Genomic DNA, 56,161 nt, shown 5'->3' with positions numbered 1-56,161 from the left:
GCTGATTCGCTGCCGGTACCGAAGGGCATCAAGGACCTGAAGTTTTACGTACAGCGCGACCCCAATGCCAACACGGTGGTATACGAGCTGAACCGGACCGCGCAGGGCACGCTGAACGAGGCCGAGCCTATACAGGTCTACTGGATCCGGTATGCCGATGGGGGAGAGCGCAAAGAGCTGAACTACATACAACGCAAATTTGCCTATGGCCTGAACACCAGGAAACTGGGCAAGGACCACTATGAGTTGAAGTTCGTGAGTTACGGAAAGCTGCCGCTCTACCTGCGTAAGTCCAGGGATGGCAAGTACCACGTTTATACCACGATCAATAAGAAAGAAGCGATCCTGAACCGGGTGTTCGTACGCATAGAAGGCGGTACGTTTTGGGTGCCCAATGTGCTGTACGTGGAGTTGAGCGGCCACGATGCCGCCACCGGTAAGACAGTAATAGGACGCTTTAAGCCTTAGCATACAGATGAAGGTAAATGTCGTGTCAGCCTGGCGGGAGAATTTCCGGGGGTCGCACCTCTTTTCGACATTACTGCAGCCAATGGGGTGAGCCCGGCGCTGCGGTACAAAGTTTTCTGATCTGATTTTGACAAAGAATAACATGCGTACAACTACTGCGGCGGCAGGGGAGAAAAAGCGCGTATCGCGCAAGGAGATACTGGTACTGGCCGCCTTGTCAGTTGGGTATTTGCTGCTGTCCTACCTGTTGGTGGGCTTCAAAACCGATCAGCTGTTTTTGATCGGCCTGGCGAATGCTCTCTACTTTGCCACGCCCATTACCCGCAAGTTTATCACCGGCTTCTCGATCTTCATCGTGTTCTGGGTGCTGTACGATTACATGAAAGCCTTCCCGAACTACTGGTTCAACGCCGTGCACATCGAAGACCTGTATAACGCTGAGAAAGCCGTCTTCGGGATACGTGACGGTGGCGCTGTACTGACGCCCAACGAGTGGTGGCAGTTGCACAGCCATACCATTCTGGATGTGCTGAGCGGCATTTTTTACCTCAGTTGGGTGCCGGTGCCGCTGGCCTTTGCCGGTTTTCTGTTCTTCTGGAACCGGCAGCAGTTCGTGTACTTCTCGCTCACGTTTCTGCTCGTTAACCTGCTGGGCTTTGTAGTCTACTACCTATACCCGGCCGCGCCGCCCTGGTATGTGCAGTTGCATGGCTTCGACTTCATCGCCACCACACCCGGCAACACGGCCGGCCTGGTGCGCTTCGATACGTTCTTTGGTATTACGGTCTTTCATTCGCTGTATGCCAAGGGCTCCAATGTGTTTGCGGCCATGCCTTCGCTACACTCCGCCTACCCGTTGATCGTGCTCTACTACGCCTTAAAGAACAGGCTGGGTATAGTCGCCAAAGTGCTCTTCACCATCATCACGTTCGGCATCTGGTTTGCGGCCGTCTATACCTCGCACCACTATGTGCTGGATGTGCTGGCAGGTATAGTGTGTGCTACATGCGGCATCCTCTTGTTCAACTGGCTGGTGGCCAGCGAAGGCGCTGTAAGCAGGGCCATCGGGCGGTTCGTAGCAGCCATACGCTGATACTGCCTGCAGTCGGGCATCACTCAAAATCTCACATGACAACAGACAACACCACGATTCAAAACAAGCGCCTTTATGAGGAACTCCTCAAGCGTTCAGCAGGGGATTTTCAGGCCTTTCTGTATGACTGCGACGGCACGCTGGCTGACAACATGCAGGCGCACAAGGATACCTATGTTCAGGTGGCCGCAGCAGCGGGTGTCGTGATTGACCCTGCGATAATAGACGAGTTTGCCGGGCTGCCTATACCTGCTGTGGTTGTCGAGATCAACAAACGGTACGGCAGCAGCTTCGATCCGTTAGCCTTCGAGAAAGCCAAGTCGGAGTTGTTTTACCACGAGTTCATCGCCGAGACAAAGCCCGTGCAGTTTGTAGTAGACCACCTGGTTGCCCATGCCGGGCGGGTAAAGATTGGGGTGGTGTCGGGAGGGGCGGAGAGGATGATCCGGAAAACACTGGAGGTGCTTCAGATCGGTCACTTAGTAGAAGTGCTGGTGTGCGCCGGCGACACAGCTAAAGGCAAACCATTTCCCGACCCGTTTTTGCTGGCGGCAGAAAAGCTGGGCGTAGCACCCGCGCATTGCCTGGTGTTTGAAGACGGTGAGCCCGGCGTGCAGGCTGCAGAGGCCGCCGGCATGCGGTGGGTGAGGGTAGATCAGGTATAGGGAGCGAATACATAGTCTTAAGCGCTTCTGATGAATTTACCTCTGTTTCTAGCACATTAGAGGGCCTACGTATCTGAAAATCCTCTGTATTTCTGTTGAGGTCAAATTCACAGGAAGGCTTTTTTGAGCAGGCCTGAATACTATCTCCGGTTTCTGCCCTGATACAGATAAAGCATCTGAATGATTAACTACTGTTAGAAGAACCGCTCCAAGACCTGAGCGGTTTTTTTAGTTAATGCTCATTACACCTTGCTGAAATGTCCTTTTCATAGCCGGAGAGTCCGGCTAGCAATTGGAGTCCAACGCGGGCGCAAATCCATATTTTGTTCGGTTTATCACATCTTTCCGGTGGTTCATCACTTTTAGTTGAAGTCCGGATTTCTGTTCGCTAATCTTATACCTGTTAAGGCCTTGGTAAGCAGTTGGCCAGGTATAGGCAGATTAAGAAAACAGAAATGATAGAATTAACGATCGGGAACATCTCCAAAACCTATCCGAACCGGGCGCAGGCCCTGAGGGGTATCAATCGGGTGATACTGCTTGGTTTGTGTTTCTTGCTGGCCTCAAACGACAGGTTGAAGCACATGCTGTTGCGCGTAGTGGCCACGCTTTACGAACCGGACAAGGGTCAGTTCTTTTTCGAAGACAGCGATGTGGTAGCGCAATTATCTCATTTGCTGCAATTTATACTCGACACCATGTTCTAGCCCCTTCCGTCACAAAATCAGCCGCTTTCATCACATTTTTTGTTTATACTCAACCCTTTCATTTATCATTGTTTTATGAATGACATGACATTAGACAACAACATCGCAAAACCGCTCCAAACCACGAAGATAGAGTTCTGGGTGGCCACTGCGATCTTCGTTTTTTCGATCTTTGCGCTTTCCACGACGCATGGTCCCAATCGATGGGATTTTGAGGATGCAGGAGTGGACTATCGTTTTTATAAGCACCATTTCTGGCCGCAGCTCATACGCTACACCCTGCTATACCTGGGTTTCCTGCTGCTCAATTTCCGGATCATACCCAAGTTGATGCAGAAGGAGCGTGTGCCCCTTTATTCCTTGATGCTGCTGGGCCTGTACCTGACCTACGGCTTCGTGTCGGGTGTGCTCGATACTTACACCAAAAGCTATCTGATAAACTGGTATTATCCAGGAGAGCAGGACTATGACCTGATTTTCCAGGACAGCTTCCGCCATACCCTGTTTCTGTTGCTTCTGGTGGGGATCTATACCTTTATCAAATACAGCGGGCTATACCTGCTGTCCAATGCCACGGTTATCTCGGCCAGGTACCGGTTTATTAACCGGGAAACGCTGACAGTCTTTATCATCTGGATGGTGAGTGTGTTTTTGATGATGGTGTTCAACATCGGCGATAATGAGACCGCCTTGTGGGCGATAATTTCTCTGAATGCGATAGTCCTGTATCTTGTTTCGTCTCATTACCTGATACCAGCAGCCCGCAAGGCAAAGCGGCAATTCCTGGCTTACCAGGCCCGGGTGCTGCTGATACAGGTATTGGCGTATGTACCTGTTTCCCTGCTGCTGATGGTTTTCGTGCAAAGTGAAGACTCCGCGTTCGAAATTAGCTTTGTGAACTCCCTTTTCCAATTTCTGGTAACCGGCCCCATTACCTGGCAGATCTACAAGCGCCAGTTGGCAGGCAAAGAAGAGGTGTATGTGCTCAAAAAAGAACTGGGCAATTCGGCCGCTAACCTGGATTTTCTGCGCTCTCAGATCAACCCGCACTTTTTGTTTAACGCCCTGAACACCCTCTACGGAACGGCCCTGCAGGAGAACAGCGAACGTACTGCGCAAGGTATACAGATGCTGGGCGACATGATGCGCTTTATGCTGCACGAAAACCACCAGCAGAAAATTCTGCTCTCGCGCGAGATCGAGTACATGCGCAACTACATTGATTTGCAGCTGCTGCGCACCTCGGCCTCACCCAACATCTCGATCGAGACCAAGATTGACGATGTAGTAGGGGACCATTACATTGCGCCCATGCTGCTGATCCCTTTCATTGAAAATGCCTTCAAGCACGGCATCAGTCTCAAGCATAGGTCCTGGATCCGGATAAGTCTGCACAGCGAGCAGAATAAGATCTTTTTTGACGTGTATAACAGCAAGCAGAAGAAATCTGAGCAGGACCCGGAGAAAGACGCCTCAGGTATAGGTCTGATCAACGTAAGACAGCGACTCAATCTCCTGTACCCGGAGCGGCATGAACTGATCATCCGCGATACGCCGGAAGAGTTTTTTGTGCACCTCACACTGCAATTGTAAGTACAGCGCAAGGACAAAAGAGGTTTGGACAAAGGATTAAAGAGCTTTAGGTTTTAAAACATTTATAATCAGAGATTTATGTAGTTTCTTGAGACTTGGGCCACTTTATTGTAATTCTGTATTTTTAGTCTGCTTGAAGTCCTTTGTCCATTGTCAAAATTTCCTTTGTCCGACTAGTAAAACATATCATCCATCAAAAAATCAGCATCATGAAAATACTAGTATTCTTTTGCGGTTTTCTATTTGTCGCCACAAGCTTATCTGCGCAGGTGTTCGAGACAAAAAAAATGGACAGCTTATTTTTCTTGTTAGAAAAATATGACAAAGCAATGGGTAGTCTATCGGTCTATCATAAGGGTGAAAGTGTGTATCAAAAATCAATTGGCTACGCCGATGTAGATAAAAAAATAAAAGCAACGGCTCACACGAAATACAGGACTGGATCTGTTTCCAAAATGTTCACTGCTACGCTTGTCATGCAGCTAGTTGAAGAAGGCAAATTATCTTTAGAGACCAAGCTGGCTGCCTTTTACCCCGAATTGCCGAACGCAGATGAAACAACCATACAGCAACTCCTACAGCACAAAAGTGGTCTTTTTGATATTATAAAGACCCCAAATTTCAACGAGTGGATGGTAGAAAAAAGGAGTAAGGACGAATTGTTATCCAAAATCAAAGAAAGCGGCAGTGTATTCTCTCCGGGGGAAAAAAGAGACTATTCCAATACGAATTATATCATACTATCATTCATTCTTGAAGATATTGAAAATAAGGATTTCGGTAAAATTCTGGAAAGGCGGATCCTCAAACCCCTTAAGCTAAAAAATACTTATTACGGGGAGAATAACCCTAAAAAATTCGTGTCAATTTCCTACGAAAAGAAAGATGGCGTGTGGGAAAAACCTATTCATATTGACTTAAGCATTCCCCGTGGAGCGGCAGGGATAATTTCAACTCCAGAAGATCTCAACAAGTTTATGAACGGTCTTTTTGATGGAAAATTAGTATCTGAAAATTCCCTTGCGATAATGAAGGAAGAACCTGGGATTGGAATGTACCCTATTCCTATTTTACAGGAGGAAAAAATGATTGGCCACATGGGAGGTATGGACGCATTTAAATCCCTTCTGGTTTATATGCCTCACCAAGACATGACTTTTGCATACACCTTTAATGGGGTTGATTATGCTTATAAAGAAATTGTGATGGGGATCTTTCATATTTTATTAAACAAGGAATACGCTTTGCCAAAATTGGAATCTGTAAATTAAGGGTTGAAGAGCAGAACAGAAGAAACGGGGTACGACAGGTCTGCTCCTGGATCCATAGCTTCAAGGTACTGCTGATTAAATCTGGATAAAAGCCTGTCATAGGATGGCGATTTATTTACTGGCTTTCGCAGTGCTTTTTATCAAAAGAATAAGTAAAATAAAATACCCTCAAACAGGTCTACACTAAAAAAATAGATATGCGCGCAATAGCAATAGACGACGAACCGATGGCCCTGGAAGTGGTGCGCGCGCACGCTGCCAAAGTACCTTACCTGGAACTGGTAGGCTGCTTTACGGATGCCTTCAAGGCCCTGGAGTTCCTGCAGAACGAGCCGGTCGACCTGCTGCTCCTGGACATCAAAATGCCCGATATTTCCGGATTGGAGTTCGTAACCAGTCTGCCCAAAAAGCCAATGGTCATTTTCACAACAGCCTACTCGGAGCACGCTGTCACGAGCTTTGAGCTGGATGCAGTGGACTACCTGCTGAAGCCCTTCTCTTTGCCCAGGTTTGTGAAGGCCTGCAACAAGGCGCAGGAACTCCTGCAGTTGCGCGGCACGACGGCTCCGGCGAAGGATTACCTCTTCCTCAAAACCGGCTACGAGCAGGTGAAGGTATACTACGACGAGATCCTATACCTGGAGGCTGCGGGGAATTACGTCACCTTCGTGCTGGAAGGCAAGAAGCTGCTTTCGCGCATGACGATACAGGAACTGAGCGAGCAGTTGCCAGCCGATAGCTTTGTACGCGTGCACCGCTCGTACATCGTGGCCAAAAAGCAGATCGATAAAATAGAGCGCCACCAGGTATGCATCAAAGGAAATGAAGTGCCGGTGGGGGCTTCCTATATGCAGCAGTTGCAGGGGATTTGATTTCTATACCTTGGGTGGTGCAGTTTGATTCCAGGAAATTCTCCCCTTGTGGACAAGTGAGAAGGCGAGTTCGAAACTTGCGAGCGGAGCTTTCAGAGGGGTGTTTACAGTTTCAGGGAAATATGCCTAATCCCTCTGTCATTCTGTTAAGAAACTTGGTGGGAGGGAGGTTAAGCTGATGCTATCTGTTACCAAGATCCTTACAGGATGACAAAAAGTAGAATGAAATGGCCCTCCCCTTGAGTGAAACACCCCTATAATCCCCTCAAGGGGATAGTTTTTCGATAGTAAACGCTGCCAACATTTGAGAGTCCTCTTTTTACGGAACAACTGGGAGGCATAATAGCATCAGCAAGGCCGATGAAAAGCTAACGACATAAAAAAGGCGCTCCGGAATTAACCGGAGCGCCTTTTTTATGTTATGTGAAGTGCTATACCTATTGGTTTGCTTCCAGCCATTTTCTGGCGTTCACGAAAGCTTCCATCCAAGGCGACACCTCGTCATGACGGCCTTTCGGGTAGTGCGCCCACTGCCACTGCAGAAGCGAACGTTCGATGTGCGGCATCATCACCAGGTGACGACCTGTTTCATCGCAGATCATGGCGGTGTTGTAGTCAGAACCGTTCGGGCAGGCCGGATAGGTTTCGTAGGCGTACTTCGAAACGATCTGGTACTTGTCCTCCGTGTGTGGCAGGCTGAAGCGACCTTCGCCGTGCGACACCCAAACACCCAGCGTACTGCCAGCCAGGCTGGAGAGCATCACCGATTTGTTTTCCTGGATGGTCAGGGAAGTAAAGATACTCTCGTGCTTCTGGCTTACGTTGTGCAGCATGCGTGCCTTCTGATCATGCCCCATCGTGATGAAACCGAGCTCTACGAACAGCTGGCATCCGTTGCATATACCTACCGAAAGGGTGTCTTCGCGCTTGAAAAAGTTCTCGATGGCATTCTTGGCTTTCTCATTGTACATAAAGGCACCCGCCCATCCTTTGGCCGAACCCAGTACGTCGGAGTTGGAGAAGCCACCCACCGCGCCAATGAAGCGGATATCTTCCAGGGTCTCTCTTCCGGAAATCAGGTCCGTCATGTGCACGTCTTTCACATCGAAGCCTGCCAGGTACATGGCGTTGGCCATTTCACGCTCCGAGTTGCTTCCTTTTTCGCGGATGATGGCCGCCTTGATTCTTGGCTTGGAGCTGTCGATGGCTGGCTTTTTGCCGTCAAATCCTGCCGGGAAGGTATAGGTCAGTTCGTGCTTCTTGTAGTTCTCGAATCGCTCTCTGGCGCTATGCGGTCCGCTTTGCTTGATGTCGAGCAGATATGAGGTCTTGAACCAGGTGTCACGCAGCTGCGCGATGTCGAAGGTATAGGCATCGTTTCCGTTCTTCAGTTCCAGCGTGGCAGAAGAGGTCGCTGTACCTATTTTATGGAAAGGAACCTGGTTCTCGTTCAGCGTTTCCTCAACCTCTGCCGAAGCCTGGAAAACCACCCCGATGTTCTCGGCGAACAGCACTCTGATGCTGTCTGCCTCACCAAGCGAAGTCAGGTCAATGGAGGCACCCAGGTTGTTATCAGCAAAGCACATCTCCAGCAGGGTCGTGATCAGACCGCCACTGCCAATATCGTGACCTGCGGCAATTTTACCTTCCTTGATCAGCTGCTGCAGGGTGTTGAAAGCATTCTTGAACAGCGCCGCGTCTGTGATATCTGGCGTTTCGTTTCCGATCTTGTTCAGGACCTGCGCGAAAGAAGAACCGCCTAGCTTAAAGTTGTCGTTTGACAGGTTGATGTAGTAAATGTTGCCGCCATTGTGCTGCAACACCGGCTCTACCACCTGGCGCACACTGCTGCAGTTACCTGCTGCTGAAATGATCACGGTGCCCGGCGCAATTACGTCCTCGTCCTTATACTTCTGCTTCATCGAAAGCGAGTCCTTGCCTGTCGGGATGTTGATGCCCAGGGCAATCGCAAATTCAGAGCAGGCTTCTACGGCTTTGTACAGACGGGCGTCTTCGCCTTCGTTCTTGGAAGCCCACATCCAGTTGGCAGAAAGCGAAACGCTTTGCAAGCCGTTCTTCATAGGAGCCCACACGATATTGGAGAGCGATTCGCCAATGGCATTGCGGCTGCCCGCTGCCGGATCGATCAGGGCCGAGATCGGGGCATGGCCTACCGAAGTAGCAACACCCTCCTTACCCTGGAAATCCAGCGCCATCACACCGCAGTTGTTCAGCGGCAATTGCAGCGGACCAGCGCACTGCTGTTTCGCTACACGGCCACCCACACAACGGTCTACTTTATTCGTGAGCCAGTCTTTACAGGCCACGGCTTCGAGTTGCAGCACCTGCTCGAGGTAGGTATGCAGCTGGCTTTGATCGTAGGTCACCGGCTGGTATTCTCTGGCAACCGTCTTGTCGTTCATCACCACTTTAGGCGAGCTGCCGAACATGTCACTCAGCTCCAGGTCCATCGGTCTTTCGCCGGTGGAGCCTGATTCAAATGTGAAGCGATGGTCGCCGGTCACGTCGCCCACGGTATACATGGGGGCACGTTCGCGCTCGGCTATTTTCTGAAGTGTTTCAATATCTTTTTCACCGATCACCAGGCCCATGCGCTCCTGCGACTCGTTGCCGATGATCTCTTTGGCGGAAAGGGTAGGATCGCCAACCGGCAGTTTGTCCAGGTCAATTTTGCCACCGGTTTCTTCCACCAGTTCCGAAAGGCAGTTTAAGTGTCCGCCGGCACCGTGGTCGTGGATCGAAACGATCGGGTTGTGCTCGCTTTCCACCATACCACGAATGGCATTGGCAGCGCGTTTCTGCATTTCAGGGTTCGAGCGCTGGATGGCGTTCAGTTCTATACCTGTACCGTGCTCACCAGTGTCGGCAGAGGAAACGGCAGCGCCGCCCATACCGATGCGGTAGTTCTCACCACCCAGGATCACGATTTTATCACCTGTTTTCGGGTGTCCTTTCTGCGCCTGGCTTGCTTTGCCGTAGCCAACGCCACCTGCCAGCATGATCACTTTGTCGTAGCCCAGTTTGCGAGGAGCTTCCAGTTGATCAGCTTTTTCATCGTGCTCGAAGGTCAGCACCGAACCCGTGATCAGTGGCTGACCGAACTTGTTACCAAAATCCGTGGCGCCGTTCGAAGCTTTGATCAGGATATCCATTGGCGTCTGGTAGAGCCACTTTCTTTCCTGTGTCGCCTGTTCCCACGGACGGTCTTTTTCGAGACGGGAAAGGGCGGTCATATACACAGCCGTTCCAGCCAATGGCAGCGCTCCCTGTCCGCCAGCCAGACGGTCGCGGATCTCACCACCCGAGCCGGTTGCGGCGCCGTTGAAAGGCTCCACCGTAGTCGGGAAGTTGTGCGTTTCTGCTTTGATGGAGATGACCGATTCGAAGTCAGTTACCTGGTAATAGTCAGGCACGTCGGCACGTTTTGGTGCGAATTGCTGCACTACCGGCCCTTTTACAAAGGCCACGTTATCTTTGTAAGCTGAAACGATATCGTTCGGGTTCTTTTCGGAAGTTTTGCGGATCAGCTTGAAAAGCGAGCTTTCTTTCTCTACGCCATCGATCACAAACTTGCCATTGAAGATCTTGTGGCGGCAGTGCTCGGAGTTCACCTGCGAGAAGCCGAAAACTTCAGAATCGGTCAGCGGTCTGCCCAGTCTTTCGGAAAGTTGGTTTAAGTAATCCACTTCCTCTTCGCTCAGCGACAGACCTTCCTGCTTGTTATAGGCAGCGATGTCCTCCACAGGCTGCACAGGCTCCGGCTGTATGTTGATGGTGTAGATTTCCTGATCCAGGCTCTTATACCTTTGGGAAAGCATCGGGTCGAAGTCGGTGAAATCTTCTGCAACTGTTTTAAACTCTTCGATCCGGATAATCCCCTCGATGCCCATGTTCTGCGTGATTTCCACCGCGTTAGTACTCCATGGGGTGATCATAGCGGCACGAGGACCAACAAAAAAGCCACTCAGCACAGTTTCCTGCTTTAGAGTGGCGTTGCCGAATAACCATTCCAGTTTTTGAATGTCTGTAGCGTTTAGTTCCCGCTCGGTTTGTACGGCGTAAACTGTATCGGGCTGACTAAAAAAGAAGTGAAGCATGCTTAGTTATTTTTCTATACGCAAAGATACGGTTCAAATTTAGATAATTGGGCAGGAAAGGGCCAAGATTAGCGGCATTTCTATTGTAATTGTCTGGTTGGTGCTGGTTGTGGGCGTGCACTAACCAAGGACAAGGTGTGGTGAGAAGAGCTTCCTGAATGCTGCTCATTTATATGTAAAATTCCTTGTAAGCCAATTTTCGGCCAAATTAAGTATATTTTTTCGAGAAGAGTAGGGGAGAACTGGGTTAGGCTTCTACTAAGCTTTGTGCATTTTGCGAGTTTTAAAACTACCTTATTTACCTGATTCGGGTTGGTGCTTTAGTTGCAAGCCGTGTAGGAAGTTGCGCAGAATCTGGTCTTGGAGCGGGCGGTAATGCTGGTGGTCGGGTTTGCGAAAAAAGGCGCTGAGTTCGTGCTTGCTTAAACGGAATTTTACCAGTTCCAGAATATCCAGGATGTCTTCGTCTATCAGGTTCAGGGCAATTTTGAGCTTACGAAGTATTATGTTGTTATTCAGTTTATTTTCGGGCTTAGGTTGCTCGCCTTCTTTTTTGCCGCGTTTCTCGTTTATAAAACCATTGAGAAAAGCTGCCAGGTGCAGGTCGCTCATTTCCTTAAACCCGGGCTCATCTTCCTTTTTCATCAACTCGATGATTTCTGCGCGGGTTACCTGCTCCCCCCCAGACTTAAAAAGCTCCATCAGTTTAGAGTCATTAAAATCAAATGTATAGCGGAGCCGGCGTAAAATATCGTTGTTGTTCATATTTATACTTTGAATGATTCCTTTATAAATGCCGCCATAAGGTGCTTGTGGAGCTGTATTCCTAAGCATAGCAAGGGTTACGGCTCCACTGGGTTATATGCGGTTTTGCTTCTTTTTCCCAAAGATTATAGCTTGATTGAAAGTTCTAGGTGTCCTCCTAACCCTAGCTCAATGATTTTTTTTAAGGTCGACAAACGCACTTCTTTGATATTATTTTCAATTTTGGAGATGTAGGACTTAGAGGTTCCAACTTTTGCAGCTAACTCTTCCTGTGTTAAACCTTTTTCTAATCTGGCATCATGAATCAAAGCGCCAATTTTGAAGTTTTCATATCCTTCTTCCAATTCATCACGCTTTTTGGTTCCTACTTTACCGTAGTGCTTTTCCTTAAATTGGTCAAGTGTCATGATGTTATTATTTCTCGCTTTCATATTCTGCTTTGATTTTTAATGCTCTTTCAATTTCCTTTTTAGGCGTCTTTTGTGTTTTCTTTTGAAAGCCATTTGCCAGAACGACTAATTTGCCTTCATCGAAAAAACAGAAAATCCGAAAAATATCACTTCCTTGTTGTACCCGAATCTCAAAAAGCCCGTCAGTACTTTCTAAATGCTTGAGATAGGTTTCAGGAACCCTTTCAAGTTCTTCAATTAAGTTAAGGGTCCAGATAATTTTATCTCTCACCTTGTCCCTTTGCTTGAGAAAAAAATCTTGAAAGTACTCTTTATAGAAAATTATTCTCCGATGTTTTTCTTTATCATTCACGAAGTAAAGATATAGAAAGTTGCTCTAAAGTGAAACTTTGTTGAAATACAAATTCATACTTTGAAATCGCATAGAACGGACTTGGCTAAAAAGCGCGAAGTGATTTTTAGGCGTTGTTACCTGCTGTTTTTATTAATTCTTTAAGTTTATTTATTCGCCTTAGTCCTGTCTTATTAAACAGTTCTATTTCTTCAGAATAAAAATCGGCTAATTCAATCAGTTCTGGAAAATGTTCTTTAATTACAATGTTCTCTTTTGACCAACTATCTTCAGATGGCAACCAATCTTTTCTAAATAAAAGTGTCTTAACTTTTAACTTATCACCACTATTCAACCAGTTACTGGTTAATCTGTCCAGTTTAGTTCCGTTGTCTGGAGTTGACCAAATTAGAATATCTAAAATTCTTGCTACTTTTCTTAAATCAGTTCCTGGTTTGATTGAATTGATAATTAATTGGCAAAAGTCATCATCATAATGATTTTCAACTAAAATATCGATAAGATCGAAAGCACGACCTTTAATTTCTTTGTCGTCATCCAATTCGGGGTCAATATGTTCTAATATTGATCTGAAAAGGTTTTCATCGATACTTTTATTCATTTATTTGTTATTCTAATTACAGGTAACTATAGTATAGCAGGAATACTACTCCTGCTATACTCCAAATATAGCAGATAAACGGAATAACACACCCACTTCAGCAAATTACCTGCCTGCCAACTTTATTCATCCTAGACCAACCCATGCTATACCTAGCCCCGGATATAACTGCAATCACCAAGCCTCAGTAAAGAACAGGTATGCAACCTCAAAAACGAAGACCTACCAAAGAAGAACTGGCGGCGGCAAACGGGAGAACCTTGCCTGATATCGTAGCGCCCAACCTCAAAGTCCTTTTCTGCGGCATCAATCCGGGACTTTACACGGCTGTGGTGGGGCATCACTTTGCGCGTCCGGGCAACCGCTTCTGGCCAACCATGCACGCGGCAGGTTTTACGCCCCGGCTATACCTGCCCGAGGAAGAAAGCGAGCTGCTGGACCTGGGTTTCGGAATCACTAACGTTGTGGACAGGGCCACGGCCAATGCCGCTGAGTTGTCAGCGGCGGAGCTGAAAGAAGGAGCGTTTAAGCTAGAGGAGAAAGTGATCGGGTACCAGCCGCAGGTGCTGGCTTTGCTGGGTATATCCGCCTATCGCGTGGCCTTCGGAAAAGCAACTGCAGGTATAGGTATACAGGAGCAGACCATCGGGAACACGAAGCTGTGGGTATTGCCTAACCCCAGCGGCTTGAACGCGCATTTCCCGCCCCGGAAGCTTGCCGAGGTATACCAGGAACTCCGGCTCTTTGTCGAAACGTTGGAGTAGAAAAGCCTAATCTTTTGGCTATACCTTGGAGAGGCAGGTATAACTGTTTAATCCAGTTAGTGACAGATAGGAAGTATCAGCTTCGGCGATGCCTGTTAGTCCTTTTAGTGGAACATATTCATTCTCTTCCAGTCATTACTACGCCTGGTCAGGTAAAAGCGAAGGTGAGAATTGCAGTACTACAAAGCTAAAGGAGTTCAGTGCTCCTGCTTGGGAAGTTGCCACGTTAATATAAGAATGATAATAGCTGCAACAGCAGTAGCCGGTTGTAACCAAGACGTGTATCCTATGATGGCAACCTGTATCGCGATCCAAAGCAGTAGGATTATACCGTAGCTATAAGCTATCATACCTGCTAGGCGGTGTCTTCTAAACACAGCAATAGCAGTAACAAGAGCATAGCCTCCAATAATAAAAAAGAGGAATAGGCTTGGAATAAAATAGTCCTGAAAGGGACTGCCCTCTAACCATTCAGTGGGAATATCTTCTGCTCCCGACAAGCCGTAATACCCGCCGCCAAATGCGTTCAATGCTACTATAAGGAGCAATATCCCTAAGGCGTAGCGAACGAAATTTCCTGATGATCTAACCATTCTAAGGCTTGTTTCCAATAGCATGGGCATTGATATTTTTCAGCAAGTCAAACCTGCTTCAAGCCTAAGCTTCTACCCCCGATCGCTTTGGTCGCAGCACCTTATTATCGATGGAGTAGCGGCCGGGACCTTTGATCATAAAGAACAGGATAAGGGCCGTGACGATCAGGGTCATGATCAGCTCGGAGTCACCCAGGAGGGCGCCCCGCTGCGGGTCCACGACCAGCAGCGCGCCAAGCAGGATCGGGATCTGGCAAAGCAGCGCCAGGCGCGTGAGCATCCCAAAAGCGATCATCAGGCCGCCCACTACATGCACCAGGCTGGTGAGAAAGTGCGCCTTGCCAGTCGGAAGCACGTCCTGGCTGGAAGTGAAGAGGAAGAAAACGTCGGTGGTGTGCTCCAGAAACAGTATCCCTTTTACAAATAGGAACAGGCCGAGGAGGATTCTAAGTCCGTCCATCCAGACCGGGTTGTTGGCGCTGTTGATACGGGGGCTGTGGCGGAATTCGTGTGTAAGAGCCATGGCTGTATGATTTAATTAAAAAATGCGCTATAGCTATATTTACGTTTCCGCATGCAATCCCGTTTATTTACCATGCTTTCGGAGTCGTTTGGCCAGAAATTTCTGCTTTTCGGCGGAAATGCTTTCACAATTGTAGCTACAACCGTAGCTTTGCAAACCGAATGAACATTCAATTGGAGGTTGTGTCTATGGAGCAGATGTCGGATAAGAAGAGGGCCATATTCAAAAGCACGATGGAGCTGGTCCGGGAGAACGGCTTCCATGGTACGCCTATGAGCATGGTGGCCAAGCATGCGGGGGTGGCTGCGGGCACGATCTACCACTACTTCGAGAGCAAGGAACATTTGCTCCGTGAGTTGTTTAACTATGCGCAGCAGCAGGCGGTTGCCGTGGTGGAGCGGGAGAGTACCGCTACCATACCTTTCAAGGAGTGCTTTTTTAAGCTCTGGACCGGGCTTTATACCTTTTACCGCGACAACCAGGATTTGCTGAGGTTTTTCGAGCAGTTTGTGAACTCGCCATACCACACCACCATGCCGCCACTTGCGGAAGACAGGTTCTATACCTTGCTGTTCGCCTTTTTTGAGCGCGGCATACAAGAAGGGGAGTTGAAAAAAGTAAGCCCCAAGATTCTGGCCACGCTCACCCATAGCAGTATCATCTCGATGGCCAAAATGACAGCCAGTGGCCGACTCCACTTCGACAGAAAAGAGCTGCAACAGATACAGCAGTTGCTCTGGGATGGAATTGCCCTTGATCGTTAGCGACTGCTCCCAAGGCAAAAAAATGCAAGCCTATTAGTGTTTAAACAATAACTACAAGCGCCAAGATGAAACATGAAAGAAAAAACTAAAGCTGCAGCAGTACCACCGGTTGCCACATCTGCACGTTTAATACTCAATCAAAAAGCTGAACATCAAACCTATACATGAAGTTAAAGACATATTTTAAGCCCTTGCTGATAGCCTGCCTGCTGGCGCCCGGCACCCTGCTCGCGCAGGACAACAGGGGCGCGGCAACAACTGACAGCCTGACGCTGGAGCAGGTTGTGAACTATGCCCTGGAAAACACCGCAGCCATGGAGCAGGCGCTGATCGACGAACAGATCGGCAACCGGGAGATCAGGTCCAGCCTGTCAGGATGGTTTCCGCAGCTCAGTGCCAACTTTGGCGGTACTTACAATATCAAGCGGCCACAGCAGCCGATCGGAGGCGAGATCATTACCTTCGGGCAGAAGTACAACTCCAACATAGCTCTGCAGGCCACCCAGAATATTTTTGACAACAACCTGTTTCTCGCCACCAAGGCGTCTAACTCCAGGAAGCAGTTGCTGAGCCAGCAGGTGACCGACACCCGCATCAACACAGTGGTGGAGGTGAGCAAGGCCTACTACAACGTGCTGCTCACCAAGGAGCAGCTGCGCATCCTGGACCAGAACATTTCGCGCCAGGAGAAGCAGTACAATGACGCCCGCAGTCGCTACGAGGTAGGCATCGTGGACAAGACCGATTACCAGCGTGCCGCCATTACCCTGGCCAACATCCGGTCGGACCGCAAGCGGGTGCAGGAGAGCATTAAAGCCAGCCTGGCCTACCTGAAACAGCTGATGGGCTATCCGGTGGAGCAAGAGCTGAACCTGACTTATAATTATGGTCGCATGGAGCAGGAGGTGCAGGTAGACACCACCGAACTGATCGCCTTCGACAAAAGGGTGGAACTGCAGCAATTGCAGACACAGCGCGAGCTGCTGAAGCTGAACACGGCCTACAACCGCTGGAGCTTCCTGCCGACTGTGTCCGCTTTTGCCAACTACAACCTCCTGTACTTCAACAACGAGTTTGCTAACCTTTATAACCAGCACTTCCCCAACTCGTCGGTAGGTATACAGGCGTCTCTCCCGATCTTTCAGGGCACCAGAAGGCTGCAAAACCTGAAGATCGCGCAGCTGCAGGAAGACCGCCTGGATGTGCAGATCGAAGACACGCGCAGGGCCATCAACACCGAATACCAGACGGCGCTGGCCAACTACAAAGGCGACTACACAGAGTGGCGCACGGTGCAGCAGAACCTGGTGATGGCCGAAGAGGTGTACGAGATCATCAAGCTGCAGTATGACGAGGGCGTGAAGGCCTACGTGGACCTGATCGTGGCCGAAACCGAACTGCGCACGACCCAACTCAATTACTACAATGCCCTTTACAGTGTGCTCTCCAGCAAGCTAGACCTGCAGCGAGCCCTTGGAAACATAGACATCAACCGATAACATCAGAGAATCAGGATAATGAAAAATAAGTACACCTGGCTGTTTGCAGCCATCATCAGCCCAACTATGCTTGTGTCTTGCGGCGGTGACGATGCCGGACAGCAGCAGATGAACCCAATGGCCATGGCCGTTCCGGTGAATACGATTCAGGTTAAACAGCAAAGCGTGACTGGCCGCGATACCTACCCAGCCACGGTAGTGCCGCTGCAGGAAGTAGAGTTGCGTCCGCAGGTAGCGGGCTATATCACCAACATCTTTGTGCAGGACGGGCAACGCGTCAAAAAGGGGCAGAAGCTCTACGAAATAGACCAGAACAAATACCAGGCAGGTATACAGCAGGCGCAGGCCAGTCTGCAGAGCGCCAGGGCTAACCTGGCCCGCGCTGAGAAGGACCTGGAGCGCTACGAGCGCCTGGCCGAGCGCGACGCCATCGCCAAGCAGCAGGTGGACTATGCCCGCACCGAAGTGCAGACCGCCCGCGCCCAGGTGTCAGCGGCTCAGGCACAGGTAAGCAGCGCTTCCACCGACCTGAGCTACTCGGTGATCAATGCGCCCTTCAGCGGCACCATTGGCATCTCGCAGGTAAGGGTAGGGGCGCAGGTATCGCCGGGACAGCCTTTGCTGAACACCATTTCCTCTTCTGACCCGATCGCGGTTGACATTGTGATCAACGAAGGCGAGCTCGCCCGCTTCAACAACCTGCAGCAGGGCAAGCAGCCTGACTCGCTTTTCACCATCCGCTTCAACAACGGCGAGCGCTACGAGCACAACGGCAAACTGGTCGCTATCGACAGGGCCATCGGCCGCCGCTCAGGCACCACAACGGTGCGCGTGCAGTTCCCGAACCCGGACGAAAGACTGATTCCTGGCATGACCGTGAGCCTGAATGTGCTGAACCAGGACCTGGGTGATCAGATTGTAATCCCGTCCAAGGCGGTGACAGAGCAGTTGGGTGAATATTACGTGTATGTGGTGCAGGGCGACTCCGTGGTGCAGCAGAACGTGCAGCTGGGCTCACGTGTGGACGGCAGCATTGTCGTGCGGGAAGGCCTGAAAGAAGGGCAGCAGATCGTGACCGAAGGTATACAGCGCCTACGCCAGGGGGCCAAAGTACAGCTGGGCGGACCTGAGCAGGGCAAGCCACAGGCAGGAGCCGCAAGATAATTGGAAACAGGTCTTTCAGAGGATTAAGCAGACATTATGATTTCAGACGTATTTATAAGAAGGCCCGTTACCGCCATGGTGATCTCGATCGTGATCGTACTGGTGGGTGTGCTGGCCATGTTGAATTTGCCCGTAACGCAGTACCCGGATATTTCGCCGCCATCGGTTTCGGTATCGGCTAACTATACCGGCTCGGATGCGCTCACGGTAGAACAAGCGGTCGCCACCCCAATCGAAACGCAGATCAACGGTTCGCCGGGCATGGCCTATATCTCGTCCACGAGTACGGGCACGGGCCAGATGAACATGTCGGTTACGTTCGAGATTGGAACCGATATTGATATCGCCACGCTGGATGTGCAGAACCGCGCCAGTATTGCAGAGCCAACCCTGCCGGAAGAGGTACGCCGATTGGGTGTGACCGTGCGTAAACGTAACCCGAGTATCATGATGGTGATCGGTATTTACTCCCCTAAGCGCACCCACGATATCCAGTTCCTCGACAACTACACCAACATCTACATCAAAGATGCTTTGATGCGTGTGAACGGGGTGGGCGATATCTTCTCGATTGGCCAGGACTTCAGTATGCGTATCTGGCTGCAGCCGGATAAACTGGCACAGTACAACATCGGGGCCAGCGAAGTGACGGCTGCCATTCAGGAGCAAAACCTGCAGGTGGCCGCTGGTTCGGTCGGTAATTCACCACAGTATAGTTCGCAGGCGTTTCAGTACCCGATCACCGTAACCGGGCGCTTACAGACGCAGGAGCAGTTCGGCGACATCATCGTTCGTACCAATCCCGCTGATGGTTCAGTAGTTTACATGCGCGATGTGGCCCGAATTGAGTTTGGCCGCTTCGACTATGGCCGTGAATCCAAGATCAACGGCAACCCGGCCACCATGATGCTGATCTACCAGGCGCCGGGCAGTAACGCCCTGGATACAGCCGAGGGCATTTACGCCGCGCTGGACGACCTGCGGGAAACCTTCCCGGCTGATGTGGACTACATCGTTTCGTTTGAGACTGTGTCGGTGGTGCAGGTGTCGATCAACGAGGTGGTGCTGACGCTGATTGAAGCACTCATCCTGGTGATCATCGTGGTGTTCCTGTTCCTGCAGAGCTGGCGTGCTACACTGATCCCGATCCTGGCTATACCTGTGTCCATCATCGGTACCTTCATTTTCTTCATCCCGCTCGACTTTACGATCAACACCCTGACGCTTTTCGGTTTCGTGCTTTCGATCGGTATTGTGGTGGATGATGCCATTGTGGTGGTGGAAGCGGTGCAGCATAACATAGACCATGAGGGGCTCTCCGCGAAAGATGCTACCCGGAAGGCCATGAAAGAGATTACGGCTCCCGTAATTGCCATTGCGCTCATCCTGGCAGCCGTGTTTATACCGGTGGGCTTTATACCGGGCATAGTGGGCCGTCTGTATCAGCAGTTCGCGATCACGATTGCCATTTCGGTACTGATCTCTGCTTTTGTGGCCCTTACCCTGACACCGGCACTGTGCGCGCTGATGCTGAAGCCGATGAACGTGGATAAGGATTCACGTGGCATCAATAAGTTCTTCTATAAGTTTAACAACTGGTTTGCCCGCACAACCGAATCTTACTCTGTCGGCGTGCGGAAGAGCATCAAAGCTACCCCGCTGATACTGATCCTGCTGCTTTGCCTCTATGTGGGGACTTTTGGACTGTTTGTGAACAAACCGACCGGCTTTATACCTACCGAAGACGAGGGCCGCATGTTTGTGTCAGTAGAGCTGCCTGAAGGCGCCTCCACCAGCCGAACCTCCGCTATTCTGAGCGAAATAGGCGAGCAAATGGCCACTATTCCGGCTATCCGCAACTATACTTCGGTGGCAGGTCTCAACGCGATCAACTTCTCGTTCAAATCAAACAGCGGTACTTTCTTTGTGCAGCTACAGCACTGGGATGAACGGCAGGATGAATCGGAGCAACTGCAGGCTGTGATGGCCACGCTGCAGCAAAAGCTGTCCGGCATAAAAGAAGCCAATATTCTGGTGGTGGCACCGCCGGCTATACCTGGCCTGGGTGCTTCGGGCGGTTTCACGTTTGTGCTGCAGCAACGCAGGGCCGGCGATGTGAAAGAGTTGGAGCAGGTGATGGGGCAGTTCCTGGGAGCAGCCAACCAGCGCCCTGAAATTGCCATGGCCTATAGCTTCTTTACAGCCAAAACGCCGGGCTACCATGTGGATGTAGACCGCGAAAAGGCCAAGCGCCTGGGCGTGAACATCGCTGATGTGTATGCCACCATGTCTACTTACATGGGTAGCCGCTACGTAAACGACTTCACCCGCTACGGCCGTAACTTCCGGGTGGTCGCGCAGGCCGACACGGCCTACCGCATGGACATCGAAAGCCTGAAGCAGTTCTATGTGATGAACCGTCAGGGAGAGTCCGTTCCACTGAGTGCTTTGGTAACAACCCGGGTAGTGGAGAGCGCCCCTGTGATTTCGCACTTTAACCTGTTCCGCTCTGTGGACATTAACGGTAGCGCAGCCCCAGGCTACAGCTCTGGCCAGGCGATTCAGGCGTTGGAAGAAGTGGCGGAACAAGTGTTGCCTGCCGGCTATGGCTACGAATTCTCCGGCCTGAGCCGTGAGGAGATTGCAGCAGGCGGCAGTACGATCTACATCTTCTCGCTTTCGATCATCCTGGTGTTGCTCTTGCTGGCTGCCTTGTATGAGAGTTGGTCGGTGCCGTTCTCTATCCTGTTTGCCATTCCGCTGGGTATGTTCGGGGCGATACTTGCGCTCACGCTGCTGCCTAAACTGGATAACAACGTGTACGCCCAGGTGGGTATGATCACGCTGATCGGTCTGGCGGCCAAGAACGCCATTCTGATCGTGGAGTTTGCCAAGGAACGGGTGGACCGGGGGATGGATCTGCTCGAGGCTACGATCGAAGCGGTGAAGCTGCGTCTGCGTCCGATCATCATGACCTCGCTGGCCTTCATATTAGGTGTGGTTCCGCTGGCAATGTCTTCCGGTGCAGGAGCCGTTTCGCGCCAGACCATTGGGTGGGTAGTAATCGGCGGTATGCTGGCCGCTACCTTCCTGGCGATCTTCGTGGTACCGGTGCTGTACGTGGTGATCACGCGACTCGCTTACGGTAAAAAAGGCCTGGCCGAATTGCGCGCCAAAGGCGGTGACCTGCCGGATGAAGAAGGCGGCGATCCGGCTTATGTGAATCCCTGATTTCTTTTGACAAAGGAATGTTAGACAAAGGACAAAAGACATTTTGGTCCCCGTGTAAACAAAAAACCCCGGCTGTTTGGTCGGGGTTTTTTATTTTGCTTAGGATTAGAAACAGTGCTATACCTATACTTGGGATGGGGTGGTTTTAAGCCTTTTCCTTAGTTTGTCATCCTGAAGGGATCCTGGTAGCGGGCGGTGTAAAATTAACCTCTGGATTTAGGGCCAATACTGTGAACTTTAGCGCTTTGGTCTTTAATTGCCATCTCGAATGAAATGAGAGATCTGGATTATTGTAGAGCATAGTTAATCTTTCAGATTTCTCCCAGGGGTCGAAATGACAAGAACAACCCAAAGTTGACCGCATTGGGTAGGGGCTCACTGCTTTTCAAAAGTTATTTTGCAAAGAGTCCCTTGTCAAAAACTCCTTTGTCAAAAATTCAAGCAGCCTGCTATACCTTCGTCTTCTCCATCAACCGTTCGATCCAAAAGATCAGAAACAGGGCGACGAGGTTGATGCCGATGAATTTCTGGCCGAGGTCGGTGCCGAAGCTAAAGTGAAAAGAGGAGAGGGCCAGCCTGAATTTAAAGATCCAGCCTTCCACCATATCAACGCCCACTCCGATGCGCAGACCCGCGACATACTGAAAGCCGTAGGCTCCGAAGGAGAAGTAGATGACTTGCAGCAACTGGTTGATGATGGAGAGCACCAGGCCGCGTCTGGGATTGCGGAACAGCATGCGCCCACAAAGAATGGAGAAGATATAAAGTCCGCCGGCGAACAGGCCGATGCGCAGGGCCGTCTGGTCTACAACCATGTTGCCGCTGAACATGACCCAGATGGTGAGGGCTATACCTAGGATGCCGCCAATGATCTGGTAAAGCGCAATGGCTTTGATCTGATTTCTTTCAGGAGTATTCAAAGAAGTGCTTTGTCTGGTGTCTGATTCAAATTTGCTTATCAAAATTACAAATTTATATCCACCCGTTCAGCACAATTGTGAGGTTGTTGGTGAAGGCTTTCGTCCAGGTTGATTTTCCCGTGAGGGAGAGAGATTCTGGTGTGAGGCCATGCAAGCGGGCTTCGCTTTTAGTGTGGCTGTTTTCTGTCTCTCTTTTTATCCTGAACCAATTTCTGGAGGATGTGACCAAAGCTGTGATGATGACAGCTATAGCCCTTGTTAGGAGGCTGCGTATGTTAGCGGCCAGCTGTTAATACTTGAACAAAACGTTCGTTCCGTTCCGGATCCACTTTTCGAAAAAGGCATTGTCATTGAATTCTCCTGAAAGTAACACGGAACCGCTTTCTGTTACAGGCGTGCGCGTGCTCATAAAGTCAGGAAGAGATTCCTGATTGTTCGGAACCCACTCCATTCCCTTTTTCAGAGCAATGCACAGATATTCATTTGTTTCGGTATCAACCAGGTATTTTCTGTTCATCTTTCGAGTATTTAAATTTATTGGTAAAGAAAAGCTGTGAGCGCTAAAATTAACCACAGCAGCAATAAAAAAGCCTTGCCGGAGGCAAGGCTTTTCTGTGAATATGGCTTAAAACTAAGCGCGCTTAACGTTAACCGCGTTTAATCCTTTTCGTCCTTCCTGCAGTTCAAAAGTCACTTCATCACTCTCTCTGATCTCATCAGCCAGGCCAGAAACGTGTACAAAGTATTCCTGATCTGAATTTGTTTCTTTAATAAAACCGAACCCTTTCGCGTCATTAAAGAATTTTACTGTTCCTTTATTCATTCTTGTGTTTGTTATTATATACCTACTACATATTCGCAGGTATATACGTTCATTATTTTTTACAATGTACGATAAACAAATTACAAAACCTTGACTTGATCTCCCTTCTTCGCAAATAAATCAGCATCATTGTACGATACAGCGTTGGTTAAATGAATAAAGGCAAAATAATGATATTCCTGAAGCGTAAAAGCAATAGACTTTCCGGATGAACCCGAACGTTTCAATCCGTCTGCATTTTATTTGTGCATACTCGAAATGCCTAAGCCGGCTAACACACGACTCCTGACGTTCAATGCTCCTATAATGCGATTGACCGGTGCCGGCTCCATTCTGATGAGGGTAGGTATGGCGATGATGCCCGCCTCTTCCGCCTTATCAGGGTCTTTCTGGATATCGATTATTTCAAGCTGATAATTACCCTTTAAGTTTTCCCTGCAAATTTTAAGAAGCGTGTCCACAGCCTCGATGGAATTTAGGCTGTGTCCGTTAATAAAGAGCTGAAATACATGCATGCTCATTTTTTTTTCTTGGCTAAAAGCTCCGGAAGTAACCGGCTACTATGGGTGTACTGTCTTCAAAAATTACTCAAGCTTGATCAGCATGGGGTTGCCGGTAAGGATACCGCTGATGCCCTCGAAGTGCTTTCCTATGTTGGCTCCCTCATCCGAGATCGTAAACTTTCGGATGGAAGAATCGTGTTTGGATCCGCGCATCTTCAGCACAGCGATGCTTCGCTGCATCTCACCCGACATCTCTACATAGCGCAGCAGGATGATGGAGTCCGTGATCGGCGAGATGTTTCCTTCCGTGTCGGAGGTGCCACCAGCCAGCAAGGGTGTGTTAGACGTAAACAGGCCCGTGATTTCCTCGTGCTTCAGGTATGCCGTGAAGGCGATGATGAACTCCCGGAAACCTTTGTCGGATGATGTGCGCGATAAGGCCGACAAGCTGTCAATCGCGATTCTGTCGGGTTTGAAGGTCTTGACAATTTCCTGGATGTTGATGAAATGGTCTTCCAGCGAGGAGATCTCCGGATAGACACAGATGACTTTCAATAGTCCCAGGTCTTCCAACTCCTTAAAATCAATACCCCATCCAGACGCATTACGGTATAGTTGCTCGTTACTTTCCTCAAAAGCCATGAGCAGGCAGCGCTCTTTATTCTCCCGGATACCGTTTATAAAGTTGGCCACCAGCAAGGTTTTGCCGGCGCCTATCGCCCCGGAAACGAGGTTGATGGAGCCTTTGTAAAACCCACCGTCTATCATCTTGTCCAGTGCAGGTATACCCGAGGTAACCCTTTCATTGGACGAAGTGTGCTTCAGGATCATGGCCGACAAGGGGATGATAACGATCGCCTTCTCCGGGTTGATGGTAAAAGGGTTTTCTCCTTTTTCGTGGTCGCTGCCCCTGAATTTCAGGATTTCGATGGTTCTCCTGCGCTTCTCGTTGTGCAGCACATTGCGGAGGATCACCACGTTGTCCGTCAAAAACTCCTCTACTCCAAAACGTGTAATTTTCCCATACTCTTCCAGGCGCTCCGCCGTGATGATGGACGTGGCTCCTAAGCGCGAGAGCGTGAGGGCCACCTGTATCAGCTCCCGCCGGATGCTGTGCTCTTCTTCGTGGAACTGCGTGAAAATGCTGCCTATGGAGTCAATGACCACGCGTTGCGCTTTGCACTTCATGATGGCCCTTTCCAGCCTTATCCTGAAGGCGCTCAGGTCGAAATCCCCGACAGCAATAATGATCTCTTCTTTCGGGGCGGCATCCACAAAGATCCATTTCCCTTCCTGTTCCCAGGTGTCGATGTCCCAGTGGAAGCTCCTCAGGTGCTTGCGGATGTCGTCTACCTGCTCCTCAAAAGTGACAAACACACCCGGCTGATCGAACAACTGAATGCCCAGCGCCAGGAATTGGGCGCCAAACAATGTTTTGGCGCTACCAGAGCTACCAGCCACAAGCGTAGTGCGGCCCAGCGGCAGTCCGCCATGGGATATATGATCGAAGGATGCGTTTCCGGTTTCTAGTTTTTGAAGGTTCATAGGCAAATGTAAGCGGTGAGGGAAGTAGAGGTATGGTGCTGAACTTACAGGTCGGGGTGGTACCATGACAGGTAGTCTAAAGTGTGCTTAATGGAATGTTTTTAACAAGCCTCTGCGGGTTTATTCCTGCCTGGCATCGGCAACGCCTTGTGTCAGGATACTGGCCCGGGAAAAACAAACATACGCGCAGGCATCCTGCAGTCAGAAACAACGCATAAATGGATGCACAAAGGTGAGGTTAATGGCGGGGGAATTCTTTACATACTTATTCAAGTAAGTATCAAATGTTACAGGTTTTCGAGCACGCCCTCCCGCTTGTCTTTTATTTTCTTGTAAAAAGAAGGCGAGAGGCCGGTCACTTTTTTAAACTGAGCAGACAAGTGGGCCACGCTGCTGTAATGCAGGCGATGGGCAATTTCGGTCAGGGAGAGCTCATCATAAAACAGCAGTTCCTTTGCCTTCTCTATTTTATGGATGATGATGAACTGCTGAATGGTGATGCCCTTGACCTCGGAAAAAATGTTGGCCAGGTAGTTATAGTTGTAGCCCAGTTTCTCGCTGATGTAAACCGAATAATTCACCTTCGGCTGTTCCTCTGACGCGTGGATCATATCGGTGATCAGCGTCTTGATCTTGTCGATCAGGTTGCTCTTGCTGTCGTCGAGCAGCTCCAGGCCGGCTTTGCTGAGGTTCTCTTTCAGCTGGTTCAGCTGAATATCGGTGATGTCTTTGTGAATTTCAACGATGCCGAGGTCGACCACCACATATTCCGATTGCAATCCAAGGTTTAGCAGCTCTTCCTGCACCAGCGCTTTGCAGCGGCTGCTGACCATGTACTTAATGTATAACTTCATTTACTGGGTTTAGGTGCATACTCAAATCCGGGAGTATGGTACGGCGTTGCTGCTGGGAAAGTGCTTAGAACCTGGAGCGAGTGATGAGCAATGAGATCAGGATTTTACAAGAAGATGTAAAACAGGTTCTGCTAGTATATACCTACTACGTATGTTTTCTGATTTTAATTCAGAAACGGCTAAAGTATATGCCGCAACCCCAATCTACGTAGTTTTAAGCACATTAAATTTTAATTCTTTTTGAGGGAGATAATCAAGTCCAAAATGCTGCTGTATACCTATGGTTCAGCTTTACGTGGGATCAGGGTGTTGAATCGAAAGGAACTAACGCTGGTGGAGTATTTAGTCATAAGAAAATAAAAACATTTCCGGCCGCCCATTTAGTAAATCCATCGCTAATCACTACATTCCCAATGCGAATTAAAATCACGATACTGGAAATAATGATCTACAAGGTATGGCAACAATGATAAACAAAAATAGCAGCCAGCTTAAAGTCGGGCTTTATGCCGCCGTGGTGGTGTTCTTTGCCTATACCATGATCTTCGGTTTTCGGAAGTCTTTCACCGTAGCTACCTTCGACGGGATTGAAATTGCAGGGTATAGCTACAAGACGTTACTGGTCATCAGCCAGGTGCTGGGTTATTTGCTGGCCAAATTCTACGGTATCAAATACATCTCAGAACTCAAACGAACCGGCAGGGGAGGCGTCATCCTGCTCCTGACAGGTATAGCCTGGCTGAGCTGGCTGTTTTTCGCCCTGGTGCCACCGCCTTACAACATCGCATTTCTGTTCATCAACGGGTTTCCGCTCGGCATGCTCTGGGGAGTAGTTTTCTCCTATGTGGAGGGCAGGCGAAGCACCGATTTCATTGGCGCCACGCTGGCAGTGAGTTTCATCTTTGCTTCCGGTTTTGTCAAATCCGTGGGTGCCTGGCTGATGGTAGAGTTTGGCGTATCTGAGTTTTGGGTACCCTTCTATACCGGGCTGGTCTTTGCCCTGCCGTTGCTGCTCTTCGTTTTCCTGATGGAGCAAATTCCGCCACCCAGCCAAGAAGACATTCAGCTGCGGACAGAACGGGCACCTATGACCGAAGATGACCGGAAGCGCTTTGTAAAGGAGTTTTTGGCCGGTATCGTCGTTTGCGTGCTCATTTACTGCTTTGCCACCATCTTCCGCGACATACGCGATAACTTTGGCGCGGAAATGTGGAAGGAACTGGGATACTTTGATCAGCCCGCTATCTTCTCGAAAACCGAAACGCCCATTACGCTGATTATCCTGGTGCTGATCGGCAGCATGGTGCTCATCAAGAATAACTACAAGGCACTGCAGACGGCCCATGTCTTCATTCTGATAGGCTTTGCGATTGCCGGTATTTCAACGGCACTTTTTGCCGCTCAGTCCATGGACCCGGTATGGTGGATGATGCTGGTTGGGCTGGGCCTGTACATGGTGTACATCCCCTTCAACGCCGTCTTCTTCGACCGCCTGATCTCCACCTTCCGATATACAGGCAATGTAGGCTTCCTGATCTACCTGGCCGATTCGTTTGGGTATGTGGGCAGCGTGGGAGTCTTGTTCAGCAAAGAGATCTTTCAGGTACAGCTGAATTGGGTCACGTTTTTCTCGAACAGCGTGATTGGCCTTTCTGCCATCGGTATTCTGCTGACCGCTTTTTCGATGGTTTATTTTGGCAGGAAGTATGAAAAGCTGCGGGTGAGGGAAGCAAGCGCAGCAGAGGCGATGCATGTATAACAGGTATAAGTTTCCAGTCTCTTTACAAAAGGCAGTACCGCAGCTTCTTTCTTACTTATTCAGGAACCGGTAAAAAACCACGCCGCCGACTGCGTACAGTGCGGCATCGACCCAATCGGAGGTATAGCGGGGCATGAATTTCGGGAAGAACACCTCGAAGGCCAGCGAGAAGTAGATTGCCGTGAAAGCTACGTGGTACCAGGAGATGCGCAGTTGTGGTCCGTAGAAGAAGCGAAGGATGAACAAAGTGACGGTGAGCACCAGCGGCAGGCAAAGCAGATCATCCAGATAATGCTGCACCCACCAGGGCCTCGGCAACTCGAGCCAGCGCCAAACCAGATGTCCCAGGTATACCGCTGCCAGCACCCAAAACAGTGGGCTGAGGGTGTGCCAACTCAGCCGGCCAGCAAGGCGATCAGCCATATGAAAAAAGAGATAATGGATACAAAGGCGATCTGAAAGCCCAGGCCGATTCGCTTAAAGAACTGGATGTACCAGGGATCGTCCGGGTTGACCTCGATGAATTTGATAGAGTAGCGTTCTTCTTCCTCTTGCTTGCGTTCCGCGCGTGCTTGCTGGCGGGCAACAGCGACAGGGTCGAGAATGCTGTTGCAATGCTCGCATCGGTCAGTCGGGTTCTGGGTCCAGCGGGACCACTGTCCGCAGTTGGGGCATTTTCTGATGGCGCTCATAGGTATTCAGGTAGGTAGCACTCCACATCCACTGATCATGAAATGCGGATTATAATTTTGATTTCACTCGCTCAATTGAGCTAATGCAAAGATACTCTTTTTAGCGGTCCCCATTCTTACTGATGAAGCTGATATGTCCGTCTGCCTCCACATGCGCCGCCTTGATATCCCGCACATCCTCTATCCCTTCCCTGCGAAGGTGTTCCATCAACTCTTCTTCTGTCAGGAATTCACGGCGCATGTTGCGGCGCAGGAGCTTGCCATCCTTTACCACGAGCAGCGGCGGGTAGGCGATAAGCTTTTCCACGAGAGGGGAGTGGTAGCTCAGGAAGTTGATGCTATAGTTCAGGGACATCAGTGTCAGAATAACGATGAAGCCTTCCGTGATGGACTTGTAGCCCCCGAGGGAGTGCGTTGTGGCCTCTGCGATGAGGACGACGAAGAGCAGGTCGATGGTCGCCAGTTCTCCTCCGGTTCTGCGTGGCACGATGCGCAGCAGGAACAGAATGCCCAGGTATAAGATCGAGGCACGTAGGACAAGCTCCAGTACAGGGGTCTCTGTACGGAAGAGTTCGGCCAGGTTGATTTGCAGTAGCTCCATGTAGTTAAATGCATTGGTCATGCGACACATCCGCAGGTGTCTATAAACAATTTTCCTCCTGGCCGCATCCGATGGAGGCCGAGGAGGAACTGTACTGTATACGCCAGAAGAAGCAACCGGATACCGTTACGAAGATGGCAACCAGCTATAGATGCACCTCAGCCCGAAGGGGGCAATCGTGGTGACATAGCAAATGCTATCTCCTTAGTTTGCGGGCCATTTCTGACGTAACAGCATCAGCGTATACGCCATAGGCATCCACCAAAACTCCTTTCACTCCTTTGTCAGATGAAACGGCATACACGACAGAGTTATCATCCGGATTGCTGGCACCTTCAAACCGGTGTACCTCATCAATCTCAAATTCCTCGGGCTTTAACTCCATGTGCAACTGCGGGCATTCCAGGCAGGTGGACTTTAGGTTGAAGTCTACTGTGTAACCGCGCTCCCGCAGATTGTTAAGCGTTTCCACCATGGTACTGAATCGTTGCGTTTTCATATTCTTTAGCTTTATCTTATGTGTTGATTTTTTTTCGGGCGATAAGAAGGAATTGTGCCGTGGTGACTACCCTCCAGGACGCCACTTGACTTAATGGTACCAATCCTCCTATCTCACTGTGTACGAACCGCACGCCATAATGTCCGGACATAGCCATGCAGAAGGCGCTTATCCAGGCACAGCGTCTGACGCGCCATACCTGTCTTCTGTCTTTGCTGGGTTTCACCACGCCCTGAAGGGTAGAACCTGTTCTTTGTAATACAATTTAGTTCACCCGGTTCCGTGCCTGCAGCTCATTCTGGAACTGAACTCTACTGCTGACTTCTTCATATTTGTAGCGGGAGGAGTTGCTGATTCTTTTGATTCAGCGTACAAAACAAAAGTCAAACCTAAACAACAAGCAGGATGAAAATAGGAATAACCGGAGCTACCGGGCACCTTGGACGCCTCGTCGTAGCCAAAATGAAAGAAAGAGCAGCCGCTGATGACCTGGTTGCGCTCGTACGCTCCCCTCAGAAAGCAGCCGACCTGGGTATAGAAGCCCGTGAAGCTGATTATGACAAGCCGGAGACACTCCAGCGCGCTCTGCAGGGTATAGACACCCTGCTGCTGATTTCGGGAAGTGAAGTAGGGAAGCGCGCCAGGCAGCACCAGCACATCATTGACGCGGCCAGGCAAAATGGCGTACAGCGCATCGTTTATACGAGCGTGCTGCATGCCGACAACACATCTGTTAGTCTGGCAACAGAGCACCGCGCCACAGAACAAGCGCTGAAGGATTCCGGTATTCCGCATACCTTCCTGCGCAACGGCTGGTACACCGAAAACTACACGGCCTCCATTCCGGGCGCCCTGGCCGGCGGGGCCGTTATTGGCAGTGCGGGAGAGGGCAAAATTTCAGCTGCCACACGCGAAGATTACGCCGATGCGGCAGTTGCCGTACTGACCAGCGAAGGACACGAAGGCAAGGTATACGAGCTGGCTGGAGATGAGGCCTTCACCCTCAAAGAGTACGCCGCAGAGCTGTCTCGCCAAACGGGACGGGATATCCCTTACAAAAACCTGCCTGAGGCTGAGTATGCGGCCGCGATGGCCGGCTTCGGTATACCGGAAGAAATGGCAAGGGCAATCGCGGGTTGGGATGTTTCCGTATCGAAGGGTGATTTGTTTGATGACAGCCGCCAGCTCTCCAAACTAATCGGAAGGCCTACCACACCATTATCCGTTGCGATCGAAGAAGCCCTGCAGTATACATCGAAGGCCGGATAGGATTGTGTAGTGCTCTAAAAGCAGTTAGTCCAGATGAAAAAATTGAGGTGGCGGGCCGGCTATACCTGTAGCCAGTCTGCCACTTTTGTTATTGCCTCCCCGCTGATTTGGTGCCCCATGTCCTGTTCGTGGTACGTTAGCTGCACGCCTGCATCCTGTAGATACGCCTTCGCCTCGCGGGCATAATGCACAGGCAAGGTAGTGTCTTGCGTACCGTGTGAGATAAAGACTTTAAGTTGCTTTAAGGCATCATTCTGTTGCACCAGCGGCCTGATTTCCTGTAGAATTCTTCCGCTGAAACCAATCACACCTGCCACCAGCTCCGGGTGCGTCAGCCCGATGCTGAAACTCATGATGGCGCCCTGGCTAAAGCCGCCCAGGTATACTTCGCCCAGGTTATACTTTTCTTTCACCTGACGGATAAAGTTTTGAATGTCCTGCCTGCTTTTCGCCTCCTGCGTCGCATTGATCTGCGGCTTGTCCGTAGAAAAATCCACCTCATACCAGGCGTAGCGTCCATCACCCAGCACAAACGGACCCCGCGGTGAAATCACTGTGATATCTTCCGGGAGATAGGGAACCAGTTGAAACAGGTCCTGCTAATTGCTGCCCACGCCGTGCAGCAGGATCACAGCCTTTGGCTGGATGGCTGTACTGCTGGCCGGACGTACCAAATACAGTAGTCCCAGGTCGTTCTCAAGGCTGTTCTTCATCATTTCTGTCAAAGGCATGGTTAAGTCGTTTTAAGTAAAAGGGCGGTACTTCACGGTATTACCCGATCATCACCGACGTCATGGTTAGCGAACCGCCCACCACTTTGTCGTTGAAGAAGGTGACGTCATCCTTGCTGCCTTTCAAGCCCAGGGTATAGAGCAAAGGCCAGTAGTGTTCCGGCGTAGGTATAGCCAGCATGGCTTCCCGGCCCAGCTGCTTATACCTGATCAGCTTGTCGTGCTGCCCGTTTTGAATGAGGTCTTTAAAGGTGGTGTTCATCTGCACCGCCCAGTCAAAGCCGTACTCCGCTTCGTTGAGTTTATCCCAGGCCACCATGCGCAGGTTGTGCACCATGTTGCCGCTGCCCACGATCAGCACGCCCTTTTTGCGGAGTGCTGCCAGTTCCTTGGACAGATCGTAATGGTACTGCGGTCCTTTGGTGTAGTCGATGCTCAGCTGCAGCACCGGTATATTGGCCTCGGGGTACATGTGACGGATAACGGTCCAGGCGCCGTGGTCGAGGCCCCAGTCATGGTCCATTTCCACAGCGGTTGATTTGATGATGGAAGCCGTTTCCTTCGCCAGTTCCGGACTGCCCGGTGCCTTGTATTGCACAGCGAACAGCTCCTGCGGGAAGCCGCCGAAATCGTGAATGGTTTTCGGGAAGTCCATGGCCGTGATGCGGGTGCCTTTGCTCAGCCAATGGGCCGATATAACCAGCACTGCTTTGGGCGTAGGTATATCTTTGGCCAGTTGGGCCCATTTCCGGCTGAATTCATTGTCCAGAATACCGTTCATGGGAGAGCCGTGGCCCATAAAGAGGACCGGCATCAACTGCTCCTGCTCACCCAGGTTGTCGGTAAATTTATTGAAAGCGGATAATGTCGTCATACCTGCTACTCCTGTTAAAAGTGTTTTGATAAACTGTTTCCGTTGCATAACAGCCTGATTTATTTTAAAAGTGCTTCCGGGAAATTCATCCCGGAAGCACCCATTTTATTTTTGCTTACTGTATCGAAAGCGTTCTGACATAAGTCGGTTTGAATACCTTCTGCAGGAGCAGATAATCCAGCGAGTACCTGCCGCTGCCAGTCAGTAACAACACGGTATAAGGCATCAGGTATAGGAGTCCCAGTTCCTGCTTTGCAAAGGGGTCGGCAGCATGGAATATAAACACTGCAACCACCATGGTGACAATCAGTGGGATAGTCGCCAGCCTGGTACCCAACCCTACCAGAATCAGCAGGGAGCAAAGCACTTCAGAGAATACCGCCAGGGCAAGCGAGGTTGTAGCGCTAAGACCCAGGACGGCCGGGAACTGAACCGGGCCATCCGAGAAAAGCATCTCCAGTTTTGGCCAGCCGTGCACAAGCATCAGGGCCGCTACGCCTACCCGGGTAATCAGAAGCGCCACATCTATGCTGTTCGCGCTCTGGTACACGTTCAATAGCTTTTTCATGGCTGATTATTCCTTTATAAATTACTGGATAAACTCACCGTCCGCCTTGATGCGTACTTCGTCGCTGATCATCGGGGCCGGGAATTCGCTGCCTAAGTTAAAGTCAGAGCGCTTGATAGTACCTGTTACCTGGAAACCGGCAGTCTGCTTCTTATTCATGGCGTTCTCTACTGTGCCATTATACTTCATGTCCAGCGTTACGGGCTTGGTTACGCCGTTCAGGGTAAGGTTGCCTGTCAGCTTGTAGCTGTCTTTGCCTGCTTTCTTCACAGAGGTGCTCTTGAAGTCCATGGTTGGGTATTTCTCTGCGTTAAAGAAATCCGGGCTCTTCAGGTGATTGTCTCTGTCTGCTACTCTTGTGTTAATGGAAGCTGTTTTTGCGGTCAGCTCTACTACTGCGTCACTAAAATCCGGCTTGGTAGCGGTAATCTTTGCATCGAAATCATCGAATGTGCCTGAAACGTCAGCAATGCCCAGGTGCTTCACTGTAAAGCCAAGCTGCGAGTGCGCGTCATCGTTCGTCCAAACAGAGTTCAGGGTAGTGAAAGCCGTCAGTGACAGGAATGCGAATAGAATTAAGGATACTCTTTTCATAAAATTTGTGATTTAAATTGTGTTTATATAAGTTATTGTGATTCGTTTATTAGTGCAGTATTTTCCAGCCTGCCAGCCAGTTGTAGTCGTATTTCATATTTAGCTTAATAAGCAGCAACTGCATCCGCTCCAGGGTTCCGCTTACGGACAGGTCACCGGCCACAAGAGGATTGAAACCGGCCGTTTCCACCAGTTCAGAAACTGTTTGCAATGCTTCGAGGTCGTTGCCGGCGATAAAAGCGTCTACTTGTTTCCCGTCGATCACGGGTGTGGCGAAGTTGGCGGCGAAGGTGGTATTGAAAGCCTTCACTACCTTGGAATTGGGCAGCAGCTTCTGCAGTTCTTCTGCCGCACTGGAATCCGGCGCTGTTACCAGATCATTGAAAAAATCGTTTAGCGGGTTGGCAATGCTGATGACGATCTTCTGGTTGGCTACTTCCCGGATCTTTTCGGCTACTTCTTTTTCAGCGGAGTAGGGGATAGCCGCGATGATGATATCCGCCTCCCAGGAAGCGTCCCTGGAGCAGTCCGATGCCTCTACTTCGGCACTTGGGTTGCTGGTTTTAATATCTTCAGCTACCGCCTGCACTTTGTCCAGATCGTTGGCGCAAAGCAGTAGTCGGTAGTTACCCTTCGACAGGCTCCTGGCTATAGCGGCTCCCATGTTGCCGGAAGCGCCTATAATTGCTATGGTTTGCATTGTCTTCATATCGGTAATTTTGAACAATACAAAGGTACGGCCATAGCAGGCCTCACTGCATTGAGCCCAATCAAGAAAGATCATTGATTTGGATCAATGCTTTTGAGGAAAAGGTAGAATCTTACTTGGAGGAGATGCGTTTCCGGATGCGGCTCAGGGTCTCGGGGGTGAGGCCCATGTAGGAGGCGATCATATGCTGGGGAACACGCTGGGCAATGTGCGGGTAGAGGGCGATGAATTCCTGGTAGCGCTCTTCCACCGAGGAACTGATGATGGAAGTCAGGCGGCGCTGCATGGCCAGGTAGGCACCCGTGATGTTGAGTCGGGTAAAGGTTTCGTACTTGGGCATTGTCTGCAGCAGCTCCTCGTGGGCCGACTTGCTGATGATCACCAGCTCCGAGTCTTCGATGGCATCGATGTTGTAAGTGGCGGGCTCGCCCGTCAGGAAGCTGTACAGATCCGAGATCGTCCAGCCTTCCAGGCCAAACTGAATGATGTGCTCGTTGCTGTTCTCGTCTACAGAGTAGGCGCGCAGGGCACCCTTCTCAACAAAGGCGATCATTTTGCACACATCGCCTTCCTGCAGCAGGTATTGCTTTTTTCGGAGCTTCTTCAGGGTAAGGTAGGTTTTGATCTGCTCCTGTTCCTCTTCCGTTAGCTGGACTTTACTGTTTAGGTTCTGAAAGAATAAGCTGTACATCACAACGCTGTTCTGGTTGGTTTTCGGTAGGGGAGATTTCCGTTCCTGCTGTTTGTTAAAGATCGGGCCACCTGTGCAAATTTACAATTATATTCCACCCTTTCTGCTCCCTTTGCCGGCTTCTCTCCCGGAAACACCAGCCATTCCCTCTTAATGCCCGTAGAATGCCTGGACGCTTGCTTTAACTTTACGAACAATTGGCTCTTGCAGCCAGTCTCGCAGGAAATGACTTACCTGGTTGGATCCCTGATCTTAGAACAGGCGGTGCTAAACTTACATAGAAAGCATTTGTTGTTTTCTTATCTTTGTGCCACGATTACTTATAATTAGCGGGATGATTACTGTATCTGATAACCAATTTTACGAGATAGCCTACGAACCTCAAAAGAACCGTATTTACATGAGGATCAATAACTACTGGAAGTCTCCGGAGGTGGTGCCGAATTATTTGAATGACTGGAATAAAGTGATAGGTATAGCATCACCGGGCTTTACCTTGCTGGCCGACTTCCGTAACATGCTCACGCATCCTGTTTCCGTGAAAGCAATGCACGAGACTGTTGCCACCAAGTTACTTGAATCCAATGTCTCCTATGTTGCCGAAGTCTCCCCCACAGATAGGATAGCCGTGCTGCAGGTAAGCGGCGTGTGGAAGCAGATAGGGAAGGGAAGTATAAAAGTTGCCGACATTGCCTTGGGTGAGAACATACTGGACCAACTTGCCGGCACCACTGATTAAGAGAGTTTCGAAATGTTAACTGCGCGCGGGTCAGAACCTGTAACTTAGGACACCTGCCTATTCCACCCGCTCTGTTTCCTTCGCTGGTTTTTCTCCCAGAAACTCCACCCAGGCCTTTTTGATGCACGGATAATGCTTGGACGCCTCCACCAGGTTCATGAACGCAACCAGGTTGTCCTCAAACCGTTTGGCCAGCGTTTTATCTTTCAGGCTGCCATCTTCATGAAAGGCCTCGTGGGCAGTGGCCAGCGAAAACATATCCGGGTATACCCTGGTGCCTAGGTGCTCAAAGGGGACGCGCAGTGCCCAGAGCCCGCGGTTACCGCCCGCCATAGAGGGGGAAGCGGACATCAGCAGGGCGTGGTGCTGGTGGAAGGGTTGCGGACGGAAACGGGAAGTCCAGTCGATCACATTTTTAAGGTAGCCGGGCATGGAACCGTTGTACTCGGGTGACGAAACGATCATGGCGTCGTTAGCCAGAATACGTTCCCGAAACGCTTTGGCCCCATCCGGATGATAGCCGTCCACTTCCAGATCCTGATTGAAGGTGGGGCAGTCGAACTCCGCCATATCAGCAAAGTCTACTGTGCCGCCATGTTTCTCAATGACTTTCACGGCCAGCTTTGCCAGTTTGGTATTGAGCGATCCGCTCCTGAGCGAGGCTGAAAAAACCAGGAAACTGGTATGCTCACGACCTTTATTCTGTTGCTCTTCCATTTGCTATCCTTTCTTATAAGTTCTTGCAGGCATCGCCTGTCTGTCTTGTCTTTTCACGCGAGTCCGGCATTTTCACCTGCAGTGGCGGTGCCTCTCGCTTCATTTGTTAAACGAGAACGCAATAAAAAGTTATCAGGAGGCAGGCGGTGGGTTTCCCTCTGACAATTCGCATTTGCGGAACCGGTGCGTGCATAGATGGGGTGCCCTGCCTATCATAATTGCTATACCTTCTCCATTGGTTATCAACGTATAGGTATAGGGGTAAAGCGTATACTGTTAACAGGATCAATCGAGGGCAAACAGGATGAACGAACTAAAAGGGGTGCACCATGTAACGGCTATTACGAGCAGCGCAGAAAAGATCTATGACTTTTTCACGAACGTGCTGGGGATGCGGCTGGTGAAAAAAACGGTCAACCAGGACGATATTCAAACCTACCATTTGTTCTTCGCCGACGATAAGGGCAGTGCCGGGACGGATATGACTTTCTTTGACTTCCCCGGCATTCCAAAAGGCAGGCACGGCACAAACGAGATCGCCAGGACCTCTTTCAGAGTGCCCGGCGATGCAGCCCTGGCGTATTGGCAAAAACGATTTGACCGCCTGAAAGTAAAGCATGAAGGTGTCAAAACGCAGTTTGGCAAGAAAACGCTTCCCTTCGTTGATTTTGACGATCAGCAATACCAGTTAATTTCTGACGAAACAAATAGAGGTATAGCCTCGGGCACACCCTGGCAAAAAGGCCCCGTTCCGCTGGAGCATGCCATCACGGGCTTGGGTCCGGTCTTTATCCGGATCGGAGACTTCGACTATTTTAAAGAAGTGCTGGAGAAAGTGCTTTTGTTTAAAGAGACTGCCCAGGAAGGAGCCTTTCATTTGTTTGAAGTGGGGGAGGGTGGAAACGGCGCTTCCGTTATCGTCGAAAAGAACGGGAGTCTCCCGATGGCGCAGCAGGGCTTTGGCACGGTGCACCACGTAGCGTTCCGGGTAGAAGACCGTGCCGCGCTGGAAGAATGGATTGAGCGCATGAACAGGATCGGACTCGCGACTTCCGGCTACGTCAATCGTCACTTTTTCGAGTCGCTGTACACACGCGTTGCACCCGGAATTTTATTTGAGCTGGCTACGGATGGTCCTGGATTTATGGGAGACGAACCCTATGAAACGCTGGGCGAGAAACTATCCCTGCCTCCCTTCCTGGAGCCGAAGCGCGAAGCCATCGAAAAAATGGTCCGGCCGATTGACACCGTGCGGAGTACGAAGGAGTTTACCAAAGAGTAAAGCCGTTCGGATAGCAGGTATAGCTGAGAAGAAGTTACTTGGCTGAAGTATAGACTTATCTGCCGGAGCAAGGTTTTTCAGCCAATCCTAAGTGTTCTAAATAGCTTGCCGGGCACCTCTACCTGCGTTTGGTTTTCCTTAACGCACTTTTCCCTTCATACTTTTGAGGCCACACATTCCAATGCCACCCAACAAGCCTGCGGTTACGCCAGCTATACCTTAACTGATAAATTCCCTGAAAGTGCTGAAGCGTGGTACATGCTACAGGACACAGAAAGGGCTACGTAATCACTGTTTGATTCAGGAAACCAAAACTTTTTATCAATAATTAATGTATATACAATAAATGTATCTACATTTGTATTATGGTTTCATTCAAACATAACCGCTTTTCAGAAGTAAAAATTAAAATAAAGATAGCATCATGGCTAATACAAAATGGGTAGTTGACCCGATACACAGCGAAGTACAGTTCAAGGTAAAGCACCTGATGATCACGACCGTGACAGGTTATTTCAGAAACTTTAACATAGAGGCGCTTACACCGGATGAGGCTTTCATGAACGTGGAGCGTGTTGTTTTTACGGCCGATGTCAATTCGATCAGCACCAACAACGAGCAACGCGACACACACCTGAAATCGCCGGACTTTTTTGACGTGGAGAAGCACAACGAAATCCGCTTTGTGGCTAACAGTTATGAGCATGTAGGAGGCAGTGACTACAAACTGCATGGCGAGTTGAGCATACGCGATGTCACCCAACCAGTGACCGTAAAGGTGGAACTTGGCGGTATTGTCGTCGACCCGTACGGACAGACAAAAGCCGGCTTTACGGTAGACGGAAAGATCAGCCGCAAGGAATTTGGCCTCACCTGGAACGCTGTGACCGAAGCGGGCAGCGTGGTGGTGAGTGACGAGATCAGACTGCACGCAGAAGTGCAGTTGGTGAAGCAGACGGTGTAAACCGGACTGGCAGATAATTCAATATAGGAAACAGCCGTATACCTGATTACCAGGTAGATGGCATAGAAAACTAAGATCATGGAAAATAGAATAGCAGGCCTGCACCACATCACAGCGATCGCGGGTATGGCCAAACAAAATCTTGATTTTTATACCAAAGTACTGGGCCTGCGCCTGCTCAAAAAGACCGTCAACTTCGACGATCCGGGTACCTACCACTTTTATTTCGGGGATGAAAAAGGCAGCGCAGGCACTATCCTGACTTTCTTTCCGCACGAGGGAGCCCGCAAGGGAAGCGCCGGCACCGGCATGGCCACCAACATTGCCTACGCGGTGCCAGAAGGCAGCTTCGATTTCTGGATCGACCGCTTCGAAAAGCACTACGTCACTTACAACAAACCCTCCGAAAAGTTCGGTGAGAAGTACCTCACATTTCTGGATCCGGATGGTCTGAAACTGGAACTGGTGATCCCCAAAACTCAGGATAACCGAACGCCCTGGGAAACCGACGAAGTGAAAGCTGCCGCCGCGACCAGGGGCTTTCATGGCGTGACGCTGACGGTGCAGGACAAGGAGAAAACAGCGCAGGTGCTGACCGATATCTTCGGCTATACCTTGCAGGAGCAAAGCGTGAACCGCTACCGCTACGTTACCGACGCGGTGGACACGGCCAACATCATCGACCTGGTGGAACTGCCCCACGAGCCGCGCGGTCTGGGCGGTGCCGGCACCAACCACCACATCGCTTTCCGGGTGAAGAACGAGGAGGTGCTGATGCATTTTCAGAAAAAGATTGCCGACCTGGGCTACAACATCACCCAGAAGATAGACCGCAACTATTTTTACTCACTCTACTTCCGCGAACCGAACGGCATCCTGTTCGAGATCGCCACCGACAACCCCGGATTTGGCATCGACGAGCCGTGGGAAGAACTGGGAACCGGTTTGCTGCTGCCCCCACGTTACGAGTCGCGCAGAGCGGAGATAGAAGCAGCCCTGCCTAAGATTGACTAAGCTGGGTAAAAGCAAGCAAAGTGTAAGTATAAAAGAAGAGAGTAGCTATGGAGAATTTTGCAATAACCAGGGTATACGCTGACGAAAACGGCGACAGCAGGTTTGAGGATATTACCAGACCACTGAATCCGGAAGGGGAGATCGGTTTCCTGTCGGAGCCGGAGGTAGCGGAGAGTGTCATTTTCCGGAAAGTGCCGTCTACTTATGATTACGATTTTCACACGGCACCGGCCCGGCAGTACCTTGTCGTGCTGGATGTAGGTATAGAGATAGAGACCTCACTGGGTGACAAACGCACCTTCAGGCAAGGGGAAGTCCTGCTGCTGGAGGACACAACCGGGAAGGGCCACAAAACCCGTAACCTGGAGCAGGCCGTCCGGAGCTCTATTTTCATCACGCTGGCTAAGGTATAGCCACCATCCTTTATAAGAGCAAAACGAAGAATTAGTATCATGGAGATAGAAGTAAAAGATAATCCGGCCGAAAACAGGTTCGAGACAACCCTGGAAGGCCATACCGCCATCATCGAGTATAAACTGAAGCCCGGCGTGATGACCGTGCTGCATACCGAGGTGCCAAAAGCACTGGAAGGCAGAGGTATAGCCGGCGCCATGACCAGGTATGCACTGGAGCATATGGCAGCTAACAAACTGGAGCTGGTGCCGCTGTGCCCCTATATGCGCTCATACCTTAAAAAGCACCCGGAATACCAGTACCTGGTGCGTAAGGAGTCGGCTAAAAGCGAGTAAAATATAATCAACGAAAAGCCCCCATGACCCATCATGTAAATTTCAAAGGCGAGAAAGCAGTACCGGTAGAGGAGCGGCAGACGATTCTGCAGGCTTCTCTGGCTGCCGGTATTCCGCACTACCACGCCTGCGGTGGAAAAGGGCAATGCACCACTTGCCGCGTGCTGGTACTGGAGGGGCAGGAAAAGCTGACGCCGCCCACCGTATTGGAGCAGGCGATTAAGAAAGTGAAGAAGTTTCCGGACAATGTGCGGCTCGCCTGCCAGTCCCGGGTAAACGGGGAAGGGGTAGCCGTGCAGCGGCTGATCCGGGATGAAATTGACCGTTTTATTTTTGTTGATGACACGGAAGACAGCTTTACCACCGTGATGGGGGAGAGCCGTAAGCTGGCGCTCTTCTTTATCGATATCCGTGACTTTACGCCTTTTGTCGAAAGGAGCCTGCCCTTCGATGTCATCCACATCATGCGCAGGATCTTCGCGCTTTTCAAAAATGCCATCACCCAGTACGATGGGGAGATAATCGACACAGCAGGTGATGGCCTATATGCCGTCTTTGGGCTGAACAGTAGAATAAAGCAAGCCGCCAACTCGGCCGTGCTGGCCGGGTTAAAGATACTGTCCGACCTGCGGATCTTTAACAATACCTACATGCGGCCTTACTTTAACCATACCTTTGAAGTAGGTATAGGCGTGCACGTAGGGAAGGTGGTGGTGGGTAACGTAGGTATAGGCCTGAGCCATAACCTGACGGTGATGGGCTTTCCGGTGAACATTGCCGCCCGGCTACAGGCCGCCACCAAAGAGCTGAACAACAGTTTCGTGATCTCAGCTGTTGCCTACCGCTTACTTAAGAATCCGCCGTATTCCGTGGGTTGTAATTACCTGAATCTGAAGGGCGTCAGCACGCCTTATGAAGTGAGGCTGATCGGGAAGCCCTACGAAATAAAAGACACCCCGGTTCTCCCCGAAACCAGGCAGGTATAGGTCTGGATTTACAGGTCAACCGACCAGCTTGCCTGCCTTGGCTGCTTCAAATGGATGAAAGCCTAAGCATTGTAAGCGGCTTTAGGACGAAGCTTTTGCCACAGCTTTTTTAACGGCCGGTGCCACCACCGTTCCAAGCAACTCGATAGCGCGCATCAGGATGTCATGCGGCAGGGTACCCACGCTGATATGCAACAGAAAACGGGTATTGCCGAACAGCTCATGCTCGTACAGTATTTTATCGATGACCTGCTGCGGACTGCCGACCAGCAAAGATCCCTTCGGAGCGCGCATCGCTTCGTAGTGTTCCCTGTTCATCGGAGACCAACCCCGTTCGCGCCCGAGCTTGCTCATCACGTAAGCATAGGGGCCATAATAAGCATCAGCGGCTTTCTGCGCATCATCCGCAATGAACCCATGCGAATTGATGGCCAGCTGCATTTTGGCAGGATCGTGTCCGGCTTTGTTGTAGGTTTCCTTGTACAGGTTCGTGAACGGCACAAAACGCTCCGGCTCCCCGCCAATGATGGCCAGCGCCATTGGCAGGCCATGCGTAGCCGCCCGCACCACCGATTGAGGCGTACCGCCTACCGCCACCCAGATCGGCAGCTCCTGCTGGAAGGGCCTCGGATAGACCCCGCGGTTATCGATAGCCGGCCGGTGTTTGCCTTCCCACGTAATTTTCTCACTTTTGTTGAGTGCTATCAGCAGTTCCAGCTTCTCTGAAAACAGCGTGTCATAGTCTTTCAGGTCGTTGCCGAAAAGCGGAAAAGACTCAATGAAGGAGCCGCGACCGGCCATGATCTCGGCCCTGCCTTTTGATAGGAGATCAACGTGCGCGAAATCCTGGAAAACACGCACCGGATCGTCGGAACTCAATACCGTCACACCACTCGATAACCTGATGTTTTTGGTTTTTACGGCCGCTGCTGCCAGGACAACAGCCGGGGAGGATACGATGTAGTCGGGGCGGTGGTGCTCGCCAATGGCAAAAACATCCAGGCCCACCTGGTCTGCCAGTTCTATTTCCTCCATCAGGTTTTGCATCCTTTCCTCAGGACGAAGCATCTTGCCGGTATAAGGGTCCGGGGTATTCTCGACGAAGGTGGTTATTCCGATTTCCATAGGTAAGATTTCAACTGTTCCACACAAAGTATAAATTACGCAATCTACACAAACTTTGAGCAACCTGACTTAAATTCATTTGCTTCCTATCGCGAAATGTGCCAACTTAAAACATGCAGGAGAAACGGTTTTACAAAGGGCTTTACGGCACCAACACCATCGAATTTGCAAAAGGGCTCATTCATGTGCATCCTTTCGGAGAAATCGGGAAGCAGCACCAGGGACAGGTAAAACTGCATGCTCACAATCATTTTCTGCAGATCTTTCTCGTCCGGGAAGGACAAACTGAGTTTCATTATGGATCAGAGAAAGTCACGATACAGGCCCCGGCTTTTCTGGTAGTCCCCAAAAATATTGAACACGGCTTTCTGCACCTGACAGATGTTTCCGGTTGGATCATCAACCTGGCGGACACCGTGCTGGAGCACATGCTGCAGCGGGAAGCCGATGTGATTTTCGGGATGGAGGAAGTGCATATGGTGTCGGTTACGCAGGAAGAGCCAGCCACAATGGAAGTATTTGAAACCATGCAGCAGTGTGTGGACGAATACAACAGCACGTTTCCCGGCAGGCTCCTGATGCTGCAGTACCTGGTCGGGCAGATGCTGGTGCAACTCTACCGTATCTCGCTGGGCGGTAAACGAGCTTTCTTCTCCTCCTCCAACATCAGCAAGGTATACTTCCGGCGTTTTCAGCAACTCATACGGGCAGAGAATTCCTACAAGAAAACGGTGGAAGAATACGCCCGCGACCTGTTCATCTCCACCGGTCACCTGAGCCGCATCTGCAGAAGCAACGCCGGCCAGTCACCCAAGGACCTCCTAATCGACTATTTCATCACCAAAGCCCAGTTGGCGCTCTCCGATGTGGACAGCAACATTGCCGACATTTCTTACTCGCTCGGCTTCGAGGACCCCGCCTATTTTGCCCGGCTCTTTAAGAAAAGGACCGGCCAGACACCCCTGGAATTCCGCAAAAAGATAGGCGTGAAACGCACCTAACCCCTTCATGTTCGATTTGTCTTGGTAAAAGCGCATCTGTCCTACCCGTAGGGCTGCTGTACGAGTACATTTGTAATACTTAGTGAGTGGTTACTTTCCTATGTAAGTGCACGCTCATTTTTAACATACACTCGTACATCAAGAACATGAAAGGTATTCATATACAGCGGATTGAGTCCGTTATCGTGGATCTGCCCACTATCCGTCCGCACCACTTGTCGATGGCCGTGATGCGCAACCAGGCCATGGTCATCGTGCGCCTGTTCTGCAGCGACGGCATCGAAGGGATAGGCGAGGCGACCACTATTGGCGGACTGAGCTACGGGGATGAATCGCCGGAAGGCATGAAGCTGACGCTGGATACTTACATTGCCCCTCTGCTGCAGGGTAAATCAGCCCTCAGCATCAACGCCCTTATGGCTTTGCTCGAGAGTCACATCAAGGGAAACAACTTTGTCAAGTCCGCCATCGAGACGGCCCTTTTGGATGCCCAGGGTAAACGGCTCGGCGTATCCGTGGCCACCCTGCTCGGCGGAGCCCTGACCCATACCTTGCCCGTGCTGTGGACCCTTGCCAGCGGGGATACTCAAAAAGACATAGAGGAAGCCCACGCGCTCCTAAAAGAGGGCCGGCACAATACCTTCAAACTGAAGATCGGTCGCCATGAATGGAAAACCGATGTGCGGCATGTGAGTGCGATCAAAAGAGCCGTCGGCCCCGATGTGAAAGTGACCGTGGACGTCAACCAGGCCTGGACGGAAAGTGTCGCCAAACAAGGTATAGCAATGTTGCAGGAGGATGGAATAGACCTGATCGAACAGCCCATCATCAAAACGAACTTTGACGGACTTGCCCGACTCACGCAATACTTTAAAGTACCGATTATGGCCGACGAAGCGGCCGGGACGGTGTCGGACGCCTTTAAGCTCGCCAAAATAGGAGGGGGCAGTGTGTTTGCCCTGAAGATCTCCAAAGCCGGTGGTTTGACCAATATCCAGAAACAGGCGGCCATTGCGCAGGCGGCAGGCATCAGCCTGTACGGCGGCACCATGCTGGAGGGCACGGTGGGCACAGTGGCTTCGGCACAGGTTTTCAGCACCCTGCCTCTAGGCTGGGGCACCGAACTCTTTGGTCCGCTTCTGCTCACAGAGGATATCGTCAAGAATAGACTGACCTACCAGAACGGCGTCATGGAAATTCCGCAGGGGCCGGGTTTGGGGATAGAGCTGGATATGAATCAGTTAGAAAAATTCAAAAGAAAATAAGCTATGCTATTTCACGTGCACATGCTGGTGGATATCCCACTGGATTTAGATAAAACCTATGTGGAGGAATTGAAGGCGAAAGAGAAGGCGCTTTCGCAGGAGCTGCAGCGCAAGGGCAAATGGACGCACATCTGGCGCATCGCCGGCCAGTATGCCAACATCAGCATTTTTAATGTGGACAGTGCAGGCGAACTCCACGACATCCTCATGTCGCTTCCGCTATACCCGTTTATGCAGGTGGAAGTGACTGCCCTCTGCCAGCATTACTCTTCTGTCAAGAACGAGGAAGAGGCCCACTAACTCACCTTAAAAACTAATCAAACTAAACCTTTAACTATCATGGAAAGAAGTCAGATAGACGCCGTTGTTGAAAGAATCAAATCAACAGAAGTGCCCGGACAAGGCTCAGAGCGCATCAAAGAGATTGTAAACCGCCTCACCACCGACCTGTTCTACGCCATCGAGGACCTGGACATTCAGCCGGAGGAGATCTGGAAGGCGGTTGACTGGCTTACCACAACCGGCAGAAACAACGAATGGGGACTGGTCGTGGCCGGCATCGGGCTGGAGCACTTCCTGGACCTGCGCATGGACGAGGCCGAAGCCAAAGCCGGTATAACAGGGGGCACCCCGAGAACAATTGAAGGTCCGCTGTACGTGCCTGGCTCACCGGAATCGGTTGGTTACGCCGAGCTGGAAACCGAGCCGGAAGAAGGAGGGGAGCGACTCTACATGCAAGGCCAGGTGAAGGATGAAGACGGCAAGCCAGTGCCTGGCGCGAAGGTTGAGGTATGGCATTGCAACCTGCGCGGCATGTACTCTATTTTCGACTCATCACAGCCGCCTTTCAACCTGCGCCGGGCCATCATCACCGACGAAAACGGCAGGTATAAATTCAAGAGCATTTTACCGGTGGGTTATAGCTGTCCTCCCGGCGGCGCGACAGACCAGTTACTCAAGGCCATTGGCCGCCATGGCAACCGTCCGGCACACATCCACTTCTTTGTGACAGCGCCCGGACATCGCAAACTAACCACGCAGATCAACATAGAAGGTGACCCGCTGATCTGGGATGACTTCGCCTTTGCCTCCCGCGAGGAACTGGTGCCGCACATCACACGCTACTCCGCATCAGAAGCCAAAGAGAAATTCAACATCGACGAACCTTTCGCTTCCATCGATTTCGATTTTGAGATACACAAAGAGCGGGAAGGCGTGTTCGCTGCAGAGATAGAGCGCACGCACGGACCACGTTAAAACCTTAGCACAGGACCAGATGCCAACAATACAAATCGCCGGTAACGACTGTTACTATACCTATGAGGACCTGGGGCACGATGATACCATCGTGTTCTCCAACTCACTGGGCACGGACCTGAGCATGTGGGACAAGGTCGTGCATTGCCTGAGGAAGCACCTCAACATACTGCGCTACGACACACGCGGGCATGGCCAAAGCTCCATCAATTCGGACACCGTCACCATCGAAGAGCTGGGGCAGGATGTCATCGCTTTGCTGGATCACCTGAGGTTGGGCAAGGTATACTTCTGCGGCCTCTCAATGGGCGGGCAGATCGGGCAGTGGCTGGGCATCCACCACCCGGAGCGGTTCATTAAGAACATCATCGCCAACACGGCCGCAAAGATCGGAACAGCAGAAGGTTGGAACGCCCGCATTGCCCAGGTGAAAGAGCACGGCCTGGGAAGTATACTGGATGGCACGGCACAGCGCTGGTTTACCCCGGCCTTCAGGCAGGAGCATCCGGAAGCGGTACGTGATGTACTGGAGAAATTTACGCAGACGTCCCTGCAGGGGTACATTGCCTGTTGTGCTGCTGTGCGCGACGCCGATTTCAGGAAGGCCCTATCGAATCTGAAAGTGCCGACCCTCGTCATCAGCGGCACCCAGGACGAGGTGACGACAACTGTCGACGGCGAATTTCTGGCCAGCGGCATACCCCGTTCCCGGCACGTGCAGCTCGAGGCCAACCATCTGTCCAGTGTGGAATTGCCTGTTGAGTTTGCCAAAAACGTGCTCTACGCCGCCAAAAATGAAGGCGACTTTTATTTAGAAATCTACCATTGATATAGACATGAAATCGGTACCACAGATAAGCCTTGAAGAAGCGGTTGCTTTGGTAAAGGATGGGGATATTTTGCTGCAGGGCGGTTTTGGGATGACGGGCAATCCGGTGCACCTGATGCACGCGCTTGCCGAAACCGGAACCAGGAACCTGACCTTTATCGGCAACAACGTCGGCGAGGCAGGTATAGGCGGAGGCAAACTGCTGCGAAACGGGCAGATCAAAAAGATGATCGGTTCTTTCTTTACCAGCAACCCGGAGGCGGTGAAAGCAGCACAGGACGGCGACGTTGAATACGAGCTACTGCCGCAGGGCACCCTGGCCGAAGCCATCCGGGCCGGCGGCGCAGGTATAGGCGGCTTTTATACGCCTACCTCAGCCGGCACCGAACTGGCGAAGGGCCGCGAAACGAAAGTGATCCAGGGGAAGGAGCAGGTTTTTGTGGAAGGTATAAGAGGCAACGTGGCCTTTGTGCGCGCCTGGAGAGCCGACACGGCCGGCAACCTGAGCTACCGCATGACGGAGCAGAACTTTAACCGCGCCATGGCCACCGCCGCCGATCTGGTGATCGCCGAGGTGGAGGAGATTGTGCCGGTTGGGGAGATAGCGCCGGAGCACGTGCACACGCCGGGCTCTTATGTGAACTACCTCGTGCAGGCCACGCTGACCTTGGAGGATCTGGGCTCATCTGCCTCTGTTGAATCTTCACGCAAGGTGAGCGAACGCCGCATGAACATGGCCAAACGTGCCTTGCAGGAGCTCAAAAGAGGTGATGTTGTGAACCTGGGTATAGGTATACCTACCCTGGTGGCCGATCTTATCACGCCGGAAGACGGCATTGTGATGCACACCGAAAACGGCATGCTGGGTGTGGGGCCGTCGCCAAAAGATGGCGGTGGTGCGATGGATTACCCTGTCAATGCCGGCAAGATTCCGGTAACGGCGCTTCCGGGCTCCAGCTACTTCGACAGTGCCGATTCCTTTGCCATGATCCGGGGCAGACATGTGGACATTGCCGTGATGGGCGGACTGGAAGTTGACGAGCAGGCAAACCTGGCCAACTGGGCCGTGCCCGGTCAGCCGCTGCTGGGGGTGGGCGGTGCCATGGACCTGGCTTCAGGTGCCAAGACGCTTATCATCACCATGACCCATACCAACAAAGACGGCTCTGCTAAAGTGGTCCCGACCTGCGCACTGCCGCTCACAGCCCTGAAAGCGGTGGACATGATCATCACAGACCTGGCCGTTTTCCGCTTTATCGACGGGCAACTGACGCTGACCGAGCTGATGCCGGGCGCGACTCTGGAAGAGGTGCGGGAGAAAACGAGCGCAACATTCAAAGAGGCGCTTTCAGCCTAGAAATGGGACCGCGCCGCTCAATTATGTGAAGGAGAACCGCACAGATGGCAGTCAAGAGGTATAGCATTGATGTAGACATGGTCCTGTACATTATCCGGTGTACCATTGGCTTCCTGATCGGCTACGCGCTATACCTGGCTTTCCCACAGTTTGAGTTCTACTGGACGATGATCTCCATCCTGCTGGTCTTGTCTCCGGAAATAAAGGACTCTTCCAGACTGACGGTTGAACGCGTAAAATCGAACCTGATCGGGTCGAGTGTCGGACTGTTATGTGTGTTGCTCCAGGTGCCCCAGGTATTGATGATGGTGCTTGGAATCGCAGTATCCATTCTGGTCTGCCATTTTTTTAACCTGATGAGTGTGGCCAGGACCGCTGTGGTGGCTCTTGTTATTGTGGTGATACATGAGCAGGAAACCATGTCGAACTGGGCGGGGGTGGAACGTTTTTTATGTGTCGCGTTGGGTTGTATGATCGGATATGGCGTGTCCGGCGCGACCTCGTTTTTAACTGATAAGCTAAGAAGAGACCAAACCAGTTAAATCAAGAAATATCATGAGCAAGCAAGCCTATATCGTGGATGGAATCAGGACTCCGGTCGGAAAGCTGGGCGGTGGACTTTCGCCTATCCGCACCGACGACCTGGCAGCGATGGTCATAAAAGAATTAGTCTCCCGAAATCCGGCCATACCCAAAGAGGCCGTGGACGATGTGATCCTGGGCTGCCACAACCAGGCGGGCGAGGATAACCGGAACGTAGCCCGCATGGCGGGTCTGTTGGCCGGACTGCCGGTCACAGTGCCCGGCGAAACCGTGAACCGCCTGTGTGCTTCCGGTATGTCGGCCGTTATCCATGCAGTGCGGGCCATTAAGGCAGGCGATGGCGACGTGTTTATAGCCGGAGGCGTAGAGCACATGACGCGCGGCCCCTTGGTGGTTTCCAAACCCAGCAAAGCCTTCGGCAACGATTCTGAGATGCACGACTCCAGTTTCGGCTGGCGCTTCATCAACCCCAAAATGGAAGAGGTATACGGTACTGACCCCATGGGCGTGACGGCAGAAAACCTGGCTGAAATGTATGAAATCTCGCGGGAAGACCAGGACAAATTCTCTTATCATTCGCAAATGAAAGCGGCCAAGGCGCAGGAGAATGGTATAATGGCAGAAGAGATCATGCCCGTCAAAATTCCGCAGCGAAAAGGCGAACCGGTCATCGTTTCGGAAGATGAATTTGTACGACCGAACACCACCCTGGAGACACTGGCCAAACTGAAGCCCGCCTTCAAGGCCAATGGCACCGTGACGGCCGGAAACGCATCCGGTTTAAACGACGGAGCGGCAGCCACTTACATCGTTTCTGAAGAAGCCCTGGAGCGATACAACCTCAAGCCGCTGGCCCGTATCGTGAGTTCGGCAGTGGTCGGCGTAGAGCCCCGCATCATGGGCATTGGTCCGGTACCCGCTACTGAAAAAGCGCTGCAGCGAGCGGGCTTAACCCTGGCCGACATGGACATCATCGAACTGAACGAAGCCTTTGCCGCGCAGAGCCTGGCCTGTACCAGGGCCTGGGGCCTGGCAGATGATGACGAGCGCCTTAATGTGAATGGTGGGGCTATTGCCCTGGGACATCCGCTGGGTATGTCCGGTACGCGCATCGTGTACAGCGCGGCCCTTTCCCTGAAAAGGCTGCAGAAACGCTATGCACTGGCGACCATGTGTGTGGGCGTAGGGCAGGGTTATGCCGTCATACTGGAAAGGGTATAAGATCCTTTTCTCTGATTTATTGATTAAAATCTGATGAGTAAGAAAGAGGCCATACTCGACGCTGCCTTAAAGCTGTTTACGGAGAATGGCGTCCGGGCCACTTCCACTAAATCAATCGCTTCTGAAGCCAACACTTCAGAAGCGCTGATTTTCAAGCACTACGGCACCAAAGACCATTTGCTCGAAACCATCATCAAAAAAGCGTACCAGACTGCCGCTGTTGAAACCAACCTATACCTGAAAGGACTTTCGGAAAGCGCCTACATCAACAGCATGATCGAGCTGCCGATACACCTCACGCGTTCCAACCCCGGCTTCTGGCGCATGCAGTACAAGATCATGCCGCTCAACCCCATCTCATCCCGCTACCACGAAAATTTCATGCGCCCCTGCCAGCTCAGGCTGACGGAATGTTTCAGTGCGTTAGGGTATGACAACCCCGTCCTGGAGGCAGAACTTTTGCTGATTCACATCGATGGCGTCTGGAAATATTTTGCCGCGCACCAGCCTGACGCTTCCGTAAAGAAGGAGCTGATTGAGGTAATGAAGCAGAAATATAAGTTCTAGAGGAGCGTCCTGAAATTATTGTCCAATATCGAAGTCGTCATACCTGCCGGGCAGACAGAGCGGTTGGCCTGAAAGAAGTATTTTTCTATTTTTCATTGTTGTTTTACAGCCAATTACGTTCAAATCATAAATGATCATGTGCGTATGGCTTCTCCCAATCAAACCCAGGCTACTACTGCAAACTACCAGGGAACAGATAAACTTATTCTAGGTATTGTCTTAGCCGTTATCACATTCTGGCTATTTGCACAAACCACCCTGAACATTGCACCTGCCATGCAGGAAGACCTGAACATCAGCCACGACCTCAACAACCTCGCAGTCAGTATTACGGCGCTGTTCTCCGGAATTTTTATAGTGGTAGCTGGTGGGCTTGCTGACCGGATTGGCCGGGTGAAATTGACATACATAGGGTTGCTGCTAAGTATTATCGGTTCCTTTCTCATTGTTATCTCACCATCTGGTACTGCCGTGTTTCTGTTGGCGGGGCGCATCCTGCAGGGGCTTTCAGCAGCCTGCATCATGCCTGCCACACTGGCATTGATGAAAGCCTACTATGATGGGAAGGCCCGGCAGCGAGCCCTTAGCTTCTGGTCTATCGGTTCATGGGGCGGCTCCGGCCTTAGCGCATTATTTGGTGGCCTGGTTGCCTCCACCATGGGGTGGCGCTGGATCTTTGTGCTGTCTATCATCGTCGCTATTATCAGCTATTTATTAATAAGAGGAACGCCGGAAAGCAAATCAACGGCCCCAAACGAAAAGTCCTTTGACTGGCCGGGGCTGATTGCTTTTATCATCGCCATGCTGGCCATCAACATTGTCATCGGGCAAGGCTCGGGGCTCGGCTGGTTAAGCCCTGCGGTGCTTGCAGGCATAGCCGTTTTTATCATTGCTACTGTTGTTTTTTTAAGAATAGAAAAACGGAGCGAGAACGGCTTTGTTGATTTGTCCCTTTTTCATAATCAAACATTTTCAGGCGCCACGCTGTCCAATTTCCTGCTCAACGGGGCTGCCGGAACGCTGCTGGTCTCGCTGGCGCTCGTACAGGCCGAAGCGGGCTTGTCTTCTTTACAATCAGGCTTGATTACGGTCGGTTATTTAGTGGCCGTACTGAGCACGATTCGAGTGGGTGAGAAATTGCTGCAAAGGATGGGGCCAAGAAAACCCATGCTGATGGGCTGCTTTATAACAGGGGTCGGGATATTACTCACCAGTCTTACCTTTTTATTAGCTACACAATACATCATCGTTTCCTTTATTGGGTTCACATTGTTTGGTATCGGATTGGGTTTCTATGCCACGCCCTCTACGGATGCAGCTTTAAGTAATGTTCCGGGAGATAAGGCCGGTTCAGCGTCCGGCATTTACAAGATGGCATCGTCGTTGGGTGCTGCATTTGGCGTCGCCATATCCGCAGCCATTTTTTACGGACTTAGCGAAATGGAAGGTATACCGCCTTTGGCTGATCTATTTATGGGCCGAACCGATAATGTAAATGTGCGGTATGCAGCCGGTATAGGGCTGCTGTTCAACGTATTCATGATCGTAGTAGCCATCGTTGCCATCCTGCTGACGATCCCGAAGAGCAGCCCAAAAGAAGCCCTTGTTTCAGCCGACGTATAATTTTTAGTTTTAGTTAACACTATCGCGATGGAGATTCCTCAAATCAAAGCCTTCAATGATAAAATGGACAGCCTGATAGAGCCGCTGCTCCCCGAGCTGGAAGCGATCTATAAAGACATTCACCAGAACCCGGAATTATCAATGGAGGAATTCCGGACGGCTAAAATTGCTGCGGATTATTTAACCCGATACCAGTTTGAGGTTTCAACGGGCGTTGGGGTGACCGGTGTGGTAGGTATTTTACAGAATGGCGACGGCCCGGTTGTGATGCTTCGGGCGGATATGGATGCACTGCCTGTAACCGAAGACACAGGCCTGCCCTATGCCAGTACGAAAATAGCCAGAGACGAAGAAGGAACAGAGGTTGGTGTCTCGCATGTTTGCGGTCACGACCTGCATGTTACCTGGCTGATGGGCGCAGCCAGGCTGTTTTCAGAAAACAGAGACCTGTGGAGAGGGACGCTAATGGCCGTTTTCCAGCCGGGCGAAGAAGTAGGACGCGGTGCCCAGAGTATGATAGACGATGGCATGATGGAGCGTTTCCCCAAGCCGGATATCATCCTGGGGCAGCATGTGATGGTGGGAGAAGCCGGCACTGTAAAGTATCGCAGCGGCACTATTTTATCAGCCGGCAACAGCCTGAAAGTAAGACTTTTTGGGCGTGGATCACATGGTTCCCTGCCCCATACCTCCATCGACCCGGTAGTCATGGCGGCGGCTACCACCATGCGCCTGCAGACCATTATTTCCCGTGAGGTAGCCCCGATCGAGAATGCCGTGCTGACCGTAGGTGCGCTGCAGGCAGGCACGAAGGAAAATATCATCCCCGAAGAGGCCACGCTCAAACTCAATATCCGCACCTTCAACGACAGTGTAAAGGATCACATCCTTTCAGCGGTAAAACGAATCTGCTGTGCGGAATGTGCCGCTTCCAATGCTCCGAGGGATCCTGAGTTTACGGAGCTAGTCAGTTACCCGATGACTGTAAACGATGCCGAAGCCACCGCCAGAGTGGTGGAGGCCTTCAAGATACAGTTTGGCGACAGGGCTTTTGAAACCAAGCCCGCCTCTGCCAGCGAGGACTTCAGTATTTTTGGCCGGAACTGGCAAGTGCCTTATGTTTTCTGGTTTGTGGGCGGAACCGACCCCCAGACCTATCTGGCTGCTAAAGAAGCAGATCGGATAAACTCTATACCCAGTAATCATTCACCCAAGTTTGCGCCAGTCATACACCCAACCTTAAAAACCGGTTTGCAGGCGATGATGACAGCCGCCGCAGCCTGGTTCCATTAAACCGGGCCTGGGGAATCGGAAAGAAAGAGCTGCAGTCGCACTACCTCGCCCTTTATTTGGCAGGGACCTTTGCCTTTGCCATAAACGGGGCTACGGCAGCCCGGAAATGTTACCTTGACCTGTTGGGGATCTGCAACCTTGCCTTTACCGTGGCCTGCGGCGGAGGGATAATCCGTGACCTTTGTATCGGAGCTATGCCGCCTGCCGGATTAACAAACTGGCGCTTAAGAGTAAAACAGAGCGTCTATTTCTAACTCCAACCTCGAGTGTTAATAAAAGCCTGCATATCATAGAATTAACGTCAAAAACAATCAACCTGGATTGGGTGAGGCAGTATACAAAGTATAGAAATGTATAATTTAAAGCAGCATGAATATAATGATAAAGCTATTACTGCTTCTGCTCACCGTCTTCCTGTGTGGTCCACTCAGTGCACAGACGAAACAAAGTAAAAACACCGGTAACAAGAATTCGAATCCCACCTGGGTAAAAAACATACCGGCCGAAGATGTTATTACCTGGCGCCGGCACATCCACCAGAACCCCGAGCTATCCTTCAATGAGGAAAACACTGGCAAGTATGTGGAAGAAGTGCTGAAGTCCTTTCCCAATATAGAAGTCATAAGGCCTGCCAAAACAAGCGTCATCGGCATACTGAAAGGCGCCAAGCCTGGCAAGACCGTGGCCTTCCGGGCGGACATGGATGCTTTGCCGATGCAGGAGGAAACCGATTTGCCATTCAAATCAAAAGCGGAAAACGTCATGCACTCCTGTGGCCATGATGCGCATACGGCCGTGCTGCTGGGAACCGCCGCTACCCTATCCAAAATGCAAAACCAACTGAAAGGAACGGTGTATTTCATTTTCCAGCACGCGGAGGAATCCCCACCCGGCGGGGCCATAGATATCATCAATTCAGGGGCTTTGAAGGGCGTGGACGCCTTTTTCGGGATGCATGTGCTGCCCAATTTTCCTGCCGGCCATGTGGGTATTTTGCCCGTAGGCGCTGCTTCGACCGCGCAGGACGTCTTTCATCTGAACATTATCGGGAAAGGTTCACATGGCTCCATGCCCCATCTGGGAATTGACCCGATCGTGGTAGGGGCAGCCATTGTCAGCGCATTACAATCCGTTGTATCCCGAAACGTGGAACCGGGCGAAATGACAGTGGTTACCATTGGTAAATTTCAGTCGGGTGATGCTTTTAATGTAATAGCAGACAGGGCCGAGTTAGCTGCCAGCATTCGCACCACGACAGATAAAACCAGAAAACAGGTAGAAGAAAGGATAAAGGAAATAATCGACAACATCACAAAAGCTTACGGAGCTACCTACGAGTTGGAGTACGTTCCTACCTACCCGGCCATTCAAAATGATGAAGCCCTCAACGCCCATGCCAGGAAAAGTGCTGTGGGCATCCTGGGAAAGGAACAAGTTTTTGATGCCCCCATGATGACAGCCAGCGAAGACTTTGCCTACTACAGGAAAATAGCGCCCGTCAGTTTTATGACGCTCGGCATTGGGGATGGTGCAGCAAACCACAACCCCAAATTCACGGTGGATGAAAGCGCTTTGCAAAACGGGGTAAAAGCACAGGTTCAGATCATCCTGGATTACTTAAATAAATAGAGTGGTTTTTAAGCTAAATCCTGTCTATACCTATATGAAGAATTTCCATACCTTCCTTTTTATGACTGTACTATTTGCCCTGCTGAATGCCTGCGGTCAATCCGGAAAAGATAAGGATTCTAAAGTTGAAACCGGAACAGAAAAGTCCTCCCAACCTAGTCTGGGTTACCGCTCCGCAAAGCTTTTGGAGACTGACGGCCTGCAGTTCAAAGACCTCAACCGCAATGGCCGGCTGGATGCTTATGAAGATTGGCGTTTAACCCCAGCCGAAAGAAGCAAGGACCTGCTTAGTAAGATGTCGCTGGAGGAGAAAGTGGGGATGATGCTGATTGCCGATATGCGCATGTACAACGAATCGTTCATGCTCGAGGTCTCCGGGGAGACAAAACCCATCACCAGCGCGTTTAACGAGGAGGATGTTGTCATCGACAAAAACCAGTTTACCGGCGTGCCCCTCCCTTTTCCGGTGATGAACACAGTTGGTACCACCAAAGGCATACTCAGGCACAAGATGCGGCATTTTATCTGGAGAACAACCACGGCACCGGCAGATACCATGGCACGCTGGGCCAACAAAGTGCAGGCGCTGGCGGAGAGCGATAGCCTGGGTATACCGGTGCTGTTCGCTTCCAATCCCCGCAACCACATCACGACCGGGGCGTTGGGCGCCACGGGTTCCACCACGATTGGCTTTTCCAAATGGCCCTCTGAAATCGGGTTGGGCGCCATGGCCGATTCCGCGATGATCCGCCGCTTTGGGGACATGGCACGGCAGGAATGGCTGGCAGTAGGTATACGCAAAGGCTACATGTACATGGCGGACCTGGCGACAGAGCCCCGCTGGCAGCGCATTGAGGGAACCTTCGGGGAAGACCCCGAACTGGTTGCCCAATCCATCGCAGCCATCACCTTAGG

The 56,161-nt window shown here is 51.0% G+C and carries 61 protein-coding genes (2 of these 61 running past the window's edge); 35 read left to right on the top strand and 26 right to left on the bottom strand.

Going from position 1 to position 56,161, the window contains the following annotated elements; genetic code table 11:
* From IEV97_RS02525 to IEV97_RS02495, 7 genes are all read left to right on the top strand, one after another.
* Nucleotides 1-468: the 3' portion of a DUF4833 domain-containing protein gene (locus IEV97_RS02525; RefSeq protein WP_188499923.1), read on the top strand. 93 nt of this gene lie to the left of the window's left edge; only the last 468 of its 561 coding nucleotides appear in the window; its start codon lies off the left edge, out of view; it ends in the stop codon at nt 466-468.
* A gap of 142 nt (nt 469-610) precedes the next feature.
* On the top strand, nt 611-1,561 hold the full coding sequence (locus IEV97_RS02520; RefSeq protein ID WP_188499922.1) for a phosphatase PAP2 family protein: 951 nt from the start codon (nt 611-613) through the stop codon (nt 1,559-1,561).
* A 35-nt stretch (nt 1,562-1,596) separates the two neighbouring features.
* Complete coding sequence (locus tag IEV97_RS02515; RefSeq protein ID WP_188499921.1) at nt 1,597-2,226, top strand: HAD family hydrolase; 630 nt, start codon at nt 1,597-1,599, stop codon at nt 2,224-2,226.
* Between the two features lie 455 nt (nt 2,227-2,681).
* Nucleotides 2,682-2,933 carry a P-loop NTPase family protein gene (locus tag IEV97_RS02510; RefSeq protein ID WP_188499920.1) on the top strand — a complete coding sequence of 84 codons (252 nt, stop codon included), beginning with the start codon at nt 2,682-2,684 and terminating at the stop codon, nt 2,931-2,933.
* A gap of 84 nt (nt 2,934-3,017) precedes the next feature.
* A complete protein-coding gene (locus IEV97_RS02505) occupies nt 3,018-4,526 on the top strand; it encodes a sensor histidine kinase (protein ID WP_229733753.1) in 1,509 nt (502 codons plus the stop codon).
* 209 nt (nt 4,527-4,735) lie between these two features.
* The gene (locus tag IEV97_RS02500) at nt 4,736-5,797 is read left to right on the top strand and encodes a serine hydrolase domain-containing protein (RefSeq protein WP_188499918.1); all 1,062 of its coding nucleotides are present in this window, start codon (nt 4,736-4,738) and stop codon (nt 5,795-5,797) included.
* Nucleotides 5,798-5,994: 197 nt separating this feature from the next.
* Complete coding sequence (locus IEV97_RS02495) at nt 5,995-6,669, top strand: LytR/AlgR family response regulator transcription factor (protein WP_188499917.1); 675 nt, start codon at nt 5,995-5,997, stop codon at nt 6,667-6,669.
* Between the two features lie 437 nt (nt 6,670-7,106).
* Here the strand turns inward: IEV97_RS02495 and purL are convergent, their stop codons facing one another.
* From purL to IEV97_RS02470, 5 genes are all read right to left on the bottom strand, one after another.
* Nucleotides 7,107-10,787, bottom strand: coding sequence for a phosphoribosylformylglycinamidine synthase (gene purL, locus IEV97_RS02490; RefSeq protein ID WP_188499916.1), 3,681 nt, complete (start codon nt 10,785-10,787; stop codon nt 7,107-7,109).
* A gap of 294 nt (nt 10,788-11,081) precedes the next feature.
* Entirely contained in the window at nt 11,082-11,552 is a 471-nt protein-coding gene (locus IEV97_RS02485; RefSeq protein ID WP_188499915.1) for a YehS family protein, read from the bottom strand.
* 125 nt (nt 11,553-11,677) lie between these two features.
* Nucleotides 11,678-11,983, bottom strand: a complete 306-nt coding sequence (locus tag IEV97_RS02480) for a helix-turn-helix domain-containing protein (RefSeq protein WP_188499914.1) — start codon at nt 11,981-11,983, stop codon at nt 11,678-11,680.
* Nucleotides 11,967-12,314 (bottom strand): type II toxin-antitoxin system RelE/ParE family toxin, encoded by a 348-nt coding sequence (locus IEV97_RS02475; RefSeq protein WP_188499913.1) that lies wholly within the window; start codon nt 12,312-12,314, stop codon nt 11,967-11,969. Before IEV97_RS02475 ends, IEV97_RS02480 begins: the two co-directional genes overlap by 17 nt.
* A gap of 106 nt (nt 12,315-12,420) precedes the next feature.
* Nucleotides 12,421-12,915 (bottom strand): hypothetical protein, encoded by a 495-nt coding sequence (locus IEV97_RS02470; RefSeq protein WP_188499912.1) that lies wholly within the window; start codon nt 12,913-12,915, stop codon nt 12,421-12,423.
* A gap of 200 nt (nt 12,916-13,115) precedes the next feature.
* Here IEV97_RS02470 and mug point away from each other — a divergent pair, with 200 nt between their 5' ends.
* Nucleotides 13,116-13,679 carry a G/U mismatch-specific DNA glycosylase gene (mug, locus tag IEV97_RS02465; RefSeq protein ID WP_188499911.1) on the top strand — a complete coding sequence of 188 codons (564 nt, stop codon included), beginning with the start codon at nt 13,116-13,118 and terminating at the stop codon, nt 13,677-13,679.
* Nucleotides 13,680-13,876: 197 nt separating this feature from the next.
* Here the strand turns inward: mug and IEV97_RS02460 are convergent, their stop codons facing one another.
* Together IEV97_RS02460 and IEV97_RS02455 are read right to left on the bottom strand one after the other, a co-directional pair.
* Nucleotides 13,877-14,272 carry a hypothetical protein gene (locus IEV97_RS02460; RefSeq protein ID WP_188499910.1) on the bottom strand — a complete coding sequence of 132 codons (396 nt, stop codon included), beginning with the start codon at nt 14,270-14,272 and terminating at the stop codon, nt 13,877-13,879.
* A 64-nt stretch (nt 14,273-14,336) separates the two neighbouring features.
* Nucleotides 14,337-14,795: a DoxX family protein gene (locus IEV97_RS02455; RefSeq protein WP_188499909.1), complete on the bottom strand. Its 459-nt coding sequence runs from the start codon at nt 14,793-14,795 to the stop codon at nt 14,337-14,339.
* Nucleotides 14,796-14,956: 161 nt separating this feature from the next.
* Here IEV97_RS02455 and IEV97_RS02450 point away from each other — a divergent pair, with 161 nt between their 5' ends.
* The 4 genes from IEV97_RS02450 to IEV97_RS02435 all read left to right on the top strand — a co-directional run bounded on the left by IEV97_RS02450 (nt 14,957) and on the right by IEV97_RS02435 (nt 21,453).
* Nucleotides 14,957-15,559, top strand: a complete 603-nt coding sequence (locus tag IEV97_RS02450) for a TetR/AcrR family transcriptional regulator (RefSeq protein ID WP_229733752.1) — start codon at nt 14,957-14,959, stop codon at nt 15,557-15,559.
* Nucleotides 15,560-15,723: 164 nt separating this feature from the next.
* Complete coding sequence (locus IEV97_RS02445; protein ID WP_188499908.1) at nt 15,724-17,058, top strand: TolC family protein; 1,335 nt, start codon at nt 15,724-15,726, stop codon at nt 17,056-17,058.
* Nucleotides 17,059-17,076: 18 nt separating this feature from the next.
* Entirely contained in the window at nt 17,077-18,222 is a 1,146-nt protein-coding gene (locus IEV97_RS02440) for an efflux RND transporter periplasmic adaptor subunit (RefSeq protein ID WP_188499907.1), read from the top strand.
* A gap of 36 nt (nt 18,223-18,258) precedes the next feature.
* Complete coding sequence (locus IEV97_RS02435) at nt 18,259-21,453, top strand: efflux RND transporter permease subunit (protein ID WP_188499906.1); 3,195 nt, start codon at nt 18,259-18,261, stop codon at nt 21,451-21,453.
* Nucleotides 21,454-21,902: 449 nt separating this feature from the next.
* Here the strand turns inward: IEV97_RS02435 and IEV97_RS02430 are convergent, their stop codons facing one another.
* The 6 genes from IEV97_RS02430 to IEV97_RS02405 form a co-directional block, all read right to left on the bottom strand.
* Nucleotides 21,903-22,373, bottom strand: a complete 471-nt coding sequence (locus IEV97_RS02430) for a hypothetical protein (protein ID WP_188499905.1) — start codon at nt 22,371-22,373, stop codon at nt 21,903-21,905.
* Between the two features lie 289 nt (nt 22,374-22,662).
* Nucleotides 22,663-22,890, bottom strand: a complete 228-nt coding sequence (locus IEV97_RS02425; protein ID WP_188499904.1) for a hypothetical protein — start codon at nt 22,888-22,890, stop codon at nt 22,663-22,665.
* Between the two features lie 114 nt (nt 22,891-23,004).
* Nucleotides 23,005-23,196 carry a cold-shock protein gene (locus IEV97_RS02420; RefSeq protein WP_188499903.1) on the bottom strand — a complete coding sequence of 64 codons (192 nt, stop codon included), beginning with the start codon at nt 23,194-23,196 and terminating at the stop codon, nt 23,005-23,007.
* A gap of 239 nt (nt 23,197-23,435) precedes the next feature.
* A complete protein-coding gene (locus IEV97_RS02415) occupies nt 23,436-23,717 on the bottom strand; it encodes a circadian clock KaiB family protein (RefSeq protein WP_188499902.1) in 282 nt (93 codons plus the stop codon).
* Between the two features lie 63 nt (nt 23,718-23,780).
* Entirely contained in the window at nt 23,781-25,244 is a 1,464-nt protein-coding gene (gene kaiC, locus IEV97_RS02410) for a circadian clock protein KaiC (protein WP_188499901.1), read from the bottom strand.
* Between the two features lie 287 nt (nt 25,245-25,531).
* Nucleotides 25,532-26,098 carry a helix-turn-helix domain-containing protein gene (locus tag IEV97_RS02405; RefSeq protein ID WP_188499900.1) on the bottom strand — a complete coding sequence of 189 codons (567 nt, stop codon included), beginning with the start codon at nt 26,096-26,098 and terminating at the stop codon, nt 25,532-25,534.
* A 457-nt stretch (nt 26,099-26,555) separates the two neighbouring features.
* On the opposite strand from IEV97_RS02405, the gene IEV97_RS02400 reads away from it, so the two are divergent.
* Complete coding sequence (locus IEV97_RS02400; RefSeq protein ID WP_188499899.1) at nt 26,556-27,857, top strand: DUF5690 family protein; 1,302 nt, start codon at nt 26,556-26,558, stop codon at nt 27,855-27,857.
* Nucleotides 27,858-27,908: 51 nt separating this feature from the next.
* Here the strand turns inward: IEV97_RS02400 and IEV97_RS02395 are convergent, their stop codons facing one another.
* The 4 genes from IEV97_RS02395 to IEV97_RS02380 all read right to left on the bottom strand — a co-directional run bounded on the left by IEV97_RS02395 (nt 27,909) and on the right by IEV97_RS02380 (nt 29,649).
* Nucleotides 27,909-28,280: a hypothetical protein gene (locus tag IEV97_RS02395; RefSeq protein ID WP_188499898.1), complete on the bottom strand. Its 372-nt coding sequence runs from the start codon at nt 28,278-28,280 to the stop codon at nt 27,909-27,911.
* Nucleotides 28,253-28,549 carry a hypothetical protein gene (locus IEV97_RS02390; RefSeq protein ID WP_188499897.1) on the bottom strand — a complete coding sequence of 99 codons (297 nt, stop codon included), beginning with the start codon at nt 28,547-28,549 and terminating at the stop codon, nt 28,253-28,255. The genes IEV97_RS02395 and IEV97_RS02390 overlap by 28 nt, the downstream gene beginning before the upstream one ends.
* 100 nt (nt 28,550-28,649) lie before the next feature.
* Nucleotides 28,650-29,150 carry a DUF421 domain-containing protein gene (locus IEV97_RS02385; RefSeq protein ID WP_188499896.1) on the bottom strand — a complete coding sequence of 167 codons (501 nt, stop codon included), beginning with the start codon at nt 29,148-29,150 and terminating at the stop codon, nt 28,650-28,652.
* A 196-nt stretch (nt 29,151-29,346) separates the two neighbouring features.
* Nucleotides 29,347-29,649, bottom strand: a complete 303-nt coding sequence (locus IEV97_RS02380) for a phosphoribosylpyrophosphate synthetase (protein ID WP_229733751.1) — start codon at nt 29,647-29,649, stop codon at nt 29,347-29,349.
* 405 nt (nt 29,650-30,054) lie between these two features.
* On the opposite strand from IEV97_RS02380, the gene IEV97_RS02375 reads away from it, so the two are divergent.
* Entirely contained in the window at nt 30,055-30,918 is an 864-nt protein-coding gene (locus IEV97_RS02375; RefSeq protein WP_188499895.1) for an SDR family oxidoreductase, read from the top strand.
* Between the two features lie 59 nt (nt 30,919-30,977).
* Here IEV97_RS02375 and IEV97_RS02370 read toward each other — a convergent pair whose 3' ends face one another.
* From IEV97_RS02370 to IEV97_RS02345, 7 genes are all read right to left on the bottom strand, one after another.
* Nucleotides 30,978-31,472, bottom strand: coding sequence for an alpha/beta hydrolase (locus IEV97_RS02370; RefSeq protein WP_188499894.1), 495 nt, complete (start codon nt 31,470-31,472; stop codon nt 30,978-30,980).
* A gap of 45 nt (nt 31,473-31,517) precedes the next feature.
* Nucleotides 31,518-31,649: a hypothetical protein gene (locus IEV97_RS20120; protein WP_262890280.1), complete on the bottom strand. Its 132-nt coding sequence runs from the start codon at nt 31,647-31,649 to the stop codon at nt 31,518-31,520.
* A gap of 40 nt (nt 31,650-31,689) precedes the next feature.
* Nucleotides 31,690-32,523, bottom strand: coding sequence for a 4,5-DOPA-extradiol-dioxygenase (gene ygiD, locus IEV97_RS02365; protein ID WP_188499893.1), 834 nt, complete (start codon nt 32,521-32,523; stop codon nt 31,690-31,692).
* Nucleotides 32,524-32,638: 115 nt separating this feature from the next.
* Nucleotides 32,639-33,091 (bottom strand): DoxX family protein, encoded by a 453-nt coding sequence (locus IEV97_RS02360; protein WP_188499892.1) that lies wholly within the window; start codon nt 33,089-33,091, stop codon nt 32,639-32,641.
* Between the two features lie 21 nt (nt 33,092-33,112).
* On the bottom strand, nt 33,113-33,685 hold the full coding sequence (locus IEV97_RS02355) for a YceI family protein (RefSeq protein ID WP_188499891.1): 573 nt from the start codon (nt 33,683-33,685) through the stop codon (nt 33,113-33,115).
* 49 nt (nt 33,686-33,734) lie between these two features.
* On the bottom strand, nt 33,735-34,385 hold the full coding sequence (locus IEV97_RS02350) for an NADPH-dependent F420 reductase (RefSeq protein WP_229733750.1): 651 nt from the start codon (nt 34,383-34,385) through the stop codon (nt 33,735-33,737).
* A gap of 121 nt (nt 34,386-34,506) precedes the next feature.
* The gene (locus IEV97_RS02345; protein ID WP_188500375.1) at nt 34,507-35,085 is read right to left on the bottom strand and encodes a Crp/Fnr family transcriptional regulator; all 579 of its coding nucleotides are present in this window, start codon (nt 35,083-35,085) and stop codon (nt 34,507-34,509) included.
* 400 nt (nt 35,086-35,485) lie between these two features.
* On the opposite strand from IEV97_RS02345, the gene IEV97_RS02340 reads away from it, so the two are divergent.
* A complete protein-coding gene (locus IEV97_RS02340) occupies nt 35,486-35,824 on the top strand; it encodes a hypothetical protein (RefSeq protein WP_188499889.1) in 339 nt (112 codons plus the stop codon).
* 57 nt (nt 35,825-35,881) lie between these two features.
* Here IEV97_RS02340 and IEV97_RS02335 read toward each other — a convergent pair whose 3' ends face one another.
* A complete protein-coding gene (locus IEV97_RS02335) occupies nt 35,882-36,541 on the bottom strand; it encodes an NADPH-dependent FMN reductase (RefSeq protein WP_188499888.1) in 660 nt (219 codons plus the stop codon).
* 304 nt (nt 36,542-36,845) lie between these two features.
* Between IEV97_RS02335 and IEV97_RS02330 the strand changes: the two genes are divergently transcribed.
* From IEV97_RS02330 to IEV97_RS02305, 6 genes are all read left to right on the top strand, one after another.
* On the top strand, nt 36,846-37,823 hold the full coding sequence (locus IEV97_RS02330; RefSeq protein ID WP_188499887.1) for a ring-cleaving dioxygenase: 978 nt from the start codon (nt 36,846-36,848) through the stop codon (nt 37,821-37,823).
* A gap of 424 nt (nt 37,824-38,247) precedes the next feature.
* On the top strand, nt 38,248-38,787 hold the full coding sequence (locus IEV97_RS02325) for a YceI family protein (protein ID WP_188499886.1): 540 nt from the start codon (nt 38,248-38,250) through the stop codon (nt 38,785-38,787).
* A gap of 78 nt (nt 38,788-38,865) precedes the next feature.
* Nucleotides 38,866-39,801, top strand: a complete 936-nt coding sequence (locus IEV97_RS02320) for a ring-cleaving dioxygenase (protein WP_188499885.1) — start codon at nt 38,866-38,868, stop codon at nt 39,799-39,801.
* Between the two features lie 47 nt (nt 39,802-39,848).
* Nucleotides 39,849-40,214: a cupin domain-containing protein gene (locus IEV97_RS02315; RefSeq protein ID WP_188499884.1), complete on the top strand. Its 366-nt coding sequence runs from the start codon at nt 39,849-39,851 to the stop codon at nt 40,212-40,214.
* 39 nt (nt 40,215-40,253) lie between these two features.
* Nucleotides 40,254-40,550 carry a GNAT family N-acetyltransferase gene (locus tag IEV97_RS02310; RefSeq protein ID WP_188499883.1) on the top strand — a complete coding sequence of 99 codons (297 nt, stop codon included), beginning with the start codon at nt 40,254-40,256 and terminating at the stop codon, nt 40,548-40,550.
* A gap of 23 nt (nt 40,551-40,573) precedes the next feature.
* Nucleotides 40,574-41,536, top strand: a complete 963-nt coding sequence (locus tag IEV97_RS02305; protein ID WP_188499882.1) for an adenylate/guanylate cyclase domain-containing protein — start codon at nt 40,574-40,576, stop codon at nt 41,534-41,536.
* A gap of 81 nt (nt 41,537-41,617) precedes the next feature.
* Here the strand turns inward: IEV97_RS02305 and IEV97_RS02300 are convergent, their stop codons facing one another.
* Entirely contained in the window at nt 41,618-42,661 is a 1,044-nt protein-coding gene (locus IEV97_RS02300; RefSeq protein ID WP_188499881.1) for an LLM class flavin-dependent oxidoreductase, read from the bottom strand.
* Nucleotides 42,662-42,774: 113 nt separating this feature from the next.
* Here IEV97_RS02300 and IEV97_RS02295 point away from each other — a divergent pair, with 113 nt between their 5' ends.
* From IEV97_RS02295 to IEV97_RS02230, 14 genes are all read left to right on the top strand, one after another.
* Entirely contained in the window at nt 42,775-43,662 is an 888-nt protein-coding gene (locus tag IEV97_RS02295) for a helix-turn-helix domain-containing protein (RefSeq protein ID WP_188499880.1), read from the top strand.
* A 146-nt stretch (nt 43,663-43,808) separates the two neighbouring features.
* Nucleotides 43,809-44,927, top strand: coding sequence for a muconate/chloromuconate family cycloisomerase (locus IEV97_RS02290; RefSeq protein WP_188499879.1), 1,119 nt, complete (start codon nt 43,809-43,811; stop codon nt 44,925-44,927).
* A gap of 3 nt (nt 44,928-44,930) precedes the next feature.
* Nucleotides 44,931-45,227 (top strand): muconolactone Delta-isomerase, encoded by a 297-nt coding sequence (catC, locus tag IEV97_RS02285; RefSeq protein ID WP_188499878.1) that lies wholly within the window; start codon nt 44,931-44,933, stop codon nt 45,225-45,227.
* 39 nt (nt 45,228-45,266) lie between these two features.
* The gene (gene catA, locus IEV97_RS02280; RefSeq protein ID WP_188499877.1) at nt 45,267-46,184 is read left to right on the top strand and encodes a catechol 1,2-dioxygenase; all 918 of its coding nucleotides are present in this window, start codon (nt 45,267-45,269) and stop codon (nt 46,182-46,184) included.
* Nucleotides 46,185-46,203: 19 nt separating this feature from the next.
* On the top strand, nt 46,204-47,013 hold the full coding sequence (gene pcaD / locus IEV97_RS02275; RefSeq protein WP_188499876.1) for a 3-oxoadipate enol-lactonase: 810 nt from the start codon (nt 46,204-46,206) through the stop codon (nt 47,011-47,013).
* A gap of 7 nt (nt 47,014-47,020) precedes the next feature.
* A complete protein-coding gene (locus tag IEV97_RS02270; protein WP_188499875.1) occupies nt 47,021-48,370 on the top strand; it encodes a 3-oxoacid CoA-transferase in 1,350 nt (449 codons plus the stop codon).
* Nucleotides 48,371-48,414: 44 nt separating this feature from the next.
* Nucleotides 48,415-48,912: an FUSC family protein gene (locus tag IEV97_RS02265; protein ID WP_188499874.1), complete on the top strand. Its 498-nt coding sequence runs from the start codon at nt 48,415-48,417 to the stop codon at nt 48,910-48,912.
* Between the two features lie 13 nt (nt 48,913-48,925).
* Entirely contained in the window at nt 48,926-50,134 is a 1,209-nt protein-coding gene (gene pcaF, locus IEV97_RS02260) for a 3-oxoadipyl-CoA thiolase (protein ID WP_188499873.1), read from the top strand.
* Nucleotides 50,135-50,167: 33 nt separating this feature from the next.
* Nucleotides 50,168-50,701: a TetR/AcrR family transcriptional regulator gene (locus IEV97_RS02255; protein ID WP_188499872.1), complete on the top strand. Its 534-nt coding sequence runs from the start codon at nt 50,168-50,170 to the stop codon at nt 50,699-50,701.
* A 144-nt stretch (nt 50,702-50,845) separates the two neighbouring features.
* Nucleotides 50,846-52,324 carry an MFS transporter gene (locus tag IEV97_RS02250; protein WP_188499871.1) on the top strand — a complete coding sequence of 493 codons (1,479 nt, stop codon included), beginning with the start codon at nt 50,846-50,848 and terminating at the stop codon, nt 52,322-52,324.
* Nucleotides 52,325-52,351: 27 nt separating this feature from the next.
* The gene (locus tag IEV97_RS02245) at nt 52,352-53,617 is read left to right on the top strand and encodes an amidohydrolase (RefSeq protein WP_188499870.1); all 1,266 of its coding nucleotides are present in this window, start codon (nt 52,352-52,354) and stop codon (nt 53,615-53,617) included.
* Between the two features lie 56 nt (nt 53,618-53,673).
* Nucleotides 53,674-53,871, top strand: coding sequence for a trimeric intracellular cation channel family protein (locus IEV97_RS20205; protein ID WP_373283826.1), 198 nt, complete (start codon nt 53,674-53,676; stop codon nt 53,869-53,871).
* 124 nt (nt 53,872-53,995) lie between these two features.
* Complete coding sequence (locus IEV97_RS02235; protein ID WP_229733749.1) at nt 53,996-55,246, top strand: M20 metallopeptidase family protein; 1,251 nt, start codon at nt 53,996-53,998, stop codon at nt 55,244-55,246.
* Nucleotides 55,247-55,307: 61 nt separating this feature from the next.
* Nucleotides 55,308-56,161 carry the 5' portion of a glycoside hydrolase family 3 protein gene (locus IEV97_RS02230; protein WP_229733748.1) on the top strand. The gene runs 1,231 nt beyond the window's last position, so the window shows 854 of its 2,085 coding nt (coding positions 1-854); it begins with the start codon at nt 55,308-55,310; its stop codon lies off the right edge, out of view.

Origin of the sequence: Pontibacter amylolyticus (genome assembly GCF_014638845.1) — a bacterium.
Taxonomy (GTDB): domain Bacteria; phylum Bacteroidota; class Bacteroidia; order Cytophagales; family Hymenobacteraceae; genus Pontibacter; species Pontibacter amylolyticus.
The sequence above is the reverse complement of the archived record's forward strand: the minus strand, read 5'-3'. Positions and strand labels throughout refer to the sequence as shown.

Excerpts from the sequence above, each read along its gene's own strand:
- pcaF (WP_188499873.1), top strand. The coding sequence starts at position 48,926 with ATGAGCAAGCAAGCCTATATCGTGGATGGAATCAGGACTCCGGTCGGA.
- IEV97_RS02335 (WP_188499888.1), bottom strand. The coding sequence starts at position 36,541 with ATGGAAGAGCAACAGAATAAAGGTCGTGAGCATACCAGTTTCCTGGTT.
- IEV97_RS02420 (WP_188499903.1), bottom strand. The coding sequence starts at position 23,196 with ATGAATAAAGGAACAGTAAAATTCTTTAATGACGCGAAAGGGTTCGGT.
- IEV97_RS02425 (WP_188499904.1), bottom strand. The coding sequence starts at position 22,890 with ATGAACAGAAAATACCTGGTTGATACCGAAACAAATGAATATCTGTGC.
- ygiD (WP_188499893.1), bottom strand. The coding sequence starts at position 32,523 with ATGACGACATTATCCGCTTTCAATAAATTTACCGACAACCTGGGTGAG.
- IEV97_RS02250 (WP_188499871.1), top strand. The coding sequence starts at position 50,846 with ATGGCTTCTCCCAATCAAACCCAGGCTACTACTGCAAACTACCAGGGA.
- mug (WP_188499911.1), top strand. The coding sequence starts at position 13,116 with ATGCAACCTCAAAAACGAAGACCTACCAAAGAAGAACTGGCGGCGGCA.
- IEV97_RS02270 (WP_188499875.1), top strand. The coding sequence starts at position 47,021 with ATGAAATCGGTACCACAGATAAGCCTTGAAGAAGCGGTTGCTTTGGTA.
- IEV97_RS02380 (WP_229733751.1), bottom strand. The coding sequence starts at position 29,649 with ATGAAAACGCAACGATTCAGTACCATGGTGGAAACGCTTAACAATCTG.
- IEV97_RS02395 (WP_188499898.1), bottom strand. The coding sequence starts at position 28,280 with ATGGCTGATCGCCTTGCTGGCCGGCTGAGTTGGCACACCCTCAGCCCA.
- IEV97_RS02305 (WP_188499882.1), top strand. The coding sequence starts at position 40,574 with ATGACCCATCATGTAAATTTCAAAGGCGAGAAAGCAGTACCGGTAGAG.
- IEV97_RS02390 (WP_188499897.1), bottom strand. The coding sequence starts at position 28,549 with ATGAGCGCCATCAGAAAATGCCCCAACTGCGGACAGTGGTCCCGCTGG.
- IEV97_RS02455 (WP_188499909.1), bottom strand. The coding sequence starts at position 14,795 with ATGGCTCTTACACACGAATTCCGCCACAGCCCCCGTATCAACAGCGCC.
- IEV97_RS02440 (WP_188499907.1), top strand. The coding sequence starts at position 17,077 with ATGAAAAATAAGTACACCTGGCTGTTTGCAGCCATCATCAGCCCAACT.
- IEV97_RS02405 (WP_188499900.1), bottom strand. The coding sequence starts at position 26,098 with ATGAAGTTATACATTAAGTACATGGTCAGCAGCCGCTGCAAAGCGCTG.
- IEV97_RS02310 (WP_188499883.1), top strand. The coding sequence starts at position 40,254 with ATGGAGATAGAAGTAAAAGATAATCCGGCCGAAAACAGGTTCGAGACA.
- IEV97_RS02460 (WP_188499910.1), bottom strand. The coding sequence starts at position 14,272 with ATGGTTAGATCATCAGGAAATTTCGTTCGCTACGCCTTAGGGATATTG.
- pcaD (WP_188499876.1), top strand. The coding sequence starts at position 46,204 with ATGCCAACAATACAAATCGCCGGTAACGACTGTTACTATACCTATGAG.
- IEV97_RS02385 (WP_188499896.1), bottom strand. The coding sequence starts at position 29,150 with ATGGAGCTACTGCAAATCAACCTGGCCGAACTCTTCCGTACAGAGACC.
- IEV97_RS02235 (WP_229733749.1), top strand. The coding sequence starts at position 53,996 with ATGATAAAGCTATTACTGCTTCTGCTCACCGTCTTCCTGTGTGGTCCA.
- IEV97_RS02505 (WP_229733753.1), top strand. The coding sequence starts at position 3,018 with ATGACATTAGACAACAACATCGCAAAACCGCTCCAAACCACGAAGATA.
- IEV97_RS02510 (WP_188499920.1), top strand. The coding sequence starts at position 2,682 with ATGATAGAATTAACGATCGGGAACATCTCCAAAACCTATCCGAACCGG.
- IEV97_RS02290 (WP_188499879.1), top strand. The coding sequence starts at position 43,809 with ATGAAAGGTATTCATATACAGCGGATTGAGTCCGTTATCGTGGATCTG.
- IEV97_RS02295 (WP_188499880.1), top strand. The coding sequence starts at position 42,775 with ATGCAGGAGAAACGGTTTTACAAAGGGCTTTACGGCACCAACACCATC.
- IEV97_RS02375 (WP_188499895.1), top strand. The coding sequence starts at position 30,055 with ATGAAAATAGGAATAACCGGAGCTACCGGGCACCTTGGACGCCTCGTC.
- IEV97_RS02515 (WP_188499921.1), top strand. The coding sequence starts at position 1,597 with ATGACAACAGACAACACCACGATTCAAAACAAGCGCCTTTATGAGGAA.
- kaiC (WP_188499901.1), bottom strand. The coding sequence starts at position 25,244 with ATGAACCTTCAAAAACTAGAAACCGGAAACGCATCCTTCGATCATATA.
- IEV97_RS02400 (WP_188499899.1), top strand. The coding sequence starts at position 26,556 with ATGGCAACAATGATAAACAAAAATAGCAGCCAGCTTAAAGTCGGGCTT.
- IEV97_RS02300 (WP_188499881.1), bottom strand. The coding sequence starts at position 42,661 with ATGGAAATCGGAATAACCACCTTCGTCGAGAATACCCCGGACCCTTAT.
- IEV97_RS02265 (WP_188499874.1), top strand. The coding sequence starts at position 48,415 with ATGGCAGTCAAGAGGTATAGCATTGATGTAGACATGGTCCTGTACATT.
- IEV97_RS02350 (WP_229733750.1), bottom strand. The coding sequence starts at position 34,385 with ATGCAAACCATAGCAATTATAGGCGCTTCCGGCAACATGGGAGCCGCT.
- IEV97_RS02245 (WP_188499870.1), top strand. The coding sequence starts at position 52,352 with ATGGAGATTCCTCAAATCAAAGCCTTCAATGATAAAATGGACAGCCTG.
- catA (WP_188499877.1), top strand. The coding sequence starts at position 45,267 with ATGGAAAGAAGTCAGATAGACGCCGTTGTTGAAAGAATCAAATCAACA.
- IEV97_RS02320 (WP_188499885.1), top strand. The coding sequence starts at position 38,866 with ATGGAAAATAGAATAGCAGGCCTGCACCACATCACAGCGATCGCGGGT.
- IEV97_RS02415 (WP_188499902.1), bottom strand. The coding sequence starts at position 23,717 with ATGAGCATGCATGTATTTCAGCTCTTTATTAACGGACACAGCCTAAAT.
- catC (WP_188499878.1), top strand. The coding sequence starts at position 44,931 with ATGCTATTTCACGTGCACATGCTGGTGGATATCCCACTGGATTTAGAT.
- IEV97_RS02315 (WP_188499884.1), top strand. The coding sequence starts at position 39,849 with ATGGAGAATTTTGCAATAACCAGGGTATACGCTGACGAAAACGGCGAC.
- IEV97_RS20120 (WP_262890280.1), bottom strand. The coding sequence starts at position 31,649 with ATGCCTTTGACAGAAATGATGAAGAACAGCCTTGAGAACGACCTGGGA.
- IEV97_RS02340 (WP_188499889.1), top strand. The coding sequence starts at position 35,486 with ATGAGGATCAATAACTACTGGAAGTCTCCGGAGGTGGTGCCGAATTAT.
- IEV97_RS02450 (WP_229733752.1), top strand. The coding sequence starts at position 14,957 with ATGAACATTCAATTGGAGGTTGTGTCTATGGAGCAGATGTCGGATAAG.
- IEV97_RS02360 (WP_188499892.1), bottom strand. The coding sequence starts at position 33,091 with ATGAAAAAGCTATTGAACGTGTACCAGAGCGCGAACAGCATAGATGTG.
- IEV97_RS02325 (WP_188499886.1), top strand. The coding sequence starts at position 38,248 with ATGGCTAATACAAAATGGGTAGTTGACCCGATACACAGCGAAGTACAG.
- IEV97_RS02480 (WP_188499914.1), bottom strand. The coding sequence starts at position 11,983 with ATGAAAGCGAGAAATAATAACATCATGACACTTGACCAATTTAAGGAA.
- purL (WP_188499916.1), bottom strand. The coding sequence starts at position 10,787 with ATGCTTCACTTCTTTTTTAGTCAGCCCGATACAGTTTACGCCGTACAA.
- IEV97_RS02470 (WP_188499912.1), bottom strand. The coding sequence starts at position 12,915 with ATGAATAAAAGTATCGATGAAAACCTTTTCAGATCAATATTAGAACAT.
- IEV97_RS02345 (WP_188500375.1), bottom strand. The coding sequence starts at position 35,085 with ATGTACAGCTTATTCTTTCAGAACCTAAACAGTAAAGTCCAGCTAACG.
- IEV97_RS02495 (WP_188499917.1), top strand. The coding sequence starts at position 5,995 with ATGCGCGCAATAGCAATAGACGACGAACCGATGGCCCTGGAAGTGGTG.
- IEV97_RS02355 (WP_188499891.1), bottom strand. The coding sequence starts at position 33,685 with ATGAAAAGAGTATCCTTAATTCTATTCGCATTCCTGTCACTGACGGCT.
- IEV97_RS02435 (WP_188499906.1), top strand. The coding sequence starts at position 18,259 with ATGATTTCAGACGTATTTATAAGAAGGCCCGTTACCGCCATGGTGATC.
- IEV97_RS02255 (WP_188499872.1), top strand. The coding sequence starts at position 50,168 with ATGAGTAAGAAAGAGGCCATACTCGACGCTGCCTTAAAGCTGTTTACG.
- IEV97_RS02500 (WP_188499918.1), top strand. The coding sequence starts at position 4,736 with ATGAAAATACTAGTATTCTTTTGCGGTTTTCTATTTGTCGCCACAAGC.
- IEV97_RS02520 (WP_188499922.1), top strand. The coding sequence starts at position 611 with ATGCGTACAACTACTGCGGCGGCAGGGGAGAAAAAGCGCGTATCGCGC.
- IEV97_RS02330 (WP_188499887.1), top strand. The coding sequence starts at position 36,846 with ATGAACGAACTAAAAGGGGTGCACCATGTAACGGCTATTACGAGCAGC.
- IEV97_RS02445 (WP_188499908.1), top strand. The coding sequence starts at position 15,724 with ATGAAGTTAAAGACATATTTTAAGCCCTTGCTGATAGCCTGCCTGCTG.
- IEV97_RS02485 (WP_188499915.1), bottom strand. The coding sequence starts at position 11,552 with ATGAACAACAACGATATTTTACGCCGGCTCCGCTATACATTTGATTTT.